The sequence below is a fragment of the Bartonella sp. MM73XJBT.G genome (assembly GCF_028618435.1).
Lineage (GTDB): Bacteria > Pseudomonadota > Alphaproteobacteria > Rhizobiales > Rhizobiaceae > Bartonella.
This window is the reverse complement of sequence record NZ_JAQISW010000001.1, coordinates 173,015-230,685: the sequence shown is the minus strand read 5'-3', so window position 1 is coordinate 230,685 and position 57,671 is coordinate 173,015. Positions and strand designations below refer to the sequence as shown.

Sequence of the window (57,671 nt, the reverse complement as noted above, 5' to 3'; positions counted from 1 at the left end):
GAAATATCTTAAAACATCATCAAGCTTTTGAGCGTTGGTATCCTGCTTCCTTAACAAAATTAATGACCGCTTATGTTATTTTTCGTGCCATGAGTCGAGGAGAAATTTCACCCAACAAACCTATTACCATCAGCGAATATGCCGCAAAAGCACCAGCATACCGTTCAGGCTATAAAGCTGGTTCTGTTCTCACACTTGATACAGCCTTAAGCATCACCATGGTTAAATCGACCAATGATTTGGCTATTGCCATGAGTGAAGCCGTTGCTGGTTCACAGAAAGCTTTTGTGCGCAAAATGAATAGCGAAGCTAAACGTTTAGGCATGTTTGGCACCCATTTTGCAAATGCAAGTGGGTTACCAGACCCTCAAAACTACTCCACGGCACGTGATATTGCTCTTTTAGCTGTCCAAATACGTCGGGAATTTCCACAGTATGCTCATTATTTTTCTATTCCAGCCATTGATTTTGGTAATAACCGAAAAATCCAGCATAACTCAAACAACCTCATTGGCCGCTTTTATGGAATAGACGGTATGAAAACAGGCTTTATTTGCGCCTCTGGTTTTAATCTTGTTGCATCAGCCACCCGCAATAAACGTACAATTATTGCTGTCATTCTAGGGGCAAACAACATAAGTGAAAGGGAAGAAAAAGCGGCGCAACTTCTTGAAATAGGTTTTTTGCATCAAGGAAGCGCCCAATTAACACTAGCAACATTAAAACCTTATGGGAACAACATAACACAAGCCAACAATATGAGACAACAAACATGTACGCCTGAAGCCATAAAAATGCATGCCAATTCATATGATGATCAAGGAAATATTATTCTCACCTCACCTTTTATCACTGCTCCACCTTCTTTTTCTCATCCTTTAGTAGTACACCTCATTCATACGCCACAAGCACCTAAAATAACAGTAAAACCACTAAAAAAACCCCATAGTCCGCATAAAAAACGCACAAACTATCCTATAAAAAAAGCCGTAAGCCATAATTCATAATTTATGATTAATTATTTTGCCCCATTTTCTCAAAACCACAAATATCGTAAAATTCTCTCATTTCAAATCCATCGCTGTTAAATCGATTAAAATCTATCTCTTTCACGTCACAAAGTGGATAAGCATATATAGATAAAATAATTAAAGTAAGGAATTTAAGGAATTAAAACTCTTCCTATAAGGGCTTTCAAGTGCCAAGAATGATCATAAATACAAGCACTAAAAAGTGGTATGATTACACCCGCTCTCACCTTTATAAACTTAAAAGTGGTGATAAAATAGATTTCATAGGCAATTGTCCATCACATATCTTTCACGAGCCCCATTATAAATGGGGATTGACGTCATAAGGTATGTTTCCTTAAAATAGAACTGCAGTTGATGATTAAAATGAAAATGAAGCGCATTCCTCTCACGCTTATTACTGGTTTTTTAGGCTCTGGTAAAACAACTTTGCTCAACCGTATGCTACAAGACCCTCTCTTAACGGAATGTGCTGTTATCATCAATGAATTCGGCGAAATTAGTATTGACCACCTTCTAGTTGAAAAGGCGACAGAAGGAATTATTGAGCTTGCAAATGGTTGCTTATGCTGCAATTTACGCAGTGATCTCATTTATACATTAATTGATTTAATCAATCGCATCCAGACAGGACAAATCAAACAACTCAATCATATTATCATTGAAACAACAGGAATGGCTGATCCCGCCCCTATTTTACAAATACTTTTAAGCCACCCACTGTTTATTCAAACACTGTCCATAAATGCTGTTCTTGCAACATTTGATACATTAAGCACTCTTTCCATATGCGAGCGCTATCCTGAAATATATAAACAATTAATCCTTGCTGACAAAATCATTCTCACCAAAACAGATCTCACAGCCCCACAAACCCTTTCAAATAAGCTCCTTAACACACTCAAAAGAATGAATCCTACAGCACAAATCATTGATGTCCACTCTGAAGATTTCTGCTCAAATATATTAATAAATCACACATTATGGAATGAAACAGGAGAAAACACACACTTTAAGCAAAATCTTACGACGGCTCTACATGATCACCCTCCCCATAAAACCATTCGTACCTTTTCACTAGACTGTGAAGATCTTGTTGATTATGCCACAATTGAAACTTTTTTAGATCTCCTACAAAAACGTTATGGTGCAAAGTTACTCCGTATTAAAGCAATTATTGCATTGCGTGATGATCCTCATCGCCCACTTGTATTACATGGCGTACAAACATTTTTCCATCCCCCTATAAGGTTGCCAGCATGGCCAAAAGGAATAAAACAAACACGTTTTGTCATCATTGCCGATGGTGTTGAAAAAGAAGCGATACAAAAACTTCTCAATGCTTTTTTTAATAAACCAGCAATAGATACTGCCGACAAAACAGCTCTCTTAGAAAACCCTCTCATCATTCCAGGAATAAAGTTTTAATGCTTCCCTTTAATGACATAACATTAAATCCATTGAGCCATAACTTCTTTACGCTTTAAAAAAACAAAAAAGCTCCACCATAGATTTTTCCATCCCCCAATTTTTAGTAGCTCTTAGCACGTGAGAGGATTTCATTAGAGGCATTTTTATTGATTAAAGATAAACAGATTTTCAGATAAAAGACCTCATGATATTCAAGCTCTTATTCAAATGGAAAAAAGTTATAAATTATTATTATAAATTAAATTGTTATGATAAATTTTTTTAATATTTACTAATCTGTAATTAGGTTGTTTTTTCTCAACATAAACTTCATCTGCAAATAACTTCATGTGATTCATTTCACAATCCCATTGGACACATTTTTAGTTTTAAATATTCCGCTAAACTCTATATTTCCCTAGCTAATTGAAACAAAATCCTCTTAAGTTTAAGCAAAAAACTAATATCAAACAGAAATATCGTCTTTTTAGATGTATGTATATATCTTATAACCCAAGCAGGATAAGATAATATTTTACAGCATGAAATAATAAAACCATAAAATATTATCTTATTGAAAATAAAAAGAGAGGTGCGTTTTATATTAACCTACTCTCCACTAAAAAAAACCAAATTGCCCCCATATAGGTCTGCAAACAACCCACCTTCTCTGAGCCAATTGCTCTTAGTCCTCCCACACTTTATTTGATTTACTGACATAAAACTCTATAAAAAACTCAGCACTTTAAAGTATGGACGCCCCCTTAAACATTCCATATATAAAGTTTTTGCATATCCTATACGGCCATCATCATAAGCAATGATGTTTCACAATATAGACGAATAAAATAATACTCACTTCATTAAAGAAACTGAATTTTTATCAATATCGCGATTAAAAATGTAACGTTTTTCATACACTTCAACGACTGGAGGTTGACGATTTTCTTCAAAAAAATCATAACCTTTCTTAAGCATAACCCAAAATGGGTAATGAGGATCATTGCTATGACGTAACATGTTATCCTTGGTCATGCGGAAAGGAAAAGCCTGCAATTGGAATGCTCTTTGTCCTCCTTTAAAAGCATCCCGCGCAAAAGCATAAATTTGAGCCATATTCTTATCACTCATAGAATAACAACCGGCAGAAAAGCAAGAACCATGCACCATAAGATTGCTCCCTGTCCGACCATTTTCCTGATCATAAAGGTTAGGAAACCCTATATTAAAAGAAAGATAATATTTTGAATAAGGATTCATTTGCTTTGCTGTAATCGTATAAAAACCTTCTGGTGTCTGAAGATCCCCTTCTTTATATTTAGGTCCAAGCTTACCAGACCACTTACAAATACCATAGCGTGCAACCAAGATAAAAGGACCGGAACGAGATTGCTTCCAAACTTCAGCAAGATTTTCTTCTTTGAAAAAGCGCATTACAATTGGTGCATAAGGATCAATATCATACAAAGCCATTCTATTCTGGATTTCTTGCGGAAGAGGCTGCTCAACTTTAGCGCGAATAGAAGCTGGTAATCTCCCTTCACAGGCTGTCAATATTCCCATTACAAACAACACACACACAGCAAGGAATCTGTTAAATGTCATCGAAAAAACTCCAATCCAACACCCCTCATAAAAAACAACTTATGTTAATGACCGACCAATTTGAAGATACTTTTCCCTTCGCTCTTGTTTAAGAACTTCACCATCTTTTCCAGCCATAGCTTTTAAAGCCTCTGAAATAATTTCACCCGTTGCATCAATGGCAATCTCTTTATCACGATGTGCTCCTCCTAAAGGCTCTGAAATAATGCCATCAATAATCTTTAAGCGAAGTAAATCTTGAGCGGTAATACGCATATTCATTGCAGCATCTTTTGCACGCGCTGGATCACGCCATAAAATAGAAGCTGCTCCTTCTGGAGAAATAACCGAGTAAATCGCATGTTCCAACATATAAACTTTATTGGCAGCCGCAATTGCTATTGCCCCCCCAGAACCACCTTCTCCGATAACAACGGATACAACAGGAACCTTTAGGCGCAAAGTTGCGGCTGTTGATTGAGCAATTGCTTCTGCTTGCCCACGTTCTTCAGCGCTTACCCCAGGATAAGCACCCGCCGTATCGACAAAAGTAAGGAGTGGCAAACCAAATCGGTCAGCCATTTCCATAATACGAACAGCTTTACGATATCCTTCTGGACGTGCAGAACCAAAATTATAGCGCAAACGTGTTTGCGTATCGTGACCTTTCTCTTGACCAATGTAAGCTACTGCTTCCCCCTTAAAGCGTGCAAACCCAGCTTGAACAGCCTCATCTTCAGCAAACTTTCGATCTCCTGCCAAAGGTGTAACATCACTCAATAAGCGTTTAGAATAGTCCATAAAATGCGGACGGTCAGGATGACGAGCAACTTGTGTTTTTTGCCACGGCGACAATTTTTTATAGAGATCGCGCAATGCCGTTTTGGAACGTGTTTCAAGACGTGCAATCTCGTCACTCATATCAAGACTGCCTTTTTCCTGAGAAATTTTTTTTAATTCAAGAATTTTTCCATCAAGATCAGCAACTGGTTTTTCAAAATCAAGATAATTATGCATTCTGTACCAACTCATTCAGTGTCACTTATACACTTATAATTTTCTTTATAAAGTCTTTTCTAAAACATCACCTTTTCTTTAACGAGCCTTTTGCACATCGGCAAGTGGATGATGCTCATTAACGAGACGATAAAGTCCTTCTTCTAACACATGGGTATAAATCTGAGTGGTAGAAATATCAGAATGACCTAACAAATGTTGAACGGCCCGCAAATCAGCACCATTTTGCAAAAGATGGCTAGCAAAAGCATGACGTAACACATGGGGAGAAAAGCTTTCACTTTTTATTCCAGCCCTTTTAGCAAGATTCTTCAATTCTCGCGCAACAACTTGACGTGCAATATAGCCTGTTTTTGAATGGGCTGGAAAAAGATAAAGACTTTTCGCATCTTCTCCCTGATCACGTAAATTCAACCACTGCAAAAGAACTTGATAGGCTTTTTTTGATAACAGCACCATTCGTTCTTTTTTTCCCTTACCGCGAACCAAGATACTGTATGCTTTCCCTCGAACAGCCTGCACAGGCAGACTCACCAACTCACTAATGCGTAATCCTGTTGCATAAAGCATTTCGCTCAATAGCTGAAGACGCAATGCGCGCAGATAATCCTTAGATCCATACTCTGCTTGATTAACCTCCACCTGCGCCAAATCAAGAAATTTTGTCACCGCATCTTCACTGATAATTTTGGGCAAAGGACGCCCTTGGCGAGGGGCATCAATATCATTGGAAGGATCATCTACTCTTAATCCCTCTGCATAAAGAAACTGATAGAATTGACGCAATGTTGATAAACGGCGTGCTTGTGACGTTGCAGTAAAACCAAATGTATGCATGAGCGACAAAAGAGCAATAAGATCCTCTTTTTGTGCTGAAAGGAGCGAAACCGAATGCGAAGACAATTCCTCTTGCGCCCATTGTAAATCACGCTGATAAGCCGCAAGCGTATGAGCAGAAGCGCTTCGCTCAGCACTCATCATTTCAAGAAAACGCTCTATCACAATGTTACTTTTCATTAATTCATTCTCAAAGAAAGAGCCAGTGAATCCAAAGGGACATCAACAGACATATCCACAGTTACAGGGTCAACAAAAATGACAAGAATGATCATTATACTAAAAAGAATAGCAAGCAAAATGAAAAGAATCATCAAAAGTCTGGTTAATGTTGGCATAAAATAATAAACTTCCCCAAATACTCTATCTCTTATTTTATCCTATAAAGATTAACAGGAATTGACTTTAAAACAGATAAATGCCGAAATAAGCTATGAAAAGTAATAGACCCCAACATCAACCTCTCTCACAAATAAAAAGACAAGTCTCATCATCTCTTGATAAACGCGCTCTTGTGTTTGTTGGTCTTATGGGAGCAGGAAAATCAGTCATCGGAAAACGCGTTGCCACCATACTTGATTTACCCTTTTATGATTCTGATCAAGAAATTGAAAAAGCTTCAAAAATGACCATCACCGAACTCTTTAAAATTTATGGTGAATCAGAGTTCCGCGCTCTTGAACAGCGTGTTATTCTCAATCTTATAAAAAAAAGTCCTCTCATTTTAGCAACTGGTGGCGGTGCATACATAAATCAAAACATTCGAAAAGCCATTCATCAAAATGCTATATCTATCTGGCTCAAAGCCGACCTTGATATCCTCATGCAACGTGTCTCGAAGCGCAAAACGCGGCCCCTTCTCCAAACAGAAAACCCTAAAGAAACCATGCAAAAGCTCATGGACCAGCGTTATCCTATTTATGCAAAGGCAAACTTAACAATTCACACACATAAAGAAAGCTGTCTTACCGTAGCAAAAAATGTCATACGATCTATACATCACTATCTCGATACAGAAAAATAACCACAGGAACAACAAGCATGCAAACCAAAACCGTTACTGTTAAACTGGACAAGCGCTGTTATAATATCATCATTGGACCAAATCTCATTGCGCAAGCAGCTTTACAAATTAAGCATTCTCTTCAGAAAACGGATTTTCATCAAACGCGTTTAGCAATTGTTACAGATACAAATGTTGCACCTCTCCATTTGGATCCATTACAAGCAGAGTTAACAAAAAATAAAATTCACACTGTCCCTATTATTGTAGAAGCAGGAGAACAATCAAAATCATTTTCAACCTTGCAAACTGTTATCGACCAAATTCTTGCCGCACGCTTAGAAAGAGGTGACTGTGTGATTGCTTTTGGTGGCGGTGTGATTGGAGATCTAGCAGGATTTGCCGCAAGTATGATACGCCGCGGAATGAATTTCATTCAGATGCCCACAACGCTTCTTGCACAAATTGATTCTTCTGTTGGTGGAAAAACGGGCATCAACAGCCGATATGGTAAAAATCTTATTGGTGCTTTTTATCAACCGCAATGCGTTATTTCTGACACATCTGTTCTTGATACACTCCCACCACGCCAATTTCGCGCAGGTTATGCAGAAATGGTTAAATATGGTCTTATTAACCAACCTGAATTCTTTGCATGGCTTGAAAAAAACGGACAAAAAATTTTCTCCAATGGCCCCATGCGAACAGAAGCTATTGTCCGCTCATGCCAATTTAAAGCTGCCATAGTCGCCCGTGACGAATACGAAACAGGGGAGCGCGCACTCTTAAATCTCGGTCATACCTTTGGGCACATGCTTGAAACAGCAACCGCTTATGATTCCAAGCGCTTAATTCACGGTGAAGCTGTAGCAATTGGAATGATTCTGGCACATCAATTCTCTGCACAACTGAATCTATGTGACCCCACACTCATACATCGTATCGAAACACACCTTAAAGCTGTAGGTTTACCTATACGGTTAAAGGATATCCCAGGAGATCTACCAGATGCTGAAACATTGATGAATCTCATTGCTCAAGATAAAAAAGTTTCACAAAACAATTTGACCTTTATTTTAACACGGGGACTTGGCCAATCATTTATTGCAAAAAATGTTCCATCAGATGCAGTTTTATCCTTTTTGGAACAAAAATTAACAGAAATTCGTTAATTCATATTGAATATAATTGATTCGTTTTTATACTTCTATTAAAGGAATAGTTATGATGATGTCTACGTAGCTCAGTAGGATAGAGCACAGGATTCCTAAAGAAATTGGGCGCCTTGAGGAGAAATCCTCAAAGTGGATCTGCTCAAATTCGGGGAAAGCTTCATGGGCAAAACTATATGCCAATCCCGAGCCAAGCCTCTCTTAACATGAGAGGAAGGTGTAGAGACTGAACGGGCAGCACCTAAAAGGCGCAAGCTTTACGGTGAAGAGACAGTCCAGACCACAAACAGCTTTTAACGCTGGCGGTGAAAATCGAAGTGGTATGAATCCTGGGGTCGCAGGTTCGAATCCTGCCGTAGACACCATCTTATTAAGACAAATTACTTTTCATATAGGGAAGCATTATGAAAAAAACTCTACAAATTTTAGGATTTTTTTCCTCTTTATTATTTTTCAATGTTAGCAGCACCTTAGCTGCAGCTTTAGTCATTGAAGTGTCAGGTAATCCAGAAACACAAACCGTAACCTATCAATGTGATATGGGTACAAATAAAGAACGCGTTGAAGCAACTTATCACAACACTGACGATTTTTCATTGGTTGATTTCAAATGGAAAGGCGATCGTATTATCGCTGCGAATGTTATTGCTGCTTCTGGAGCAAAATATGTAGGGGAGCAGTATATCTGGTGGGAGAAAAATAAAGAAGTAACACTTTATGATCTTATCCAAGATCCAGAAGAAAAAAAGCCCATCCTCTGTAAGGATGAATCACTGTTATTATTTTAAATAACTGAGGAAATATCATGAAAAAAATTGCTTTTATTGTGGGATTTTTTATTTCTTTAAGCCTACCGCTATTCGGTTCACTTAATGCTTTTGCAGGCTCTTTAGTTATTGAAGTGCCAGATGATCCAGAGCCAACAACAGAAGTTACTACCTATCAATGTGAAACAGGTACAAGTAAAGAGCATGTTGAAGTAACCTATCTCAATGCGGGTAATATTTCGCTTGTTGATTTCAAATGGCAAGAAAAGCGCATCATCGCTTCCCGCAGCATAAGTGCTTCTGGAGCAAAATATATGGGAGGACCCTATATATGGTGGACAAAAGGAAACGAAGCCACACTTTCTGATCTCATTAATGATCCAGAAGAAAAAAATCTTATTCAATGTGTAGAAGAACAAAAAACAGAATAAAAAAAGCTTATAGTGTCTTAAAAATCGCTCTGGCTCGTGTCACGTGACATTTCGTCGGAAACAGAGGTTTTTTTTTCCCTCTGACGTGATAAAAGAGCCAGCGGTTTTTCTAATTTATTTTCTGAATAGTGTCGGTAAGCCGCTGCTTGCGATATCAACATAGAAGCGGCCGGTATAGTTACAAGTAAAAAAATCATCAACAAAAATTCATGAAAAACAAAATGATGATCTACAAAAATTGAATAAAGAAACGACGCAACAAGAATACTACCAGCGCCCCAACTTGTACTGAGTGAAAGCATATGTAAACGCTTATAAAAACTGGGAAGACGCACCAATCCTATCGTTCCAATCAACGTAAGACCCGATCCTAAGATCAAAAAAACCGTAACAGCAACAGCAACAATAAGCGATACATCATCCTTCATTCAATAATCTCCCCTCGCATGAGGAATTTTGCCAACGCAATACTTGATACAGGGCCCAATAAGCCAACAATGAGAGCTGCCACAAAATAAATGGTTGTGCCTGAACGGATATCAAATGTCAAAAATAAAAGAATAGTGATTATATAAAGAGCATCCAACCCCACAATCCGATCTTGCGCTCGTGGACCACGAATCAGCCGAAACAGTGCGAGAATCATTGCCAAACTTAAAAAAAATTGCGAAAGATAAAGCCCCCAATAAAGGATCACCATACTCATTAAAAAATCTCCAAAAGTAATTGCTCATAGCGTTTTTTGATCAATTTTTGGTAATCAAATCCATTTTCAAAATTTAAGACATGAAGCAAAAGTTCACTATTCTTTCTATTATAGGCAATCCAAATAGTCCCTGGAGTTGCTGAAAGAATACATGCCAAAACAGCTAAAGCTGTGCGACTTTCAAGCGAAATAGGCACCACAATAAAACCAGACTGCTGTGTTCGAGATCTTTTGGTTAAAACGAAGTAAGCCACAACAATATTTGAAATAATAGAATCAATAAACACACGAAAAAACAGCTTAAAAACGGCACGCCAACTTTTAATCGTTATTTTTTCCGGCTCAAGAAGCCGCATCATCCAGCCCCCAAATAAAGCAATGATAACGCCTAAAAGCAGTTGACCGAAACTAAAGCCATTTAAGATCAGCCACATAAAAATAATTGCTAAGCTAGAAAAAGAGAAAAAATAACGGTATTTCACTGATAAATTCCCCTATTTTCAAGAGAAAAATCATCTAAAACGCTGCCAATATAATTTTGAGGTTCATGCAAAGTTTTAGCTGTTTCAAGCATATAACGACTAACAGGACCAGCGACAATTGTAATAAGAAAACACAAAGCAAGTAGAACGGCAATGGGGGCAAATTCAATCACTTGCACCCGTGGAATCCTCCCTTCAAGAGAGATCCAAAAAGTTCGAATGCCCGTTCGTGTCATCGCAATAAAAGCCGCAAAACCAGAGAGATTGATAAAAGTTATAAAAAGCCAATCGTAATAAACAGGTAGAGAGGGAGAAATATTTTCTTTACTATGGTTTAAGAGTGCCACAAACATCATAAATTTAGAAACAAAACCAGAAAAAGGAGGCAGGCCAATAATCAAAAGTGCACAAAAACCAAAACAAGCTCCAAGAATTGCCAAAGCTACGGGTAAATAAGTGCCTACTTCATCTTCTTCCTCTTCTTCATCGTCCCCATAAACTTCCATTGTCACCGTCAAAACATTAGCTGCGACATCTTGACAGCGTTCAACCAATTCCACCAAAAGAAAAAAAGCGCCCAGTGCTAAAGTCGAGGAAACAATATAAAAGAGTGCTCCTGCGATCAGTGCTGTATTACCGATCCCGATTGCGCTCAACAATGTCCCAGAAGAGACCAAAATGCTATAAGCTGCCAAACGTACCAAGATTTGGCTTGCCAACACCCCAATAAAACCAAAAGCCATAGTAGCAAGCCCACCGTAAAACAAAACCGTTTGACCAAAATGGTTAAAATGTCCACTTTCTGGTCCAAACCATAACAATGTTAAGCGTAAAATAATATAAATACCGACTTTGCTTAAAAGTGCAAAAGAAGCCCCAACAGGTGCTACTGCTGCACTATAAGTTGGCATCAACCAAAAATTCAATGGCCACACCCCTGCTTTAATTAAGAAAGCAATTCCCAAAAGAGCAGCCCCTATTTCAAATAAAGTCATATCGCTAGAAGCTATATATTGCATTTTTACAGCCAAATCAGCCATATTGAGGGTACCTACGATTCCATAAATAAGTGCCGCACCAATGAGAAAAAACAACGAAGCAACCAGATTAATCACGACATAATGCAACCCAGCACGCACACGTAGCGGACCAGAACCATGCAACGCAAGCCCATAAGAGGCTGTTAACATCACTTCAAAAAATACAAATAAATTAAATAAATCACCTGTTAAAAAAGCGCCGTTTATTCCAACCATGAAAAATTGCATCAATGACTGAAAATGAGAACCCGCTTTATACCAATGAGCCCGCGCAAAAACCAACGAAGCACTGATCAACAAGCTAGAAAGCAAAAGCATCATAGCACTTAAGCGATCAAGCACCAAAACAATACCAAAAGGAGAAGGCCAACTACCAAGCCGATAAACATCCACAGCTGGTGCAACTTCAAGAGCACGCATCACCAATAAAACAGCAACAACAACCAACAATGCGGCAGAAAAAATACTTATGAGTGATTTCAGTTTTGAACGACGTTCATCATAGAAAAGAAGAAGGGCTCCAGTACTTAACGGCAAAAGAATTGGCATGATAAGAAGGTGATGCACACAAGCTTCCATCACTGTACCTCACGTCCATCAACATGATCTGAACCTGTTAAACCGCGTGAAACCAACAAGATAACCAAAAAGAGGGCTGTTGTTGCAAAACCGATCACAATTGAAGTTAAAACCAAAGCCTGTGGAAGAGGATCAACATAATTCGCCGGATTGATAGCCATCGTAGGATCAACAATTGGCGCTGCATTACTGCGTGGTCTACTCATTGCAAAGATGAAAAGATTAACACCATAGGATATCAAGGATAAACCAAGAATGACTTGAAAAGTTCGGGGGCGCAAAATGAGCCAAATTCCAGATCCAACAAGAACGCCAATGGCCAAAGAAAGAATAATTTCCATTAATTTTCCTTCTCTTTTAAAGTAGGTTTTTTACCGATTCGGTAACTACGAATGGATTGATGTGCAAGGGCAATTAAAATGAGAATTGTTGCTCCCAACACAAGAGAAAACACACCAAAATCAAACAAAAAAGCAGATGCTATAGGAATCTTTCCAATCAATGGCATATGAATATATTGGAAAAATGATGTTAAAAAAGGGTACCCAACAAACAAAGCCCCTGCTCCCGTGACAACCGATAGCAATAAGCCAAAGCCCATCCAGCGTAAAGGCAAAACTCTTAAATGATTTTCTACCCAACGAATATCCCGCGCAAGATACTGCAAAATAAAGCCTATCGCTAAAGTTACCCCTCCTACAAATCCCCCTCCAGGAAGATCATGTCCTCGCACAAATAGATAAAAAGAAAAAGCAATAATAACGGAAAAGAGCCACCCCATAATAACAGAAGGAATAGCGAGATAGTTTAAGATTGTATCCCCCACGTTTCGATCCGGTTGTGCTTTATCAAAAGCTTCCTGAACACGTTGTTGAAACGGCGGCTCAATACTTTCAGGAGCAGGACGGAATCGACGCAAAAGAGCAAAGACAGTTAAAGAAACACCCCCCAAAACCACAACCTCTCCCATCGTATCAAAACCACGAAAATCCACTAACAATACATTCACAACATTGCGACCACCTGCACCAGAATAAGCATTTTTCAGAAAAAAATTAGAAACCGTTGTCCCTTGAGGACGTGTCATCATCGCAAAAGAGAGCCATGCAACACCAGCACCTCCTATAATTGCTAAGATGAAATCACGGGCGCGACGTAAACGTACCCAAAAATGAACAGATGTTGGAGAAGAATTATACACACGCTTAGGCAACCAACGCAAACCAAGCAATAATAAAACAACTGTCACCACTTCAACAACCAATTGCGTTATAGCCAAATCGGGCGCAGAAAGCCATAAAAAGGTTGCACATGTCATTAACCCTGCTCCCCCCAAAAGCATGAGGGATGCAAGACGATGAAACTTTGCTTGCCAAGCGACTAAAATCGCGCACAATCCACCGACCAGCCAAATAACAAGAAAAGGAATATCAAGTGGAAAAAGCGGCAGCCCTCCTAGTGCGATTAAACCATCATGCCAAAGCAAAAGACCAACAAAAATAAAACATACAGTAAAAATCCAGTGCAACTGGATTTGCAAACGACGTGTTGACAAAAGAGCTTCCACCGCACGTGCCCATTTCCAAGAAATAATCACAAGAATGCGTTCAAAAATACGCGGTCCTTTCAAATGACGAAAAAAGGGAGCACCATCATCACAAGATAAAAAATAACGCCGCCCGACAACATAGAGCAAGCCTCCCCCTAATAAAGCCACCAAGCTCATCATTAATGGTGTATTAAACCCATGCCAAACAGCCAAGCTATAAGAGATCGTCATCGGTCCTAAAACAGATACAACAGCATTATCTAAAATAGGCCCGATTGTAAAATTAGGAAAAATACCAACAGCCAAACAAATAAACACCAAAAGTTCCATGGGTAAACGCATAAAATGCGGTGGTTCATGCGGTATTTTAGGTAATTCGTCCGATTTTGGTCCCCAAAAGACCCCATGAATAAAACGTATAGAATAGGTTACGCTAAATAGGCTAGCAAGTGTTGCTACATAGGGAGAAATCCAGTCAAGCCATGATTCCATGTGCGTTTCAACAGCTTCAGCAAAAAACATTTCTTTTGATAAAAAACCATTGAGCAAAGGAACACCAGCCATTGCCGCACTTGCTACTAAAGCAAGTGTTGCTGTAATCGGCATAGAGCGATAAAGACCTGTTAACTTGCGCATATCACGTGTTCCCGTTTCGTGATCAATAATGCCGGCAGCCATAAATAGAGACGCTTTAAAAGTAGCATGATTGGCCATATGAAAGATTGCTGCAACACACGCAAGGGGACTCCCAAGACTTAAAAGCGTGGTAATCAATCCAAGATGACTAATCGTTGAGTAAGCAAGCAGTCCCTTTAAATCTTGCTGAAACATAGAAAAATAAGCGCCAAGCAACAATGTTGAAAGTCCTGAAAAGCCAACTATCCAAAACCAAGTTTCTGTCCCAGAAAGCACGGGCCATAAACGAACTAACAAAAACAACCCTGCTTTTACCATCGTTGCCGAATGCAAATAAGCCGATACGGGTGTTGGAGCTGCCATCGCATTAGGTAACCAAAAATGAAAAGGAAACTGTGCGCTTTTTGTTAATCCACCCAATAAAATACAAATAAGGGTAGGGATATAAAGCGAACTTGATCGGATTACATCGCCAGACTGTAAAATTTTATCCAAATCAAAACTACCAACAATATACCCAATCAATAAAACCCCAATAAAAAGGGCAAAACCACCAAAACCTGTAATCGTTAAAGCCATACGCGCCCCTTCACGCGCACTGGCATTATGATACCAATAACCAATCAACAAAAAAGAAAAAATACTAGTAAGTTCCCAGAAAACAACCAAAAAGATGAGATTACCTGATAAAACAATCCCTGTCATTGAGCCCATAAAGGCTAGAAAAAAAGAAAAAAACCGTGGTACAGAATCCGCAGGATCCATATAATAACGGGCATAAACAACGACAAGCAACCCAATTCCTGTAATGAGCAAGCAAAAAAGCCACGATAAACCATCCATTCGGAGGATAAAATCACCCCCCCATTCTGGAAGCCAATGAATATTTAAACGGATAATGTGATTGCCGCGAATTGCTGGATAAAGCATGATAGTAAAAAGAAGGCTAAAAAGAGCAATGCCCCCAGCAAACCACGCTTCATTATTTTTTGCTGTCGAACGAAAAAAACCAATAACAGTACTTCCACAAAAGGGAAGCAAAATAAGCAATATCAACATTGCTTCCCGTACTGTCATTCTTTAAGCTCCATCCTGTCTTTAATATTTTGTCATTGACAAAACAAAAGTTTATATTTCCCCCCATTCCACACTTAACGATAATAAGATTTAATAAAACTTAAAAGTATTTAAATTTTTCAAAAAAACAATGCCCGCATAGAAATACTGCACACCAAACAAGCTTTCTTTTTTATTGTAAGAACAATAACACTCACGACAAGAAGCAATTAAAATTTTATTTAATTATTTCTATCCTTTAAAAAAACGCGATAAACACTGTTTACGCGAACCATGAAAAGGCTGAAAACTATTATCATTTTCTTTATAAGAGCGATAACGGGAACGACAAGATTTAATATGCTGTTTCAGCATCCATGGCTCTTTTTTTTCTAATTTTTCTGAAGAAGAGGTTAAAAAGATTCTTTTAGCACCTGATACAACTTTTAATGATGCGCTTTTTGTGCTTAAGTGCGGTGATGTCACAAAAGCCGCTTCAGGATACCACCAATTATCTTTATACTTAACGTAACCACGCCGATAATGATGATAACCCTTAAAACCATTAAGTTCTCTACGCCCCGTAAAAATCAAAGGCTCCGAACTCTCTTGGACAGAAGTCTGAGAAACCAGTTTGGCTTTAGCATCACCTTTATTTTGCCCCAAATGAACAAGAGCAGTTGTTATAATGAAAATACTGCTCATAAATAAAAAAGCTAAAGCATAATATAATTTTTTTTTCATACGCATAACGCAAAACTCAAACTAATAAATGACAGCCGTTACAGAAAGCCTTTCTATTGCTAGACAGAAACAGATTCTTTTCTTAAGATTCTTTTTTCTTGAGACATTCTGTTACTCTTTGTACTAAACGCTGATCTCAAGAATAAGATCCTTTAAAAAAGAATGAATAAATGATGATAAAAACCCCATACTATCTTATAGACAAATCGAAACTCATCAAAAATATGCAAATAATTTCTCGTTTACGAGAAATGTCCGAAGCAAAAGTTTTGCTTGCTTTGAAATGTTTTGCCACATGGAGTGTTTTTGATGTCATGTCTGAATTTATGGATGGAACCACCTCATCATCTCTTTATGAACTGCGTTTAGGAAGAGAAAAATTTGGCAAAGAAACCCATGCCTATTCGGTTGCTTGGGCTGATCACGAAATTGATGAAGCCTGTGGTTATGCAGATAAAATTATCTTTAACTCAATCCAGCAACTTCAACGCTTTTCTGATGCAACAAAAACCATTCAACGAGGTCTAAGATTAAATCCAGGAATAAGTGCATCCAATTTTGATCTTGCTAATCCCTCCCGCCCTTTTAGTCGCTTAGGAGAAACAAACCAAAGTGCTATTAAAGAAGTTCTACCTCTCATCAACGGCTTGATGATCCATAACAATTGTGAAAATGCTAACTTTAATCTTTTTAACCAAATGCTTGGGGTTATGGAAGAAAAATTTTCAGAACTTTTTTCTGCCGTAGATTGGATAAGCCTTGGTGGTGGAATTCATTTTACAGCTGAAAATTATCCTCTAGAAACTTTCGCAGAACGCTTAAAACAGTTTTCAGAAACCTATGGTGTCACTATTTTTCTAGAACCAGGAGAAGCTGCTATAACAAAAAGTACCACTCTAGAAGTCAGTGTTCTTGATACATTGTATAATGAAAAGAATCTTGCTATCGTTGATAGCTCAATCGAAGCACATATGCTTGATCTTCTCATTTACCGCGAAAATGCGAAATTAGAACCAAATCAAGGTCCGTATGAAATTATGGTCTGCGGCAAATCTTGCCTTGCCGGTGATATTTTTGGAACATTTCAATTTCCAAAACCTCTGAAAATAGGGGATAGACTGTCTTTTCAGGATACAGCAGGTTATACAATGGTCAAGAAAAACTGGTTTAATGGCGTTGCAATGCCTGCCATTGTCATAAAAGAATTTGATGGTACACTAACGCTTCAACGTCAATTTAACTATCATGATTATCAGATAAGTCTTTCATGAAAGAATAACCACAAAAAAACGTCATACAACAGTATTAAAAAGGAGATGAACCTACAATGAAAAAAAACGTTCTCATTATTGGTGCTGGAGGTGTTGCACAAGTTGTTGCGCACAAATGTGCTCAAAACAATGACATTTTTGGTGAAATTCATATTGCTTCACGAACACTCAAAAAATGTGAAGCCATTATTGCTTCTATTAAAGAAAAAAATTCTATGAAAGAACAAGGTGTTCTCAAAAGCCATTTGCTTAATGCCATGAATGTAGAAGAAACTGTAAAGCTCATCCAAAAAACCAAATGTGAAATTGTCATTAATGTTGGTTCAGCTTTTCTTAATATGTCTGTTCTCTCAGCTTGTATCGAAACCAAATGTGCTTATATCGATACTGCCATTCATGAAGATCCTCTTAAAATTTGTGAAACACCACCCTGGTATGGCAATTATGAATGGCCTCGACGTCAAGAATGTGAACAAGCGGGTATCACGGCTATTTTAGGCGCTGGTTTTGATCCAGGCGTTGTAAATTCTTATGCAGCGTTAGCGCATAAATCTTATTTCGATAAGATCACTGATATCGATATCATTGACATTAATGCTGGAAGTCATGGACGTTGGTTTGCCACGAATTTTGATCCAGAAATTAACTTTCGTGAATTTACAGGACAAGTATGGTCATGGCAAAATAAAAAATGGGTTTCCAATAAAATGTTTGAAATCAGCCATGAATGGGATCTTCCTGTTGTTGGAAAACAAAAAGCCTATATGACAGGACATGATGAAATTCATTCACTTTCCAAAAATCTTGATGTCCAAAATGTCCGCTTCTGGATGGGTTTTAGTGATCGTTACATCACTGTTTTTACCGTTTTGAAAAATCTTGGTCTCTTATCCGAACAGCCTGTTACAACAGCAGAAGGTCAAGAAGTCATTCCTTTAAAAGTTGTAAAAGCTGTCTTACCCGATCCTTCTTCTCTCGCCCCTGAATACACAGGAAAAACCTGTATTGGGGATCTTATCAAAGGTGAAAAAGATGGAAAACCAAAAGAAATTTTTATTTATAACATAGCCGATCACAAACAAGCTTTTCATGAAACCGGAGCACAAGGTATTTCCTATACAGCTGGTGTACCAGCAGCTGTAACAGCCCTTCTCATTGCCACAGGCGAATGGAATGTTAAAACGATGGTCAATGTAGAAGAATTACCTCCCCACCCTTTCCTAAAATATCTTGATCATATGGGGCTTCCCACCTTTATAAGAGAACAAGAAGAGAATAAAAAATTACAATTTTAAATTTATTCCTATAGAAAACATAGGTCTGTTTTTTTCAGTTATTATAAAATCACCTCATGAAAAAACATAATATTCATATGAATATTATGTTTTTTCAAAAATTTTAGCTATGGGTCATGTTTTGAGAACATTGGGATTTCTTAAAAATTTGAAAGAAAGATCCAGATCATCTTTTTTAAGACAGAGCAAGCAACGAGTAAAAAGGACTAAGAGGCAAAAACTAACTTAATCATATTGTATGGCCTACTATTGTCATAAAAAAAGATATAAAATACCACCTTTAAAGGTGGTATTTTTCAAAATATTTAGCACCCTCTTGATCTTAAAAAAAACAAATCCTTAACCCACACTAATCATTAAACAATCAGATTTCTTTAAGAAAACGCCACTTTCCTTCACGCTTCATATGTCTCGCATAATCTATAACTCATTAATTTATAAAAATAAAATATCGTTTCTCTAAACAATGGTTTATAAATAATCCAACTTCTTATCGAATACCTTCCACTTAGCTTTCCACTGCATGAACTCTATAAGCAAACTTTTCTCTTAATATAAATTGTAAGTATAATTTATTTATTTCACACGTTGAATGAGAGCTCCTAATACCGTAGGATTCTCTTATGGCAAGTCTATTTATATAAAACCATTTTTTCCACATATCACAAGCGGCGAGAGTCCTTATAAATAAAAGAAGCAGCAAGAAAAAATACCTCTTATAAATGCTCTCAAATAGACGAAAATTGTATAACATTGAAGACCCATAAATATAACTTGGCGCCAACTTATGCCTTTTATGAAGCATAAAGATAGTGGTATATAATGCGTTTTATATACTTCACGAAGAGCTTTACAGTTACACCCTTCACGAGCACACTATCGCGAAATAGATTTGAGAGCTTTGAGAGATGTTTCCTTAAAACAAAGAACGCAAATAGACTGAGAATCCTATCCTGAAATTTATAACAGGATAAAAATACCTCATATGTAAAATTTGATATAGACTAAATATAACTGCTTTAAACAAGTGTGCACAACAGAATAAACGATCAAAACGACACAATTGAAATCTAAAACAACAATTACTGAAAAGCACACAACGAATTAAGGAGAACACCTCGTACGATTGTTTTTATTCTCTCTCAAAATTTGTTGTATGCTTCACAAATATTTACTGTCCTTTTTGGCCTTTTAAAATGTAGGTTTTAAAAGCTTTTTAAATATGAAGCGGTTTAGCAAATGTTGCCAAAGCTGCTTCACGAACTGCTTCTGATAAGGTAGGGTGAGCATGACAACAGCGTCCTAGATCCTCTGATGAACCACCAAATTCCATTAAAACTGTAATTTCGTGAATCATTTCACCGGCACCAAACCCAAGAATATGCCCCCCCAAAACCCGATCTGTTTTCTTATCAGCAAGGATTTTAACAAACCCATCACTCTTTTGCATTGCACGTGCACGACCATTGGCCATAAAAGGAAATTTACCAACATTATATTCAATACCGGCTGCTTGTAGTTCTTCTTCTGTCTTTCCTACACTCGCAATTTCCGGCTGTGTATAAACAACACTAGGAATAACATCAAAATTAACATGCCCTTTTTGACCTGCCAAAATTTCTGCCACAGCAACGCCTTCTTCCTCTGCTTTATGCGCTAACATTGGTCCTTTTACGACATCACCAATCGCATAAATTCCAGGAACATTTGTCTGCCAATGGGTATCAATTGCAACAAATCCGCGTTCATCTAACTGAATACCAACTTCACTCAATCCAAGCCCCTCCGTATACGGAGAACGCCCAGTCGCAATAAGCACAACATCAGCCTCTAAAGTTTCAGATTCACCACCTTTAACAGATTCAAAGCTCACCTGAGCCGCTGAGCCAGATTGTGTAATGGCTGTTACCTTTGCACCCGTTTTATATTCAATCCCCTGCTTTTCCATTAACTTTTGAAATTGACGTGAAACTTCACCATCCATTGATCCCAAAACCTTATTCAGATACTCAATAATGGTCACCTTAGCCCCTAAACGGCTCCAAACTGAACCAAGTTCTGAACCAATGACACCAGCACCCACGACAATCATACGCGATGGTACTTTTTCAAGAGAAAGGGCTCCGGTAGAAGAAACAATAGTCTTTTCATCAATTTCAACATTCACTCCTGGAATGCCTGAACTCTCTGAACCTGTAGCAATGATAATATTTTTTGTTTCAATTGTTTGTTTATGACCATCTCTAGCAACAACTTCCACATGACCCGCACTCAAAATTTTGGCTGTTCCAAAAAAAGTATCAACTTTATTTTTTTTCATCAAAAAAGACACGCCACTTGTATTGGCTGTCACTACAGCTTTCTTATGAAGCATCATTTGTTCAAGATTAAGCTTAGATTTGCCAATAGAAACCCCAAGCGTTTCAAAACCATGCTGGGTTTCAGCAAACACTTCTGAAGCATGCAACAATGCTTTAGAAGGTATACAACCAACATTGAGACATGTTCCCCCTAATGTTGTACGCTTTTCAATAATCGCTACTTTAAGCCCTAGTTGTGCCGCCTTTATTGCCGCTACATAACCACCTGGACCCGCTCCGATCACAGCCACATCATAAGACATCCGTTTCTCCTTTCATCCTGAAAACTGTATTTTACAAGTCAAGAACAAGGCGTTCCGGATCTTCTAGGCTTTCCTTAACACGCACAAGGAAAGTTACAGCTTCTTGCCCATCCACAATACGGTGATCATAAGAAAGCGCTAAATACATCATGGGGCGGATCACAACTTGGCCCTCGATAACCATTGCTCGCTCTTTAATTGCATGCATTCCCAAAATACCAGATTGTGGTGCATTCAAAATCGGTGTTGACATCAACGATCCATACACACCACCATTGGTAATGGTAAAAGTTCCGCCTTGCATATCAGAAACGGCTAATTTCCCATCACGCGCAAGACGTCCCAAACGGCCAATCTCTTTTTCAATCTCTGCCAATGACATTTGATCTGCATCACGCACCACTGGAACGACAAGACCTTTATCCGTTCCAACAGCAATTCCAACGTTGACATAGTTTTTGTAAACAATGTCTGTTCCATCAATTTCGGCATTAACAGCGGGAAGTTCTTTTAATGCATGACAAACAGCTTTGGTAAAAAATCCCATAAAACCAAGTTTAACACCATGCTTCTTTTCAAAAAGATCCTTATAACGCTTGCGCAAATCCATTACCGCAGACATATCAACCTCATTAAATGTGGTTAACATTGCTGCTACATTTTGCGCATCTTTAAGACGACGAGCAATTGTTTGACGCAATTTAGTCATACGAACCCGCTCTTCACGCGTTTCTGGAACAGAAACCATTGAAGAACCTGTTGCAGAGGAAGAAGGAGTAGGCGTTTTTGTTCTTTGTTCTAATCCACCAAGAACATCCTCTTTAAGAATTTGTCCATGTTTTCCAGAACCTGAAATATCACTTTTTGCTACATTATTTTCAGCCATCAATTTTGCTGCTGAGGGTGAAGGAGGCATAGTACTACTCGAAGCAAGCTTCTCCGTTTTAGATGAAGCCGCTGGCACAGGTGTCGCAGAAGCTGAAAATGATTGGAAAGCACCGGCTTGGCCAGCTTCCACCATTCCTAAAAGAGCTTTCACTTCAACCGTATCGCCTTCTTTTGCGATGATTTCAGATAATTTTCCAGCAACAGGAGAAGGAACTTCAACAGTTACCTTATCAGTTTCTAATTCAACCAAAGGCTCATCCATAGCGACAGCTTCGCCCAGTTTTTTAAACCATTTGCCAACCGTTGCTTCGGTAACCGATTCGCCCAAAGTAGGAACACGGATTTCAGTAGTCATAATATTTTTCCATACATCAGAGTAGTAACAAATTAAGAACCTAACGCGTCTTTAAGAAACGCAGCCAGTTGTTCAAGGTGTTTCACCATTAACCCAGAGGCCGGTGATGCGCTCGCCGGACGTCCTGCATAACGAGCACGTGAATATTGCGCATTAATATGCGTCAAAACCCATTCCAAATAAGGCTCAATAAATGACCAAGCCCCCATGTTTTTTGGCTCTTCTTGGCACCAAAAAACTTCTGCCTGCAAAAAGCGTGATAACACACTCACCAAAACCTTTGCAGGGAAAGGATATAACTGTTCAATACGAAGAAGATAAACATCATCAATACCCTTTTTTTCACGTTCTTCATAAAGGTCGTAATAAACCTTACCCGTACAAAGAACGACACGGCGAATTTTATTATCTTTTTGCAACTTCACAACAGAATCTTTGAGACATTCTGCATCATCAAGCAATACACGAGAGAAACTCGTTTCTGGTCCCATTTCACTGAGAAGAGAAACAGCTCGTTTATGACGCAAAAGTGATTTAGGTGTCATTAAAATCAATGGCTTACGGAAATCACGCTTAATTTGTCGACGCAAAATATGAAAATAATTTGCAGGTGTTGTACAATTAGCAACCTGCATATTATCTTCCGCACAAAGCTGAAGAAACCGCTCCAAACGTGCAGAAGAATGCTCCGGCCCTTGTCCTTCAAAACCATGAGGCAATAAGCACACAAGACCAGACATACGAAGCCATTTACGTTCTGCAGATGAAATAAATTGATCAAAAATGACCTGTGCACCATTAGAGAAGTCACCAAATTGTGCTTCCCAAAGGATTAATCCTCGTGGTTCAGCAAGAGAATATCCATATTCAAAACCAAGAACAGCTTCTTCAGAAAGCATAGAATTAACAACTTCATAAAGTGCTTGCCCCTTTTGTAAATGATTCAAAGGAATATAACGCGCTTCATTTTCTTGGTCATAAAGAACTGAATGACGTTGTGAAAAAGTTCCCCGTTCAACATCTTCACCCGAAAGACGAACCGGTGCTCCTTCTAAACAAAGTGAGCCAAAAGCGAGAGCTTCAGCGGTAGCCCAGTCAACGCCCTCACCGGTTTCGAAAATTTTAGCACGATTGTTTAAAAAACGCTGTATCGTTTTATGAACATGAAAATTCTCTGGAATTTCGACAAGTTTCTGACCAATTTTCTTTAAAGTCTTTAATTCAACACCCGTTTCTTTAGAATGTTGCTCTTCAGCATTACTAAAAGCTTTGAGCCCCGTCCAACTTCCATCAAGCCAATCAGCCTTATTGGGCTTATAAGAAGCACTTGCTTCAAGCTCGCCTTCAAGTTTATCGCGCCATAACTTTTTTTGTTGCTCAATCTCTTCTGAAGAAACCAATCCTTCTGCGATCAATTGATCACTATAAAGCTGAAGAGTTGTTTTATGATTACGAATTGCTTTATACATAAGTGGCTGCGTAAAGGAAGGTTCATCACCTTCATTATGTCCATAACGGCGATAACAAAACATATCAATGACCACCGGTTTATGGAAAATTTGACGAAACTCCATTGCTATTTTTGCAACAAAAACAACAGCTTCAGGATCATCACCATTCACATGAAAAATGGGAGCATCAATCATTTTTGCAACATCAGATGGATAAGGCGAAGAACGTGAAAAACGTGGCGCTGTTGTAAAACCAATCTGATTATTAATAATAACATGAAGTGAACCTGCAACACGATAACCTTTGAGACCTGAAAGACCAAAGGTCTCTTGGATAACGCCTTGACCTGCAAAAGCAGCATCACCGTGAATAAGCAATGGCAACACTTTTGAACGCTCACTCAATGGGAGTGAATCAGTGTGTGTGGGTCCGACAAGTTGATCTTGTTTAGCACGTGCTTTTCCCATAACAACTGGATCAACAATCTCAAGATGAGAGGGGTTAGCTAAAAGTGATAAATGCACTTTATTACCATCAAAGTCCAAATCAGCCGTCGTTCCTAAATGATATTTAACATCGCCTGATCCCTCTACATCATCAGGCTTATAAGATCCCCCTTTGAATTCATGAAAGATAGCTCTATGCGGCTTAGCGAGAACTTGTGAAAGAACATTTAAACGACCACGATGGGCCATTCCTAAGATAACTTCCTGCACCCCTAACGCACTACCGCATTTAATAATCTGTTCAAGAGCAGGAATTAGCGCTTCACCACCATCAAGTCCAAAACGTTTTGTTCCTTTATATTTAGTGTCTAAAAACTGTTCGAATCCCTCTGCTTCAATCAGCTTATTCAGAATAGCTTTCTTGTCTTGCTGGGTGAAAGCAATTTTTTTATCTCGCCCCTCAATACGCTCTTGAAGCCATGCTTTCTGGACTGGATCAGAAACATGCATATATTCCACACCGATTGTTGAACAATAGGTACGATTGAGAATTTCAAGCATTTGCGGAATAGTTGCATATTCCAACCCTAAAACATTATCAATAAAAATGGGACGTTCATAATCAGCAGGAGTAAAACCATAAGCTTCAGGAGAAAGTTCTTTATAATCTTCCAGATTTTCGGCCAATTGAAGAGGATCAAGCTTTGCCCGAAGATGCCCCCGTGCTCGAAATGCCCGAATCATCATAATGGCATGAACAGAATCACGCGTTGCACGAATAATATCTTGTTCACTGGAAGTTTTTCCCTTTTGAGCACCCCCCGTTGCTGCTTTTTCTTTCAATTTGTCACCAAGATATTTTTCAAGAGAAGACCAATCACCATCAAGAGCAGAAACCAATTCACCATCTGGCTTTAATGGCCAATGGTCATGCTGCCACGTTGCTCCTTCAGCATTTTTGAGAACATCTTCTCTGTTATCATGGAGACCTTCAAAAAAAGCACGCCACTGTGAATCAACACTGGTAGGATCTTTTTCATACTGAGCATAAAGTTGATCTATATAATCCGCATTCCCACCATACAGAAATGACGTTTGCGCAAAAAGACTATTTATCTCGTCCTGCCTTGCCATATATCTCTCCGGAACATCTATTCCGTCTCCTTATATCTTTCTTCGATCCTTAAATGCTTACAAAGCAGATGAGGGGTCGAACATTCAAAAAATTTTTGCTTTTTATACTCAAGCTTTTTCACCTGAATTTAAGAAAATACTCCTAATTCAGGTGAAGTTTTCTTTTAGCCTTTCAAAACTGACATCAAAGTCTTACCTATCTGTGATGGTGAAGGAGACACACGAATCCCTGCTGATTCCATTGCTGCAATTTTATCTTCTGCCCCACCTTTACCACCAGAAATAACAGCACCAGCATGCCCCATTGTACGTCCTGGAGGAGCCGTACGACCAGCAATAAAACCAACAACTGGCTTTTTACGACCTTTTCTCGCTTCATCTTGGAGGAACTGTGCTGCTTCTTCTTCAGCAGAACCACCAATTTCACCAATCATAACAATAGATTGAGTTTCATCATCTGCTAAAAACATTTCCAACACATCAACAAATTCAGTTCCCTTAACAGGATCACCCCCAATCCCTATAGCGGTTGTTTGTCCAAGACCTTCCTGACTCGTTTGAAAAACAGCCTCATAAGTTAAAGTTCCAGACCTTGAAACAACACCAACAGAACCTTTTCTAAAAATAGAACCAGGCATAATACCAATTTTACATTCGTTTGGTGTGAGAATACCAGGACAATTAGGACCAATAAGACGAGATTTTGAATTTTCTAATCGCGCCTTTACCTTGACCATATCCATAACGGGAATGCCTTCCGTAATACAGATAATTAAACGAACTTCAGCCTCAATTGCTTCTATAATAGCTGCCGCAGCCCCTGAAGGAGGAACATAAATAACGGAAGCATCAGCACCTGTTTTTTCTTTTGCTTCTGAAACACTAGCAAAGATAGGAAGAGTTTCACCTTTTGACCCCCCCCATGTCTCACCCCCCTTTTTAGGATTAACACCACCAACCATTTGCGTGCCATGATAAGCAAGAGCCTGTTCTGTATGAAATGTTCCTGTTTTTCCTGTAAGCCCTTGAACGAGAATTTTCGTCTCTTTATTCACAAGAATCGACATAACTTAAGCTCCCTTCACGGCTACAACAATTTTTTTAGCAGCATCATCTAAATCATCAGCGGGAATAACATTCAAACCACTGTCCTTGATAATTGCTTTACCCTGCTCAACATTCGTTCCTTCAAGACGAACAACTAAGGGAACCTTTAAACCAACTTCACGCACAGCAGCAACCACACCTTCAGCAATAACATCACAACGCATAATACCACCAAAAATGTTAACCAAAATGCCTTTAACATTTGGATCAGCTGTAATAATTTTAAAAGCAGCTGTCACCTTTTCTTTTGATGCGCCACCACCAACATCCAAAAAATTTGCCGGTTCAGCTCCATAAAGCTTAATGATATCCATGGTTGCCATCGCAAGCCCCGCACCATTGACCATACAACCAATTGTGCCTTCAAGAGCAACATAAGCAAGATCATGCTTTGAGGCTTCGATTTCTTTTGGATCTTCTTCTGAAAGATCGCGTAATTCTAAAATATCTGGATGACGAAACAACGCATTATTATCAAAAGAAACTTTTGCATCCAGAACGCGCAAGTGACCATCTTTCATCACAATAAGTGGATTAATTTCTAAAAGACTCATATCTTTTTCACAAAATGCCTTATAGAGAATTGGAAAAAGCTTTTCACCATCTTCTCGTGCACACCCTTGCAATCCCAATGCATCACAAAGTCTTCCACAATCAGCTGAGGTAACACCCTCGACCACCTCAATGGGCAGAGTAAAGATTTTTTCTGGTGTCTCTTCAGCAACCGTTTCAATATCCATTCCACCTTCTGTTGAAACAACAAAAGCGATCCGACCAACACTCCGATCAACCAAAAGAGAAAGATAAAGCTCGCGTTCAATATCAGCACCATCTTCAATATAAAGACGATTGACTTGTTTACCTTCTGGACCAGTTTGTTTGGTTACTAAAGTTTTGCCCAACATTTCTTGAACATTTGCAACGACTTCTTCAACAGATTGTGCAAGCCGAACACCCCCCTTTGCATCAAGACCAAGTTCTTTAAACTTACCCTTACCACGACCACCAGCGTGTATCTGACTTTTAACTACATAGAGAGGTCCAGGCAGTTTCTTTGCCCATTTTTCAGCTTGTTCTACAGAATAAATAGCAACACCATTTGCAATGGGTGCTCCATATTCATGAAGAAGACGTTTGGCCTGATACTCATGGATATTCATGCATTTATCCTTTTCTTTTATAGATTATTATTAATCCTAAAATTCTAATATTATCAATACTTTATTTTAATGAAAGAAAACTTGTTTTTTTACTTGAGACTAGGCACAAGAGCAATACAAGCTTCACAAAGCTTTTTAACCGCATTTACGGAATAATCAAAAGCCTCTCTTTCCTCTTTATCAAGCTCAATTTCAATAACCCTTTCAACACCACCTGCACCAAGTACAACGGGAACACCAACATAGGTATCATTAACTCCATATTCCCCTGAAAGATAGGCTGCAACAGGCACAACACGCTTAGTGTCTTTCAAATAGGCTTCAGCCATGGAAACAGCAGAAGCAGCTGGAGCATAATAAGCAGAACCTGTTTTTAACAAACTAATAACTTCTGCACCACCATCACGGGTACGTTGAATAATTTGATCTATCTTTTCCTGTGTTGTCCAACCCATTTTAACAAGATCAGGCAAAGAAATACCACCAACTGTGGAATAACGCACCAAAGGTACCATTGAATCACCATGTCCACCTAAAACAAACGCTGTTACATCTTTAACAGAGACTTTAAATTCTTCAGATAAAAAATAACGAAAACGCGCTGAATCCAGAATACCAGCCATACCAACTACTTTATGGACGGGAAGACCTGAAAATTTCTGTAATGCCCATACCATTGCGTCAAGGGGATTAGTAATACAAATAACAAAAGCTGAAGGCGCATATTTTTTAATCCCAGCACCAACTTGTTCCATGACTTTTAAATTAATACCTAAAAGATCGTCACGGCTCATACCAGGTTTGCGTGCAACCCCTGCTGTTACAATAACAACATCAGATCCTTCAATTGCTTCATAAGCATTTGCACCTTTTAAATTGATATCAAAACCATCAACGGGAGAAGATTCAGCAATATCAAGAGCTTTACCCTGTGGTGTACCTTCTGCAATATCAAATAAGACCACATCACCAAGCTCCTTAAACCCAATAATATGTGCTAAAGTACCCCCGATCATACCTGAACCAATAAGAGCTATCTTTTTTCGTGCCATTTTATTTTTCCTAACTTTTAGATAATTCAGCGCACATTCATCAGCGCTCATATACTGAAAATTTTTGACTTAAACCACATTTAAACAATATCATAAAAAGCAGTAAAGAAATGAATTTTACAAATTTCTCCTCTTACAGAAACAACAACCCTCCGCAGAAACAACTATTAGAAAATTATCATGATGTATCGATAAAGTGAATTTTAAAAAAATACAACAGAATTATTACATTTCTTTAATTTCAAAGAGTTATTGTTTTTACAGTTTACGTAAAGGTAAAAGTATAATCAAAGCTTCTTCTTCAAAAGAAAATGTTCTTTCCAAAGCTTCAAATAATCGTAACTTTGCATTTCAAAAAGACGTGACTGTGTTCTTTGAAATTCAAATGTTTCCGCAGTCTGAGCATAACCCTTATACAAATCCTCCACCCTTGCTGCTGCCGACATAAATAATCGGATGTGACGTTCATAAAGAATATCAATAAGCAAAATAAACCGTTTTGCTTCATTGCGACATGTGTCATCCATAATCGGTACATTATCGATAAAAATCGTATGATATTGCTCCCCTAACACCAAATACTCAGATGCAGCCAAAGGCTTTACACACAAGTCTCGATAATCAAAGCGTGCACAACCCGCAGCAAAACGTGGAATAGGAATAAGGCGCCCTCTTATAGAAAGCTCATCAGATCTTTCTTTATCTCCTTGCAACACAAGTGCCCATGCTTGGTCCATACATTCATCTGCTTTTTTCCCTAATGGCGTTACATACACAGGCTGTAGATTCGATTTTTCAAGACGATAATCTGTTTTTGCGTCAAGATTAACAACACGAACATATGTTTTCAAAACTTCAATAAAAGGCAAAAAAAGTTCACGATTTAAACCGTTATAATAGAGGTTATTCGGCGCCACATTTGAAGTCGCAATAAAGAAAATTTTTTTATCAAACAAAGCAGAAACAAGCCGCCCCAACACCATAGCATCAGCAATATCTGTTACACTAAATTCATCAAAACAAAGCACCTTTGCTTCTCGTGAAAGATCTTCAGCAACAGCTAAAATAGGATTATCTTGTTTAGACTTTGCATGCCCCGATGCTTGACGATAAAAATTAATACGTTCATGCACATCAGCCATAAAATCATTAAAATGAGCGCGTTTTTTATTACTCTTAGGCAAACAAGAAAAAAACAAATCCATCAGCATGGTTTTTCCTCGTCCTACTTCACCATAAATATATAACCCCTGAAAAAAGCTACTTTCATCCTCTTGTTTTGTAACACGAGCAAAATTTTGTCTTTTCCTTTTAAATATTCTTTTTAAAAAAGACCAAAACATACAAGACCAAGAACGAGAAGTATTTTGTTCCAAAATTTTCTTTAATAAATGATCAAAGTGCTCTGTTACAGCCAATTGAGCTGGATCAAAACTAACTTTTCCTTTAGAAACCAACTCCTTATAGCGCGTTGAAACCAGAACCATCCAAACAACCTTTTTCCAACCGTTTTCAATAAAGAATACAAATTCTTTTCACAAACCCGCTCATATAGCTTATTTTTTTATAAACGGTCAAAAATGATCTAACGGCTTAAAACAACGGGATGATCATCAAGTGTACGTCCCTCAAAATGATCAACATTTGAAGAATAAAGAGCAACGATAACACGTCCAGAACTATTATAAAAATATAATCTTTTTCCTTTAACAGCCCACGACCTCACCTGGGAAATAATTCCTGAGCAGTGTAAAGGACCAGCTCTGTACCCTTGTCCAAACTTTGTTTGTGGCGTTGCAATCCGACAAACTTTACCCCCAATAGAAAGATTCCATACCCCAGCAATACTTGCAGGAAACAAATCAGTAGCATTACTTGGTAATTCGAGACTAGCCATTCGTCCATCGCTCTGAGAATCTCCTTTCTCATACATCGAAGCATTTGCAGCTTCAGATTCCAACGAAGAAGCAGATACTTCCAAGGTTGTCATTGGTTGAGATGGATAAAAAACTTCTAATGCGTTACTATTATCATTACTGTCAAACCGCGTTGTTGAACATCCCCCTAAAAGCATTACAGTTGACATTGCAACGAAAAACGAAATTTTTGAAAACGACATATCTGTACTCTCTCCCATGACAATAAATAAACTCACAAAAAATTAAGTGAATATTTTTATAATTACAAAGATAAATTAACAAATTAAAAAAACAGGATTAAAATTCCTTATTTTAAACGAAATAATTTATGTACCTGGGTTTATATTTATTAACACTAGAAATTTATAAGATTTTTAGTCATATATCCTTTGATAAGTAATCTTTGGAATAGAGAAGTTTCATGAAAACGCCATTTAGCAAAATGGATGGTCTTGGAAATCAAATTATTGTTGCCGATATGCGCGAAAACACACAGGCTCTTACACTACAAGCAATTCTTGCTTTATCAGCAGATCCTGAAATGCATTTTGATCAAATCATGGCTATCCACACACCAACCCAAAACGAAGCCGACTTCCGCATCGAAATATGGAATGCTGATGGTTCAAAGGCTAAAGCTTGTGGCAATGGTACCCGCTGCGTCATTGCATGGCTTAAAAATCACAATTTTGGTGAAAATTTTCGTTTAGAAACCCCCGCTGGAGTAATCGAAGGAAAATACCAAACAGATAATCTCATTTCTGTTGATATGGGATGCCCAAATTTCAATGCAAAAGAGATGCCTGTTTCACGTGAAATAGTTGATACCAATCATGTAGAAATTACAGCTGGTCCCCTAAAAGATGCTTGTCTTGTCTCTATTGGCAATCTCCACGCTATCTTTTTTGTTGAAAGTGATCTTCAACATATTCCATTAGAAAAATACGGACCAATACTTGAACATGATTCCCTTTTTCCAGAACGGTGCAATATTTCCATTGCTTGCATAACGTCAAAGAAAAGTCTAAATTTACGTACATGGGAGCGAGGAGCAGGCCTAACACAAGCATGTGGGAGTGCTGCATGTGCCAGTGCAGTGGCCGCTTACCGACGTGGTCTGGCACAGCGCCATATTGATGTAAACTTACCAAGGGGAACACTTAATATTTTTTACCGAGAAGATAATCACATTATTATGACAGGACCCATAAAATATCAATTTAGTGGTTTTTTAAACCCTTTAACAGGGTGCTACAAAAAGGATCACTTTTGATGACGATAGAAATTGTAACTTTCGGTTGTCGACTCAATAGCTACGAATCGGAAATTATTCGTAAAGAAAGTGCTTCTTCAGGTCTAGATCAGCTCAAAGATGGTGCTATTATTTTTAATACCTGTGCTGTCACAGCTGAAGCTGTGCGACAAGCAAAACAAGCTATCCGCAAAGCGAGAAGGAAAAATCCTCATGCCCGCATTATTGTCACAGGATGTGCAGCTCAAACAGAAGGACAAAATTTTGCCTCCATGACAGAAGTCGATCTCGTTTTAGGGAACGAAGATAAACTTCACGCCCATTCTTATCGTCAACTTCCTGATTTTGGCATAAACCATTCCGAAAAGGTGCGTATCAATGACATCATGGAAGTGCAAAAAATTGCTCCCCATATGGTCAGTGCAATGCAAGAACGCACCCGCGCTTTTGTACAAGTACAAAATGGATGCGATCATCGCTGTACATTTTGCATTATCCCTTATGGACGCGGACCATCACGTTCAGTTCCCATGGGAGCTGTCATTGAACAAATTAAAAAGCTGACAGGCGAGGGAATTCAAGAAGTGGTCCTTACAGGTGTTGACCTTACAAGTTATGGTCATGATCTTCCTGGAAAAGCAACTCTAGGAAAATTAACATCAGCCATTTTACATCATATCCCCGATTTGGCCCGATTACGCCTCTCATCTATTGATTCTATTGAAGCAGACGAAGAACTTATCAATCTTTTAGCCTATGAGAAAAGGATCATGCCCCATTTGCATTTATCCTTGCAAGCAGGTGATAATATGATTTTAAAACGGATGAAACGTCGTCATTTGCGTGAACATGCTATTCAATTTTGCCAAGAATTGCGTTCCAAACGCCCTACAATGGTTTATGGTGCCGACTTAATAGCTGGTTTTCCTACGGAAACAGAAGAGATGTTTCAAAACAGTCTTGCTTTAATCAAAGATTGTAATTTAACCCATCTTCATATTTTCCCCTTTAGTCCAAGAGAAGGAACACCAGCCGCAAGAATGCCACAAGTCAACCGTAGAATAGTTAAAGTGCGCGCTGAAAAATTGCGTAAAGTAGGTGAAGAGGCTTACCAAAAACATCTTGCTCGCTTACAAAATAGCCAGCAAACAATTCTCGTTGAAAAAGATGAAATTGGACGAACAGAAGATTATACTCTGACACAAATTAAAGGTGCAAAAGCAGGAACAATTGTTCAAGCTCTTATCATTGACCATGATAGCAATAAATTGATTGCTGTCCTTCCAAAATTAAATGCTGCTTGAACAGGAAAACTCTTATGACGAAATCTTTTATAAAAAAAATATTTTCTTTTAAAAAATCTGAAGAACGGGTTTCACCTTCTTATGAAGATGATAAAGAAAAAGAAAAAACAGAACAAATAGAAAGTCAAAAGACAACATCTGCAAAATATGATGAGAAAACTCCATCTGTTGAAGACGATACTAGAAAAATTCCCTCTCATGGCAAAGTTATTGTTACAAATACCGTTCGTGAAAAAAAGAGCGAAGAAACTTTACCTGCATCCGCTGTTGAACAAAAAAAGACAGCGTGGTTTGGACGCCTTAAAAAAGGTTTAGCCCTTTCTTCACAACACCTAAGTGGATCAATTAGCGACCTCTTTGTTAAAAGAAAACTTGATGAAGAGACATTGCAAGAGCTCGAAGATATTCTTATTCAAGCTGATCTTGGTGTAGAAACAGCAACACACATCACAAATACTTTAGCTTCCAGTCGTTATGAAAAAGATCTCTCCCCAGATGATATTCATATGATTGTTGCTAATGAAATCAAAAAAGTCTTGAAACCTGTAGCAAGACCATTAGAGCTTGATCTCAATCATAAGCCTCATGTTATTTTGCTGGTCGGTGTAAATGGTACTGGAAAAACGACAACTATTGGAAAACTTGCAGCCAAATTAACGGAGGGAGGACTAAAAGTTATGCTTGCTGCTGGTGATACTTTTCGAGCCGCAGCGATTGAGCAATTACATATTTGGGGTGAACGCACAGGTTCTCCTGTTATTTCCACCAAACTAGGAGCAGACGCGGCTAGTTTAGCGTTTGATGCTTTTGAGAAAGCAAAAACAGAAAACAGTGATGTATTAATTATTGATACAGCAGGACGTTTACAAAATAAAACTGAATTGATGGATGAGCTGGCAAAAATTATTCGTGTTTTAAGAAAACACTCCCCCCAAGCGCCGCATACAATCCTTCAAACGCTTGATGCAACCACCGGGCAAAATGCACTTAGCCAAGTAGGTATTTTCTGCGATATTGCCGGTGTAAATGGTTTAGTTATGACAAAACTAGATGGGACTGCACGCGGGGGAATTCTTGTCGCGATCGCAGCAAAATATAAATTACCCATTTATTTTATCGGTGTAGGAGAGAATATTGAAGACCTTCAACCTTTTTCTGCTTCTGACTTTGCCGAAACTATTGTAGGAAAACATGTATGAAACAACCTTTAACGAACCCTAATTCACACAATAATTCTGAGAAAAATATGAACAACAATAAAAAAACGCATCTCACACCAACATTTAAATTTCTCTTAGAAATGGGACCATTGGTCGCCTTCTTTTTTGCCAATTACAAGGGAGAATGGTTAATAAGAAACATTGAATTTTTTCAAAATTTTAGCAAACCCATTTTCCCAGCAACAGCTATTTTTATGGTAGCTATTATTATTTCTCTAAGCTTATCATGGATCCTTGCAAGACAAATTCCTATTATGCCTCTTATTTCGGGAATATTTGTTCTCGTTTTTGGCTTTTTAACGCTCTGGCTTCATAATGAAACTTTCATAAAAATGAAGCCAACAATCATTAATAGTTTATTTGCTGTTATTCTTTTTGGTGGGATGTTTTTTAAAAAACCATTGTTGCGTTATGCGCTTGATTCTACTTTAACACTCGATAATTTAGGATGGCACAAACTGACCTATCGTTGGGCATTTTTTTTCGTTTTTCTTGCTCTTTTGAATGAAATAATTTGGCGCAATTTTAGCGATAATTTTTGGACGAGTTTTAAGGTATTTGGTGTGATGCCTATAACAGTTATTTTCATGCTTACCCAAATGCCTCTTATCTTAAAACATTCACAGGGACTTTTTCCAGAAAAGGACAAATCTGATTCTTAAACAAAATGCATCCATCATTATAAATCATGTTTTAGATTTATCACTTTACACTGTTCATGGAGAAAAGATATGTTAATTGAACAGTTTATCTGTCGAGAAGACAACTTAGGTGTACTTATTCACGATGACAAAAGCGGCTATACAGCCGCTATTGATGCTCCTGAAAGTAAAGCTATCCATAATGCTTTAAAACGTCGTAATTGGACACTTCAGACTATTTTTATAACACACCATCATCACGACCATGTGGAAGCACTAGCTGAGTTAAAACAAGTCTATAAGACTATTGTTATCGGACCAGAGGCAGAAAAAGAAAAAATTTGTCACCTTGATAAAACACTTCAGCCTGACGAAAGCTTTTTCTTTGGCAATCAAACAATTTTAGCGCTTTCAACACCTGGTCATACACTAGGCGCCTTATCTTATTATTTTCCTGAAAAAAAACTCCTCTTTGCTGGAGATACGCTCTTTTCACTTGGCTGCGGACGTCTTTTTGAAGGAACCCCAGCACAAATGCTGGATTCTTTAAAAAAACTTCGTCAACTTCCCGATGAAACACTTCTTTATTGTGGCCATGAATATACCAAAAACAATGCTCTTTTCGCATTGATGCTTGATCCACATAATCAAAAACTTCAACAAAGAGCAGAAGAAGTTTTTTTATTGCGCAAAAAAAACGCCATGACTCTTCCTGTTACTTTAGGTCAAGAAAAAGCAACAAATCCCTTTCTTCGTTGGGATAATCATACAATCAGAAAAAATCTTGCCATGGAAGATGCAACAGATGAAGAAGTTTTTGCTGAAATTCGGAAAAAAAAGGATAATTTTTAATCATATTTAGTTTTACATTATGTTTTCTGTTCCTTTTTTCTTTCATATCATATACTAAAATACACTAAATAAAAAACAGATAATCACTTTCCTCCATCTCCTCTCTTTGCAAATGATCCCTTAACAGAGTATTTTATTTTAAAGCCAGAAAAATGGAAAAAGAATATAAAATTTCTCTCCAAATTCAAAAATAATCAATAGAAAAAATGACCTAAGATCTAAAGATTTTACTGCTTATACCTTAACACTTACAAAAGTATAGATGCTCCTTGCATTTACATCTGAAAAAGAGTTTTTACCTCAGTAAAAATATTCTATCTCTAAACAATCTTAAATTTGTAAAAAACATTTAAGATAACCACTTTTCTAAGGAGCTATGAAGAGCTCTTTTTAGATGAATTTATCAATTCTGAAATATAAAAAAATATCATCCCATTATTATTCTAATAAAGAATAGTATAATTAAAAGTCACTGTGTCTTTAGCATTCCTAATAATTACTTTTATTTTCACTATCTCTGCAAAAACACAAATAAAGAAGTCTTAGCTGAATTTGGAAAAAATAGGAAAAGAATGTGAAGATTTACCTCCAGAACCAGAAACAGCTAAGATCGAAAATGATCCAACCACTAATAATGAGTGTATTGAAGGATATATCGCTTATATTTCTCGTAAACCAAAACTTGTAAATTTTTTAAGAAAAAATAGTCTCACACTCAAAGATTTTGTTGTTGGTCACTTAACACTTTAAGGCAACCTAAATATCCTTACAAACGAAGAAAACTCCCCTCATAAACAAAACATTATGCCTTTAAGCAATATTGAATTTGCTAAAAAACTTTTTTATTTTGAATAATTGATTAGCTTTGCAAACGCCGACAGATATCATCTAATTGTTCTAACGAAGAGTAGTGTATTTTTAAATCACCACCTTTTTTCCCATGCCTAATAATAACTTTCATTCCAATGACATCTGCAAGCAACTTTTCTAAAGATTTAGTTTCCGCATCTTTTTCTACAGAGGTTCGTTTTTTGACCTTCGGGTTAGCCTGTTCATAGGCAAGTACTTCAGTTTGACGCACAGAAAGACCTTCACGAATAATTTTTTCAGCTAAATTTTGCGGATTATCGACGGTTATAAGACAACGCGCATGACCAGCAGAGAGTTGGCCATCAGTTAAAAATTGTTGTACTTTTTCTGGCAATTTTAACAAACGAAGCGTATTTGCAACATGACTTCGACTTTTTCCAATGACCTGCGCCAAATCTACTTGCGTATAACCATGTTCATTCAGCAAAAGTTCATACCCCATTGCTTCTTCAATAGGATTAAGATCGGCACGCTGAACATTTTCAATAATTGCCAATTCTAAAGCCGTTTTATCATCCACATCGCGAATAATTACTGGCAATTGACTTAAATGAGCACGCTGTGCAGCACGCCATCGCCGTTCACCAGCAATTAATTCAAATCGCTGAGGATTTTCGCGTGAAGGCCTTACAATAACAGGTTGAACAACACCATGCTGACGAATTGATTGCGCTAAATTATCAAGTTCTGATTCAGTAAAATGGCGCCGTGGATTATGTGGATTACACGAAATAGCTTCAAGTGAAACAAACCGCTCAGAATGTGGAGAAACTGAACCAAACTCTGTTAATTTTTCAGCATTAGGTGAACGTGTAAGACTGTTATTTAAACTCATATCACCAATCAATGCTGCTAATCCACGTCCCAGTCTTTTTTTTGATTGATCATCATTCATAATTTCACTCTTTGAGTTTTCTTTACAAAAATTATTTTTTCACATTTCTAAGCAACAGCATGTGCTTGTTTTTCACGTTGTATGACCTCTGATGCTAGACGCAAATAAGCCTGACTTCCTGCACATTTGAGATCATAAAGCAATACGGGTTTACCAAAAGAAGGTGCTTCTGATACCCGCACATTTCTTGGAATAACGGTACGATAAACTTTATCTCCCATAAAAGAACGTACATCTTCAACAACTTGATTTGAAAGATTATTCCGTCCATCATACATGGTAAGAACAATGCCTTGAATTTCCAGAGATGGATTGAGTACGGATCGTACTTGTTTAACCGTTTCAAGCAATTGACTTAATCCCTCAAGTGCTAAAAATTCACATTGCATAGGCACCAAAACAGAATCTGCAGCTCCCATAGCATTCAATGTCAGAAGATTAAGAGATGGGGGACAATCAATCAAAATATAACTGAATTTTTTCTCCATTTTTGGATCATCGTAGAGAGCTTTACGTAACCGTTGAATACGATCTTTTGATGAAGAAATTTCCATTTCAACACCTAACAAATCAAGTGTAGAAGGAACAATATAGAGATTAGGTACCGCTGTTTTTAAAGCAGCTTTTGTTACTGAAACCCCTGAAACCAAAACATCATAAGAAGATAAAGGACGGTTATTACGATCTATTCCCAATCCTGTACTCGCATTTCCTTGTGGATCAACATCCATAATAAGAACATTTTCCCCAATGGCTGCTAAAGCTGTTGCAAGATTAATTGCTGTGGTTGTTTTTCCGACCCCACCTTTTTGGTTTGCAATAGCGATAATTCGTGTTTCGCTCATTTTGCTTTACCCTCTACATGATCGAAGATGAGAAATTTCCAAAATAACAGAATTTTCATCAATTTTGCTTTTATGTTTTAGCAGATCAAATTGCCAATTGGCAGAGGCTTTTTTTATTTCTGTAGAGTAATCCCGTCCTTTTTGCAAAACAGCGATTGTTTTTTGTGTGAATAAAGGAAAAATAAGCCTTAAAAGTTCATCAAGTGAAGCTAATCCCCGTGCTGTTATAACCTCTGGTTTTGCTATTTTTTTGTATACATCCTCAATTCTGTGGTGATAAACTGTCGCTGGAAGATCAAACTCAGCAATGACTGTACGTAAAAAAGCGACTTTTTTTCCATTGCTTTCAATAAGATCAATATGTCCGCCTTTTTTTTCTTTCATAAAGAGAGCAATAACAATTGCAGGAAAACCACCACCTGATCCAAGATCACACCAATGTAGTAAATCACTATATAAAGGATAGATTTGTGCTGAATCCAAAATATGACGTGTCCACAGCAGAGGTATTGTTGAAGAAGATATTAAATTAATATGCTTATTCCACTGCATTATTAAAGTCTCAAATTGTATTAATTTTTCCATCGTTTCACGTGAAACAGAAGGAATGATATCTGAGAGTAGTTGATATTTTTTTTCTACAGAAAGATTCATTAAGCTATTTTAGCCTTTTCACGTCGTTGACGTTGAATATATGTAACAATAAGCGATAATGCTGCGGGTGTCATACCATCAATTTTTTGTGCATCAGCAATTGAACGCGGTGAAATTTCTTGAATTTTCGTTTTAAGCTCATTTGAAAGACCAGAAATTGATTGAATATCAAGCGAAGAGGGAATTTCTAAACGCTCATCACGTTGAAGAGACGCTATATCTTGTGCTTGTTTTTCTAAATAAACCGCATATTGTGCTTCAATTTCTAAAGCTTCAACAGTTTTAGAATCAATTGACTGTAATTGTGGCCAAAAATGTGAAAGACGCTCTAAAGTCATATGAGGATAAGCAAGAAAATCATAAGCCGAACGCCGAATTCCATCATGATTTACATGTAATCCATAAGCGGAAGCTTCATTCGGTGTTAAAAAGAGATTTTGGCATATTGATCGTGCTTGATCAAGACGTTGTTGTTTTTTCTGATAACAATTCCAACGTATTTTACTGACAATTCCCCATTCTTGTGCCAAAGGTGTCAAACGTGTATCAGCATTATCAGATCGTAAAGATAAACGAAACTCAGCACGTGATGTAAACATTCTATAAGGTTCACACACTCCACGTGAAATTAAGTCATCTACCATAACACCAATATAAGCTGTAGAACGACTTATAAGTATTTCATCTAAACCACCCACCTTACGTGCCGCATTTAACCCTGCCAAAAGCCCCTGTGCTGCTGCTTCCTCATACCCTGTTGTACCATTAATTTGCCCCGCTAAAAAGAGTCCTGGCAAACAGCGTAATTCTAAATTTCTTGTCAACTGCTGTGGATTAACAAAATCATATTCAATAGCATAACCAGATTGTAAAATTTTCACATTTTCCAACCCTTCAATAGTTCTCAATAAAGAAATTTGTACATCCTCAGGAAGAGAAGTAGAAAGCCCATTTGGATAAATAGTATCATCATTTAATCCCTCTGGTTCCAGAAAGATCTGATGTCCATCACGTTCACCAAATTTAATAATTTTATCTTCAATAGAAGGACAATAACGCGGACCTAATCCTTCAATATTTCCAGAATACAAAGCAGAACGATGAATATTTTCACGAATAATTTGATGTGTTTGCGCATTTGTACGTGTTATTGCACATTCAATTTGTGGTTGTTCAATTTTCTCTGTTAAAAGAGAAAAAGGAACTGGATCTTCATCTGCTTGCTGTTTTGCAAGAGATTCCCAAAGGATTGTCTTTTTACTAAGACGCGCAGGCGTTCCTGTTTTTAATCTCCCAAGCTTTATACCATAACTTTTCAAGCGTTCAGCAAGTTGAACACTTGACTGATCCCCCATACGTCCAGCTGTCCATGTTTTATCACCAATATGAATAAGACCATTTAAAAATGTTCCTGTTGTTAAAACAACAGCACCAGAAAAAAAAGTCCCTTGTTTTTTTAAAACAACACCTGAAACACTTTTATTTTTAACAATTAAATCAATAGCCTCATCTTCAATGAGAACAAGATTATCCTGTTCTTTCAAAAGTTTTTGAATTTCTTCTTTATAGAGTTGTCGATCAGCTTGGGTACGCGGTCCTCTTACCGCTGGACCCTTTCGTCTATTAAGAAGTCTAAATTGAATTCCAGCAGCATCTGCTGCACGTCCCATAAGACCATCCAAAGCGTCTATTTCACGAACCAAATGCCCTTTTCCAAGCCCACCGATAGCAGGATTACACGACATTGTTCCCAATGTTGCTATTTTATGTGTAACAAGAGCCGTTTTTGCCCCAGCACGTGCCGAAGCACAAGCTGCTTCACAGCCAGCATGGCCACCACCAACAATGATAACATCATACGAGTGCATTAGAATTTATCCTATAGAGAATCTATTTTCAAGTTTCACGTGAAACAGAATTTATAAAATACATAATCTTTTGAATCTGTCTATGAAATAATCAATGTTTCACGTGAATCATTATTTACCAATACAAAATTCCGAAAAAATAATATCAAGTAAATCCTCAACATCTATATCACCCGTAATTTTTCCAAGAAAATCACTAGCACGACGAAGATGTTCTGCACGTAAACTGAGATCAAGAGATGGATAATTTATAGAAACCTCAATTTCTTTAACAGCTTCTTTTAAGAGCTGAAGTTGTCTTTTACGCGCTGGAACAAGATTTCCAATTTCAGCAGCACGACGTGAACAAAATGTCTCAAGTTCCTTAATAAAATAGTTAAAATTCAAACCTGTTGATGCAGAAAACTGTATAAAAAAATCAAATTCACTTTTTTCACAAAGATCAAGTTTATTACCAACATACCATATTTCAGCTAAAGTTTCTGGTAGTTCAATTTCCTTTGGCTTTGTCATATCATAAACAAAAATAACCAAATCAGCTTCTCTAACATGCTGCCTTGCAACTTCTATTCCTAATTGCTCAATTTTGTTTTCTGTTTCTCTAAAACCAGCAGTATCTGTCAAAAAAACTGGTAAACCACCAAAAACAAGTCTCATCTCTAAAGCATCACGCGTTGTTCCTGCCTCATCTGTCACAATAGCAACAGATCTTCCAGCCAAACGATTCATGATACTTGATTTTCCAGAATTTGGAGCACCAGCAATAACAATTTTTAACCCATCACGTAAGATACTTGCACGTTCTCCCTCATCAATATGTTTTTGAAGAGAACTACAAAGATCTTCCACATCTTTCCAAACTTTATCAGAGAGCGAATTTGAAACATCAGCTTCATCAGAAAAGTCAAGTTCTGCTTCAATAAAAGCACGTGCTTTCATAAGTTTATACCGCCAATCGCGATAAAGTTCTGTTAAATGCCCACTAGCACCCATAACTGCCAAACGCCGCTGACTTTCCGTTTCTGCTTCTATTAAATCAGCAAGACCTTCTGCTTGAACAAGATCTAATTTTCCTTCCATAAAAGCACGACGAGAAAACTCACCTGCTTCAGCCATACGGCATCCAGAAAATGTAGACAATTCATCAATAAAACGATTTACAACCGCTTTTCCTCCATGCAAATGAAACTCTGCACAATCTTCTCCTGTAAAACTATGAGGAGCAGGAAAAAAAACAGTCAAAGCAGCATCCAAAAAGCTACCATCACGAGCGGTAAGGTTTCCATAATGCATAAAACGCGGCTTAGGCAAACAGCCACAAAGCGTTTTAACAACATTTATAACATGAGGACCAGAAACTCGAATGACCGCAACCCCTGAAGGTAACAATCCACTCGAAACGGCAAAGATTGTATCCACAGGATGTATCCTAACCAAAAAAATTAATTTTTTTTATGTATTCATTGAATCAAAGAATTCACTATTGTTTTTCGTTTGTTTTAATTTATCAATTAAAAATTCAATTGCATCCGTTACATTCATAGGTGCTAAAATACGACGAAGTACGAAAATTTTATGTAAATCTTGCCGTGCTACTAAAAGCTCTTCCTTACGTGTTCCTGACTTCAAAATATCCATAGCAGGAAAAATACGCTTATCAGCAACTTTACGATCAAGAACGATTTCCGAATTACCTGTTCCTTTAAATTCTTCGAAAATAACCTCATCCATACGACTACCGGTATCAATCAAAGCTGTAGCAATAATAGTTAAAGACCCACCTTCTTCAATATTGCGCGCTGCACCAAAAAAACGTTTAGGACGCTGTAGAGCATTTGCATCCACACCACCTGTTAAAACCTTACCAGAGGAAGGAACAACCGTATTATAGGCACGCCCCAAACGTGTAATAGAATCAAGAAGAATAACAACATCACGACCATATTCAACGAGGCGTTTGGCTTTTTCTATAACCATTTCAGCAACCTGTACATGACGTATTGCTGGTTCATCAAAAGTAGAAGAAACAACTTCTCCTTTTACAGAACGCTGCATATCGGTAACTTCTTCTGGCCGTTCATCAATTAAAAGGACGATAAGATAACATTCAGGATGATTAGTCGTAATAGAATGAGCAATATTTTGAAGGAGAACTGTTTTTCCCGTACGAGGTGGTGCAACAATTAATCCTCTTTGTCCTTTTCCCAATGGAGATATCAAATCAATCACACGCGATGACATATCCTTTTCTGTAGGGTCTTGTATTTCCATTTGGAAACGCTCATTTGAATAAAGAGGTGTAAGATTATCAAAGTGAATTTTATAACGAATTTTTTCAGGTTTTTCAAAATTAATGGTATTAATTTTAAGAAGAGCAAAATAACGTTCCCCTTCTTTTGGACTCCGTATAGGACCTTCAATGGTATCGCCAGTTTTTAAAGAAAATGACTGAATTTGCGCAGGTGAAAGATAAATATCATCAGGTCCAGGAAGATAATTAGCATCAGCAGACCGCAAAAATCCAAATCCATCTTGCAAAACTTCAACAACACCTTCTCCTATAATTTCTACATCTTGTAGAGCTAGTTTTTTCAAGATAGCGAACATTAATTCTTGTTTACGCATCAGGGAAGCATTTTCAACTTCTAATGTTTCAGCAAAAGAAACAAGTTCAACAGGATTTTTACTTTTAAGTTCTTGTAGTTTCATTTTTTGCATGAAATATGCTCTTTAAATTAAGGAGAGAATTACCTTGAACAATTTATGGAGATTTTATAGAACGAAATATTCTCAAGAAAAAAACATTTTACACTCAATTTCTTTAATCTGCAAGTACCATTTATATGAAATTTATTCGTGTAATATTAAGAATATTATATAAAAATACAAAATTCGATATAATCTCTAATTATCCTATAAAAAATATGATTTTAACTTATAGCATTCATTAAGTACCATTCAAGAGTATTTTTTACAGAATTTTTTATTAATAAATTTATATTATAAAAAGGATTCTTTTTATTTAAAACTGTGTTTAGTGTGAATTATTATTTACACTTTATTTATCCTCAATTTTATCCACAAAAGAGAAGAAAAAAAAGATAAAAATAACACTCTCTTAAAGGTGTTATCCCCTCTTTTCTCTTAAAAGAGGTTTTAGATTATCACAAGGGATTTATCTGTGTATAATAATGGAAGATTTTTTCTAAATTTTAGTTTTATAAAAAAGGCTAAGGATATATGCACATGTCTTAACAAGGAGTTAAAATTTTTGTGACAAAAGAAAAAAAATTCTTTCATTTACACATGCTTTCTGATGCAACCGGGGAAACATTAATTTCTGTTGGAAGAGCTGTAGCATCGCAGTATACAACGAGTCAGGCAACAGAGCATATCTATCCTATGATTCGTAATAAAATACAGTTACAAAAAGCTCTTGATGAAATACAACAAGAGCCTGGTATTGTTCTTTACACAATAATTGATGAAAAACTTAAACTTCTTCTTCAAAAAAGATGCGAAAAAATAAAAGTTCCTTATATTGATATATTACATCCTGTTTTAAATGCTTTTCAATCTTACCTTGGGATGCCAACCCACTTACGTGCGAGTGCACAACATGATCTTAATGCAGATTATTTTCGCCGTATTGAGGCATTGGATTTTACAATAGAGCATGATGACGGACAATCTTTCAGTAGCTTATCTGAAGCGGATGTAATTCTTGTAGGAATTTCAAGGACATCTAAAACACCAACAAGTATCTACTTAGCAAATCGTGGAATTAAAACGGCAAATGTTCCTCTTATTCCTAATATTGATTTGCCAGAATCCCTTTTAGAGGCAAAAAATTCTTTAATTATTGGTTTAATTGCTTCAGCTGAAAGAATCTCACATATTCGCCAAAATCGTGATTTGGGAGAAGGTTTTGCTCTTGATAATTATACAAATCGTATCAACATAGCTGAAGAATTAATCTATGCAAAACGCATTTGCGAACGTTTTAATTGGCCTATTATTGATGTCACAAGGCGCTCTATTGAAGAAACTGCAGCGGCAATATTTGAACTTTTATCACGATTTCGTGAAGGAAAGTGAGAGAATCTAATGGCAATAAATAGTTTAATATTAGCATCTCTTAGTTTTCATCGTGCACAATTATTAAAAAAAGCGGGTTTAAATTTTTTGGTTGAAGGAGCTTCTTTTGATGAAAGAGAAGTAGAAAAAAAAGCAAAAGAAAAAACACCTAAAGAACTCAGTTGTTTTCTTGCGAGTGCAAAAGCAAAAAATGTTTCTGATCGTTTTCCTGATGCTTTCGTTATTGGTTGCGATCAAGTGCTTGATTTGGAAGGTCAAGTTCTTCATAAAGTCATAAATAGTAAGGAAGCACATCAACGTTTATGCGAATTATCAGGAAAAAAACATTCTCTTCATAGTGCAGTAGCTTTATTTCATAATGGTCAAGAAATTTGGGTAGAATCTTTTAGTGCACATATGTTAGTACGTTCTCTTTCATCAGAGTTTATTGAACGTTATTTAGTGCGCGTGGGAATAGATGTCTTAAATAGTGTGGGAGTCTATCAAATTGAAGGAGAAGGAATTCATCTTTTTGATCAAATTGAAGGGGATTTTTTTACCATTATTGGTTTACCTTTGTTGCCCTTACTTATAAAACTGCGTCATTTAGGGGTTATTGATGGTTAATTTAACAAGAAAGCACGAAACAACAAAAGCTCCATGTGCTTTTGTTGTTGGTACTCCTATTCACCATTCAAAATCGCCAAAAATTCATAATTTTTGGCTTAAACAATATAATCTGCAAGGTGAATATATTGCGCAAGAAGTAACATCTGAAGAATTTAGAGGTTTTTTCACATCTATAAAAAAAAGGGGGTTTTGTGGAGGGAATATCACGCTACCCTATAAACAGGAAGCGTTTCATTTAGCGAATTATAAAGATGATGTAGCAACAATGATTGGTGCTGTTAATACGCTTTGGTATGAAGAAAATAAACTTTGTGCTACAAATAGTGATTCTTACGGTTTTAGTGCTAATCTTGATGATTTTTATCCTGATTGGGTAGGAGAAACAGCAGTTATTTTTGGGGCAGGTGGTGCTGCACGTGCTGTTCTGTATGCCTTAAAAAAACGTGGGTTTGAACGCATTTGCTTAGTTAATCGTACAAAGGGGCGAGCAGAAGATTTAGCACAGCATTTCGGGAAACCTGTGGAAGTTCACGATTGGCAGAATATAGATAAAATACTTTATCAAGCTGATTTAATTGTCAATACAACCTCTATAGGTATGACAACTCGATCTGAGGAAAAAGAAAATTCTTTTTTTTGTGATTTTCATAAAGCAAAAACAACGGCATTGGTAACAGATATTGTTTACACACCATTGCTAACACCTTTTCTACAACAAGCAAAAGCACATGGTTTAAGGACTGTTGATGGGCTTGGTATGCTTTTACATCAGGCTGTTTTCGGATTTGAACGGTGGTTTGGAATAAGACCACAGGTTACAAAAGCATTACGAGCAGAAATTTTACAGGGTATGGGTGAAAAGACAGAATGAAAATCATAGGGCTGACCGGATCAATTGCTATGGGAAAATCGACAGTTGCTGATTTTTTTAAACAAGCGGGTGTTCCTGTTTTTAGCGCTGATGAAGCAGTACATCAACTTTATAAGAGTGAACCGGCTGTATCACTTATAACACATATATTTCCCAATGTTATTGAGGATGGGAAGATTAACCGCCAAAAGCTTTCTAAAATTTTGATTGGTGATAAGAAAAAATTACAAATATTAGAAAAGATAATACATCCTTTAGTACAAAAAAAAGAAGAAGAATTTATTGAGACAGCACGTCAACAGGAAAAAAAATTAGTTGTTCTTGAGATTCCACTTCTTTTTGAAACAAATGGTGAAAAACGTGTAGATAGTGTTGTTGTTGTCTCTGCAACACGAGCAATACAAAAAGCACGTGTAATGATTCGCCAAGATATGAATGAAGAAAAATTTTCTTTTATTGATGCTAGACAAATGTCTGATGAAGAAAAACGTAAACGTGCTGATTTTATTATTGATACAGGAAAAGATTTAGAGAATACCCGTAAACAAGTTTTGTACGTGATAAAAAATTTACTAAAGAATTGAAGTCATGCGTGAAGTTATTTTTGATACAGAAACAACAGGTTTAGATAAAGAGAAAGATCGCATAATCGAAATCGGTTGTGTTGAGATGGTTGATCGTTATCTTACAGAACGCCGATTCCATGTTTATTTGAATCCACAAGGTGTTCTTATACCTGATGAAGTTGTAGCAATTCATGGATTAACCAATGAACGCCTAAAAAATGAAAAAAGCTTTAGTGATATTGCTGATGAATTTTTGGAATTTATCAATGGCGCAACAATGATTGCCCATAATGCAAGTTTTGATATAGGTTTTATTAATGCAGAATTAAAACGCGTCAATAAGCCGCTTATCAGTGTTGATAATATTCTTGATACATTGGCTATGGCGCGGCGTAAATTTCCTATGGGTCCTAATTCTCTTGATATTTTATGCAAACGTTTCGGAATTGATAATAGTCATCGTGTTCTTCATGGCGCTTTGCTTGATGCGGAGATTTTAGCCGATGTTTATATTGAACTGATTGGTGGAAAGCAGGGTGTATTGGGTTTTGAGAACAAAAGAAATGTTAATGAACATATCAAAAATGATAAAGATACACCTTATGCAGTTAAATCTCGTCCACAAGCTTTACCTTCAAGGTTGAGTGCACAAGAAAAAAAGTTGCATGCTGATTTTATCAATAAAATGGGTGAAAAAGCTCTGTGGAATAATTTCAAAATTCATGAATAACATTCTTACCTTTTTTCTAAAAAGGTTATTTAAGATTAAAAATATAAAATACGGATATCAAAAAAAACGGTCGTTGTGGGGAGGGGAACACCACAACGACCTTGTCGCTACATCGTACCTCAGCTATCATAGGAGGAGCAAAATGAAAGCTATTAATCCTGTAACAGCAAAGAAAAGCTCTAGGTACATAATATAAAATGCAACGACTTCACGTCTTATGGAAAGAAAAAATGGCTTTTTAGAGGCAAAATGAAAAAAATATATTAAGGGGAATGTATTTTTTAGCTGAAATGGAGAAATAAAATTGTCATGAAAGCAACAGATCATCTTTTGTTGGTTGATGGATCAGGCTATGTTTTTCGTGCTTACTATGCTTTACCACCTTTAAAACGTAAAAAGGATGGACTTCCTATAGGAGCAGTAGCTGGTTTTTGTAATATGTTATGGAAATTACTCTGTGACACTCGTAACACAGCGACAGGTATTATTCCAACACACTTTGCTGTTATTTTTGATTATTCATCTGATACTTTTCGAAAACAAATCTATCCTCAGTATAAAGCGAATCGCTCTGAACCTCCCGAAGATTTAATTCCTCAATTCGCTTTAATACGCCAAGCAACAAAGGCTTTTAATTTGCCTTGTATTGAAAAGGAAGGATTTGAGGCAGATGATTTGATAGCGACCTATGCACAATTGGCAACAAAGGTTGGTGCAAAAACAACCATTATCTCTTCTGATAAGGATCTTATGCAACTCGTCAATAAGCATGTTTCTTTGTATGATGGGATGAAAGACAAGCATATAGGTATCTCAGAAGTTATAGAAAAATGGGGTGTTCCCCCTGAAAAGATGATCGATTTACAAGCATTAATTGGAGATGCAACGGATAATGTACCAGGTGTTCCAGGCATTGGTCCTAAAATTGCTGCCCAATTATTGAATCAATTTGATTCTCTTGATCTTTTATTGCAACGTGTGACTGAAATTAAACAAACAAAACGACGTGAAAACATACAAACTTATAGTGAACAGGTTAAAATTTCTCGTGAACTTGTTAGACTTAAAACAGATGTTCCTATAGACAGCGATTTAGATGATTTTATTTTGGAGCAACAAGATGGACCACGCTTAATTTCTTTTTTGAAAGCGATGGAATTTTCCACACTCACGCGTCGCGTGGCAGAAGCAACGTCATGTGATGCAGCAGCTATTGATGCCCTTGATATAGCTGTTGAGTGGGAAAAATCTGAAAAGGAGCATGATTCTAATGTAAAAAAAGAAGATAGCACACTTCCTCATAACTTTTCTGAGAACTCTCCACAACAGCTAGCAGAAAAACGCAAAGATCAAGCACTAACTCAAAAAATTACAAGAGATTCTTATACAACGATTCTTGACGAAGGCGTTTTGCAAGAATGGTTATGGCAAGCAGAAGAGCAAGGCTTTTTTGCATTTGATACTGAAACAACATCCCTTGATCCCATGCAAGCAAAGCTTGTTGGCTTTTCCTTAGCATTACAACCGGAAAAAGCAGCTTATATACCTCTTGAGCATGTTGAAGGGGAAGATGATCTTTTGGGAGGCGCACGCATTGCAGAACAAATTAAAACCGAGAAGGCTTTAGCACTTTTAAAGCCAATATTAGAAGATTCTGCGGTGTTAAAAGTTGGTCAGAATGTAAAATATGATTGGTTGGTGATGAAACAATATGGCATCGTGATACGTTGTTTTGATGACACCATGTTGTTTTCCTATGCTTTAGATGCTGGAACATTGACGCATAATATGGATGATTTATCTAAGCGTTGGCTTGGACATACAACAATTGCCTATAAGGATTTAACACATAATGGAAAAAAAATCACTTCTTTTGCACAAGTAGATTTGAAACAAGCAACGCTTTATGCGGCTGAAGATGCTGATGTAACACTCCGTTTGTGGCAAGTTTTAAAACCGCAACTTGTCTCTCAAGGAATGACTAAAATCTATGAACGTCTTGATAGACCACTCATAGAAGTTCTTGCAAGAATGGAAGAACGTGGAATTCTTGTTGATAGACAGATTCTGTTGCGTCTTTCAGGAGAATTAGCGCAGGCTGCTGCTTTTCTAGAAGAGGAAATTTATCAACTCGCGGATGAGAAATTCAATCTTGCTTCACCAAAGCAATTAGGTGATATTCTTTTTGGTAAAATGGGATTGCCTGGAGGAGCTAAAACCAAGGGGGGACAGTGGTCAACTTCTGCACAGACCTTAGAAGAATTAGCGGCCGAAGGTCATATTTTGCCACGTAAAGTTATTGATTGGCGCCAGCTTACAAAACTAAAATCGACTTATACAGATGCTTTACCCTCTTATATTTTACCAAAAACAGGACGTGTTCATACGAATTATTCTTTGGCAACAACATCAACGGGGCGGTTATCATCATCAGAACCAAATTTGCAAAATATTCCGGTACGGACTGTGGAGGGACGTAAAATCCGCACAGCTTTTATTGCTCCAAAAGGACATGTGTTGCTTTCGGCAGATTATAGCCAGATTGAATTGCGTATTCTTGCACATATTGCTGATATAAAAGCATTAAAAGAAGCTTTTGCTCAAGGACATGATATTCACGCTATAACGGCGTCAGAAATGTTTGGCGTTGTGATAGAGGGAATGCCCTCAGATATACGAAGGCGTGCAAAAGCGATTAATTTTGGTATTATTTATGGTATTTCAGCTTTTGGATTAGCCAATCAATTAGGGATTTCACGTCAAGAAGCAGGTCGTTATATTCAACTTTATTTTGAAAGATTTCCAGAAATTAAAGATTATATGGAAAAGACTAAAAGCTTTGCGCGTGAGAATGGTTATGTAGAAACAATTTTTGGACGTCGTATCCATTATCCAGAAATAAAAGCAAAGAATGTAAAAATTCGTTCTCTTAATGAGAGAGCGGCCATCAATGCTCCCATTCAAGGTTCTGCGGCCGATATTATTCGCCGCGCCATGATACAGATGGAAGATGCTTTAAAAGAAAAAAATCTATCAGCAAAAATGTTGCTGCAAGTGCATGATGAATTGATTTTTGAAGTACCAGAAGAGGAGAGTAAAAAAACCATGGCTGTTGTTAAAAATGTTATGGAAAATGCTACAATGCCTGTTCTCTCTTTGTCTGTACCCCTTGAAGTGAAAGTCATGACGGCTCAAAATTGGGATGAGGCACATTAACTTTTTTCATTTATTTTTAAGGATATTTATTGCATTAGCAAGATTAAGATAAGCTTTGATTGGCAAATGATCTGAGGCAATACGCGCAAGTGGTGAATGGTGATTTTCAAGACTTGTTACCAATTGGTGAGGAAAGGCAAAAATTCTATCAAGAGCAAGAAAAGGAAAGCGAGAGGGAAAGCTTGGTACAACTTTAAATGTGCTATCAAAATAGGGATAAAAATGGTTTAAAGATGAGCCTTTTCCCATCCGCCATTCGTTAAAATCTCCGATAAGAAGTGTAGGCATAAGGGAGCGTTTTTGCAAAATTGCAAGGAGCATTTTTGTTTGTTGTTTACGAGAATAACGTAATAAGCCAAAATGAGCCGCGATAATACGAATAGGGCCTGCTGCCATTTCCAGCTCGACAATGATAGCACCACGTGGTTCAATACCAGGAAGAGAGACTTGTAAAGTATCACGTACATATCCCTTTCGCAAAAAGAGAGCGTTCCCATGCCAACCGTGACCATGAGGTGACATAGTATTGAGAGGTACAGGGATCAAATTGGTTTCAGCTTTTAACAGCTGAAGATTAATCAAACCAATACGTTCTCCAAAACGTTTATCTGCTTCTTGAAGAGCAAGGATATCAACTTGTAATTCATTAATAACACGGACAATTCGTGTAGGATTAAAAATTTTATCAACACCTACACATTTATGCACATTATAAGAGGCAACGGTCAGGTCATAATGATTATTTGGGTTGAGGATATTTGACGTATGGTGAGAACGGCTATGGATTGCTTTTAAAAGGGTTTTATGGAGCTTTTGTTGAATAAAATCGCTAAACCAAGGGAGTTTTTGCTTGTAAAGTATTTTTGTCATTTTACGAAAAGAATAATCCCTAAAAGGCAAAGGATAAAAATTTACACTAAAAACGAAAGAACCTTGTCTCATTTAGAAACAAGGTTCTTTCATTAAGCGATGATTTCTGCAATCAATCACGGTTTGAACCGAGAAATTGTAGCAAGAAAACAAACATATTGATGAAATCAAGATAAAGACTCAACGCGCCCATAATAACTTTACGACCTCTGGTGTCGCCTTGATCTCCTTCATAATACATCAACTTAATGTTTTGAGTGTCGTAAGCTGTCAAACCAGCAAAGATAAAAACACCGATAACGGAGATAGCAAATTGCAAAGCGCTTGATCCAAGAAAAATATTCACAACCATGGAAAGCATCAAACCGATCAAACCTATGAAAAAGAATGAACCCATTGCTGTAAGATCACGCTTTGTTGTGTATCCATAAAGTGAAAGAGCTCCAAAAGTTGCAGCGGAAATGACAAAGGTTTGTACAATACTCTCTGTCGTATAACGTAAAACGATTGAAGATAATGAAAGCCCAACCAGAGCAGCATAGCCAAAAAAGAGGCTACGAGCAGCATTTGTACTCAATGTATTAATTTTAAAACTAAGGAATAAAACTGCAATGAGGGGCGCAAACATCACAATATAAGAGAATGGTGATGTATAAAATGTTACTCCAAATGATGTTAAATAAACACTGCTATTGATCTGAGCGGCTGCTTGGCTCATATCGGTTGTTGTTGCTAATGATACAATTGCATAGGCAGCAGCAGCTGTAATAAGCAAACCAATGGCCATTGTATTGTAAACACCCAACATATAGTCACGCAATCCCTGATCAATTGATGCATCAGCATGAGAAGCAGGCGCTGAACGTAAATTTTTAAAATTAGCCATAATATAAAATCCTTTAGCATATGTCCCGTCAGGCACTGGTTTTTTTAAATGTCTCTGTCTTTAAAGAGACAAGCTTTGTATAAGCCTTAATTTGGCGAATACAAAAAACCTTCAGAATCACTGGCGGAATTCCAGCATATCTCCTCTTATTATGGAGATTTATTTAAAAATTACAAGAGATTTATCAAAGCAATGAACCTTACAAATTGGTAAGGAAAAAGTTCATTTCCATGAAAAATATTTCTGTCTTCACCGTATTTTTGCAAAAGAAAAAGACGAAGCTAAGAAGCTTTTTATATTCACAGGAACCCTATAATTTCCACCTATAAAATATCTACCTTCACAGTGATGAGGAAAGTGGCGCGTAACATCGCGCTATTTTTCAATTTTCAAGATTGCATCTGCTCTACCCAGCCAGAAAATCTAATTGGGTTGAGTTTTTATATAACATATTGATATATAAAGATATATTAATTCTAAATACCCCTAAAAAAATATCGTAAGGTTTTCTGATGACAAATCTGTTTATATTAAAGCAATCAAGATCATTTTCCTGCACGATACGATTAGGATTGGCGTGCGGATAAAAAGTTCTAAAAAGGAGTAAAAATAGCGCTCATAAATTCTCTAAAATGCAAGAAGCTATAAGACAACATTGAGAGCTGTAAAATAATACGATGATGCAATTGTTTTTTCATAGCCATAAAAATGGTGGTGCACAGTGGGTTTTACATTATGAAACAAAAAAAATATATTTATAGGTCTATCACTTTGATTTGTTAGATTTTTTTGCATTAAAAATAAAATAAAAAGATTTGAAACAATGAAAAATAACAATTTAAAGCAGCTTAAATTCAATATAGAATTATGATTTATTATTTATAATCAATATATTAACTTTATAGTTTATTAAGAAAAGAAGAGGAGCATAGAAACTGAAATCGAAAAAACGAATAACAAGTATTTTTGTAAACAATTGTAATCATTTAATAAACACTTTCAATATTTCAAACTCTATTTATCGATGGAGATAAGGGTGTAGCACCCTATGCGTATCAGCTTGACTTAATAAAGGTGAAAACTGCTACTATCGTATTCTTTTTTGTCTCTAATGTTGCGGCAAACTTTGTATATGAAAGCTTTCATAAGGGGTATTTTCATTTATCCGCTCATCATATCCCTTATGAGGAACAGAGTACCATTGGATTCTCAATTTACTTACTTGTTTTAGAGATACTCTCAACGCTTTCCAAGCTCATTTTACGACAGCGTCCGTGAAAATAGTATAGCGTAAAAGCCATTTGAAGTCAGTTCTTTTGTATTGAGTAGAGATGGACATGTAAAGTTGAAGAAAACATAAAATTTTCATAAAGAAAAATATGTAAAATAATCAGTCGAAAGAATTAGTTAAGAGAGTTTGTAATTAGGTTTATGATGGTTGAAAATCTCTGTTTTTTAAAGGCGATGAGAATATTAATGAGAAGATGTATGGCTAGAATGACGTTTTGCTTTCATCCAAGTGCGCAGTTCCTCAATAAGGATAGCAATAACACCAAGAGTGATAAAACTATCTGCAAGATTGAAAATAGCGAAATAAAAAATATCAGCAATGTGAAAAAGTATATAATCAGTGACATGATGAAAGCGAATACGATCAATAAGGTTGCCAATTGCTCCCCCAATAATAAGGACAAGACCAAAGCACGTTAAAAATTTATTATCTTCAGCATTTCTCCATAACCATAAAAGAAAGATGATTACAATGATCGTAATGGCAATGATTCCCCAGTGAGAAAAAGAAGAAAAAAACGAAAATGCAATGCCAGAATTATGCACATGATAAAGGGAAAGGAAAGGAATAAGCGGGATTTCTGTTCCTAAAGGCATATTGTGCATAACCCAGTACTTAACAGCTTGGTCAAGCCCGACTGTAAGGGTTAAGCCAAGGAGAAGAAAAGGGAGTGATTTGCGGATCATATTTTTTCCTCGCATGGTTCCAGTGTTAAATAAGGACGACGGATTTCATAAAGCATAACAGCTGTTGCTACTGCTAGATTAAGCGAGTCAGCGCGTCCACTTTGTGGAATACGCGCAAGTTTATCGCATCGACGTGTAAGAATATCTGATAGCCCCTGTTTTTCATTTCCCATTAAAAGGACTATCGGACCATTTTTGAAATCAAGTGTCCGATAATCCAGAGATCCTTTGAGATGTGTGCCAACAATCATGCCTTTAAAGTGAGTCGACCAGTTTAAAAAGGCGCTTTCATCAAAACGATAAAGGGGTATAGAGAAAATAGATCCCATGGTTGCACGAACTGTTTCAGGTGAAAAAGGATCTGTTGTTTCGCCAATTAAAAGAACACCTTTGGCACCTACAGCATCAGCAGTACGAATAATGGTCCCAAGATTTCCAGGATCACGCACACGATCAAGCGCGATGTAAACATCTTTAGCTTGCCCTTGTATTGTTTCAAGAGGTTGCCATTTTTGTTTGAAAATACCAATAACTGTTTGTGGGTTATCGCGTCGAGTAAGTGATTCCATAACCTTTAGTGAGGCTTTGATAACAAAAGCACCATTAGCTACAGCGCGTGCAGCAGTATTTTCAATAATGGCATTACCAATTTCACTTTTAGAAAAAATAAGTGTCTGTATTGTCCAACCGAGATTGAGAGCATCAATAACCAATTTTAATCCCTCTGCCATAAAAAGACCTTCGCGATTACGGTTTTTCTTTTGGTTAAGTGCTTTAAGATCTTTTATGATAGGGTTGCTAAGAGAGGTGATTTCTTTCACTCTACCAGTTTTTGTTCCACACATATTCAAGCAATCCAGCGGCTAAAAAGAGAAGTAGAAAGGGCGCGTTCTGCAACTTCTTCACGCAAAATGAGTTCTCCTGATTCGACTGTACCACCAAGATTTACAAATGTATCGCGCATTAAAGTATGAAGCGCAAAGAAGGAAGCACGAATGGAATAAGCTGTAAGGACAACAGAGAGCGGTTTATCAGAGAGGAGTTTACGACAATTTGTGATCATGGCTGGTAAATGATCAAACAGTTGCCAAATTTCGCCATGGGTTCCACGTCCATAAGCAGGGGGATCAAGAAGGATCATATCATAGCTTTTTTTGCGACGGAGTTCTCGCTCGACAAATTTTACAGCATCATCGCAAATCCAGCGAATAGAATGATCTGGTAATCCTGCTTTTTTCTGATTAGCTTTTGCCCACGCAATGGCTTTTTTAGAAGCATCAACATGGGTAACGTTTGCACCCGCTCGTGCTCCAATCAAAGAGGCAACACCTGTATAGCCAAAAAGATTCAATAGTTTTATAGGACGTGCAGCTTTTATGATTTGTTCTTCCATAGAGCGCCAATGGGCATCTTGTTCAGGAAAAACGCCTACATGACGAAAGGAAGTAAAACGCCCCAGAAAAGACAATCCATTCCAAGAAAGGGGCCATGTTTCATCTAGTGGCTTTTTAGGAAAATGCCAACGACCAACTCCTTCTTCATCACGGTTTCCTGTAAAAATAGCATCAACATCAGCCCATTGTTTTTGTGATAAAGCAGGTTTCCATAATGCTTGACCTTCTGGACGAATAATTCGATAATCTCCATAACGCTCTAATTTTTGTCCATTTCCAGAATCAATGAGAGCATAGTTTTCACTCATACCTGTTTCCAAAATAAGAGGCAACTTTTCCTGCGGATATCTATTCTTGTCGGGGGATTGAAAACATTGTGCAGGCATGTTTTGTATCACGGTATATGAGGTATAAAAAATTACTTTATAAAGCTCTTAAATGTTTCGTAAAAGTACAAAAGAACTAAAATCAATTAAAGCACGCATAGAAACAAACTCTGTATTGACTATAAAATACTAATGGAAAAACTTTTTCATTAAAAGATCATTACACTAGATTTGTGATAGACATTTTCAATTTCTCAATCTCGGCTTTACTTTTTTTGAGAGCTTTTTTGCATTTGTGATAGGAAAACCAACGGATCAGATTTCCTAATAAAACACCAAGACCAAAGAAAATAAAAAGCCATATAAAGAGAGGAGCATGATAAGTAAAACTTTCAGAATTTTCTCGAAAAGGATCAAGTGTTAACGGGACCATTTGACGATTAGCTACGATAAAAACAACCAAAAAGGCTGTGATAATCACACCAATACTTGTTAGAATAATACGTTTAATAATCATAAGTTTCTCACTGATTAAGACGGTCGCGTAAATCCTTGCCAGTTTTAAAAAAGGGAATCCACTTTTCTTCAACAACAACGGCTTCTCCAGTTCGTGGGTTACGTCCATTCCGAGCTGAACGGCTTTTTACAGAAAAAGCTCCAAATCCACGAAGTTCAACACGATCACCATTGGCAAGTGCTGTTGAAATTTCTTCAAAAATAGCGTTTACAATATGTTCCACATCCCGTTGAAAAAGATGCGGGTTATGACGAGCAATAATTTGCACAAGCTCTGATTTAACCACAATAGCCTCACTTTCACACAAAAAACTTTTTTATAATTGTGCACTTCATGCATATTACAATATATAAACGGATAAAAGCAAAATAAAACCAAGAAAAAACAAATTTCAAGAAACAAAATTTGAAAATACCTCTTATAAAGGTTATACAGATTAAAAATGCGGGATATTTAAGAGATTA

The 57,671-nt window shown here is 37.2% G+C and carries 51 protein-coding genes and 1 pseudogene (1 of these 52 cut by a window edge); 20 read left to right on the top strand and 32 right to left on the bottom strand.

From position 1 onward, the window contains the following. Together PVV59_RS00885 and PVV59_RS00880 are read left to right on the top strand one after the other, a co-directional pair. Positions 1 to 1,007, top strand: the 3' portion of a protein-coding gene (locus tag PVV59_RS00885) for a D-alanyl-D-alanine carboxypeptidase family protein (RefSeq protein WP_273753995.1). The gene continues 100 nt to the left of window position 1, outside the view; 1,007 of the gene's 1,107 nt are visible here — the last part of the coding sequence; its start codon lies off the left edge, out of view; its stop codon occupies positions 1,005 to 1,007. Positions 1,008 to 1,397: 390 nt separating this feature from the next. Continuing rightward, complete coding sequence (locus PVV59_RS00880; protein WP_273754077.1) at positions 1,398 to 2,459, top strand: GTP-binding protein; 1,062 nt, start codon at positions 1,398 to 1,400, stop codon at positions 2,457 to 2,459. A gap of 837 nt (positions 2,460 to 3,296) precedes the next feature. On the opposite strand, the gene PVV59_RS00875 is transcribed toward PVV59_RS00880, so the two are convergent. From PVV59_RS00875 to PVV59_RS00860, 4 genes are all read right to left on the bottom strand, one after another. Further along, positions 3,297 to 4,046 (bottom strand): murein L,D-transpeptidase family protein, encoded by a 750-nt coding sequence (locus tag PVV59_RS00875; RefSeq protein WP_273753994.1) that lies wholly within the window; start codon positions 4,044 to 4,046, stop codon positions 3,297 to 3,299. Positions 4,047 to 4,085: 39 nt separating this feature from the next. Beyond that, a complete protein-coding gene (locus PVV59_RS00870; protein WP_144752305.1) occupies positions 4,086 to 5,042 on the bottom strand; it encodes an acetyl-CoA carboxylase carboxyltransferase subunit alpha in 957 nt (318 codons plus the stop codon). Between the two features lie 78 nt (positions 5,043 to 5,120). Continuing rightward, positions 5,121 to 6,059, bottom strand: coding sequence for a site-specific tyrosine recombinase XerD (locus tag PVV59_RS00865; RefSeq protein ID WP_273753993.1), 939 nt, complete (start codon positions 6,057 to 6,059; stop codon positions 5,121 to 5,123). Then, complete coding sequence (locus PVV59_RS00860) at positions 6,059 to 6,217, bottom strand: hypothetical protein (protein WP_273753992.1); 159 nt, start codon at positions 6,215 to 6,217, stop codon at positions 6,059 to 6,061. The genes PVV59_RS00865 and PVV59_RS00860 overlap by 1 nt, the downstream gene beginning before the upstream one ends. A gap of 95 nt (positions 6,218 to 6,312) precedes the next feature. Here PVV59_RS00860 and PVV59_RS00855 point away from each other — a divergent pair. From PVV59_RS00855 to PVV59_RS00840, 4 genes and pseudogenes are all read left to right on the top strand, one after another. Then, positions 6,313 to 6,946 (top strand): annotated as a pseudogene (locus PVV59_RS00855) (shikimate kinase). Continuing rightward, a complete protein-coding gene (gene aroB / locus PVV59_RS00850; RefSeq protein WP_273753990.1) occupies positions 6,921 to 8,054 on the top strand; it encodes a 3-dehydroquinate synthase in 1,134 nt (377 codons plus the stop codon). The pseudogene PVV59_RS00855 and the gene aroB overlap by 26 nt, the downstream one beginning before the upstream one ends. A gap of 404 nt (positions 8,055 to 8,458) precedes the next feature. Then, positions 8,459 to 8,842 carry an MliC family protein gene (locus tag PVV59_RS00845; protein ID WP_273753989.1) on the top strand — a complete coding sequence of 128 codons (384 nt, stop codon included), beginning with the start codon at positions 8,459 to 8,461 and terminating at the stop codon, positions 8,840 to 8,842. A gap of 17 nt (positions 8,843 to 8,859) precedes the next feature. Next, entirely contained in the window at positions 8,860 to 9,252 is a 393-nt protein-coding gene (locus PVV59_RS00840) for an MliC family protein (RefSeq protein ID WP_273753987.1), read from the top strand. A gap of 17 nt (positions 9,253 to 9,269) precedes the next feature. Here PVV59_RS00840 and mnhG read toward each other — a convergent pair whose 3' ends face one another. The 7 genes from mnhG to PVV59_RS00805 all read right to left on the bottom strand — a co-directional run bounded on the left by mnhG (position 9,270) and on the right by PVV59_RS00805 (position 16,050). After that, positions 9,270 to 9,680 carry a monovalent cation/H(+) antiporter subunit G gene (mnhG, locus tag PVV59_RS00835; protein ID WP_273753986.1) on the bottom strand — a complete coding sequence of 137 codons (411 nt, stop codon included), beginning with the start codon at positions 9,678 to 9,680 and terminating at the stop codon, positions 9,270 to 9,272. Beyond that, positions 9,677 to 9,958: a K+/H+ antiporter subunit F gene (locus PVV59_RS00830; protein ID WP_120121498.1), complete on the bottom strand. Its 282-nt coding sequence runs from the start codon at positions 9,956 to 9,958 to the stop codon at positions 9,677 to 9,679. Before PVV59_RS00830 ends, mnhG begins: the two co-directional genes overlap by 4 nt. Then, entirely contained in the window at positions 9,958 to 10,440 is a 483-nt protein-coding gene (locus PVV59_RS00825; protein WP_273753984.1) for a Na+/H+ antiporter subunit E, read from the bottom strand. The genes PVV59_RS00830 and PVV59_RS00825 overlap by 1 nt, the downstream gene beginning before the upstream one ends. Next, complete coding sequence (locus PVV59_RS00820; RefSeq protein ID WP_273753983.1) at positions 10,437 to 12,059, bottom strand: monovalent cation/H+ antiporter subunit D; 1,623 nt, start codon at positions 12,057 to 12,059, stop codon at positions 10,437 to 10,439. Before PVV59_RS00820 ends, PVV59_RS00825 begins: the two co-directional genes overlap by 4 nt. Beyond that, entirely contained in the window at positions 12,059 to 12,400 is a 342-nt protein-coding gene (locus PVV59_RS00815; RefSeq protein ID WP_005774297.1) for a Na+/H+ antiporter subunit C, read from the bottom strand. The genes PVV59_RS00820 and PVV59_RS00815 overlap by 1 nt, the downstream gene beginning before the upstream one ends. After that, the gene (locus PVV59_RS00810; RefSeq protein WP_273753982.1) at positions 12,400 to 15,321 is read right to left on the bottom strand and encodes a monovalent cation/H+ antiporter subunit A; all 2,922 of its coding nucleotides are present in this window, start codon (positions 15,319 to 15,321) and stop codon (positions 12,400 to 12,402) included. Before PVV59_RS00810 ends, PVV59_RS00815 begins: the two co-directional genes overlap by 1 nt. A gap of 231 nt (positions 15,322 to 15,552) precedes the next feature. Next, positions 15,553 to 16,050 (bottom strand): BA14K family protein, encoded by a 498-nt coding sequence (locus tag PVV59_RS00805; RefSeq protein ID WP_273753981.1) that lies wholly within the window; start codon positions 16,048 to 16,050, stop codon positions 15,553 to 15,555. A gap of 167 nt (positions 16,051 to 16,217) precedes the next feature. Between PVV59_RS00805 and PVV59_RS00800 the strand changes: the two genes are divergently transcribed. Together PVV59_RS00800 and PVV59_RS00795 are read left to right on the top strand one after the other, a co-directional pair. Next, positions 16,218 to 17,315 carry a carboxynorspermidine decarboxylase gene (locus tag PVV59_RS00800; RefSeq protein ID WP_273754076.1) on the top strand — a complete coding sequence of 366 codons (1,098 nt, stop codon included), beginning with the start codon at positions 16,218 to 16,220 and terminating at the stop codon, positions 17,313 to 17,315. A gap of 56 nt (positions 17,316 to 17,371) precedes the next feature. Next, positions 17,372 to 18,610 carry a saccharopine dehydrogenase family protein gene (locus tag PVV59_RS00795; protein WP_273753980.1) on the top strand — a complete coding sequence of 413 codons (1,239 nt, stop codon included), beginning with the start codon at positions 17,372 to 17,374 and terminating at the stop codon, positions 18,608 to 18,610. A 1,216-nt stretch (positions 18,611 to 19,826) separates the two neighbouring features. Here the strand turns inward: PVV59_RS00795 and lpdA are convergent. From lpdA to PVV59_RS00755, 8 genes are all read right to left on the bottom strand, one after another. Further along, positions 19,827 to 21,233, bottom strand: coding sequence for a dihydrolipoyl dehydrogenase (gene lpdA / locus PVV59_RS00790; RefSeq protein ID WP_273753979.1), 1,407 nt, complete (start codon positions 21,231 to 21,233; stop codon positions 19,827 to 19,829). Between the two features lie 31 nt (positions 21,234 to 21,264). Further along, on the bottom strand, positions 21,265 to 22,476 hold the full coding sequence (odhB, locus tag PVV59_RS00785) for a 2-oxoglutarate dehydrogenase complex dihydrolipoyllysine-residue succinyltransferase (RefSeq protein WP_273753978.1): 1,212 nt from the start codon (positions 22,474 to 22,476) through the stop codon (positions 21,265 to 21,267). 32 nt (positions 22,477 to 22,508) lie between these two features. Then, entirely contained in the window at positions 22,509 to 25,508 is a 3,000-nt protein-coding gene (locus PVV59_RS00780) for a 2-oxoglutarate dehydrogenase E1 component (RefSeq protein ID WP_273753977.1), read from the bottom strand. Between the two features lie 164 nt (positions 25,509 to 25,672). Further along, positions 25,673 to 26,575 carry a succinate--CoA ligase subunit alpha gene (gene sucD / locus PVV59_RS00775; RefSeq protein WP_273753976.1) on the bottom strand — a complete coding sequence of 301 codons (903 nt, stop codon included), beginning with the start codon at positions 26,573 to 26,575 and terminating at the stop codon, positions 25,673 to 25,675. 3 nt (positions 26,576 to 26,578) lie between these two features. Continuing rightward, positions 26,579 to 27,775 (bottom strand): ADP-forming succinate--CoA ligase subunit beta, encoded by a 1,197-nt coding sequence (gene sucC, locus PVV59_RS00770; RefSeq protein ID WP_273753974.1) that lies wholly within the window; start codon positions 27,773 to 27,775, stop codon positions 26,579 to 26,581. 89 nt (positions 27,776 to 27,864) lie between these two features. Further along, a complete protein-coding gene (gene mdh / locus PVV59_RS00765) occupies positions 27,865 to 28,827 on the bottom strand; it encodes a malate dehydrogenase (RefSeq protein ID WP_273753973.1) in 963 nt (320 codons plus the stop codon). 287 nt (positions 28,828 to 29,114) lie between these two features. Next, a complete protein-coding gene (zapE, locus tag PVV59_RS00760) occupies positions 29,115 to 30,314 on the bottom strand; it encodes a cell division protein ZapE (protein ID WP_273753971.1) in 1,200 nt (399 codons plus the stop codon). Between the two features lie 98 nt (positions 30,315 to 30,412). Beyond that, positions 30,413 to 30,946 (bottom strand): AprI/Inh family metalloprotease inhibitor, encoded by a 534-nt coding sequence (locus tag PVV59_RS00755; RefSeq protein ID WP_273753970.1) that lies wholly within the window; start codon positions 30,944 to 30,946, stop codon positions 30,413 to 30,415. A gap of 221 nt (positions 30,947 to 31,167) precedes the next feature. On the opposite strand from PVV59_RS00755, the gene dapF reads away from it, so the two are divergent. The 6 genes from dapF (at position 31,168) to PVV59_RS00725 (ending at position 36,765) form a co-directional block, all read left to right on the top strand. Further along, positions 31,168 to 32,019 carry a diaminopimelate epimerase gene (gene dapF, locus PVV59_RS00750; RefSeq protein WP_273753969.1) on the top strand — a complete coding sequence of 284 codons (852 nt, stop codon included), beginning with the start codon at positions 31,168 to 31,170 and terminating at the stop codon, positions 32,017 to 32,019. Next, positions 32,019 to 33,302, top strand: a complete 1,284-nt coding sequence (mtaB, locus tag PVV59_RS00745; protein WP_273753968.1) for a tRNA (N(6)-L-threonylcarbamoyladenosine(37)-C(2))-methylthiotransferase MtaB — start codon at positions 32,019 to 32,021, stop codon at positions 33,300 to 33,302. The genes dapF and mtaB overlap by 1 nt, the downstream gene beginning before the upstream one ends. Positions 33,303 to 33,316: 14 nt before the next feature. Next, complete coding sequence (ftsY, locus tag PVV59_RS00740; RefSeq protein ID WP_273753967.1) at positions 33,317 to 34,501, top strand: signal recognition particle-docking protein FtsY; 1,185 nt, start codon at positions 33,317 to 33,319, stop codon at positions 34,499 to 34,501. Beyond that, positions 34,498 to 35,184, top strand: a complete 687-nt coding sequence (locus PVV59_RS00735; RefSeq protein WP_273753966.1) for a septation protein A — start codon at positions 34,498 to 34,500, stop codon at positions 35,182 to 35,184. Before ftsY ends, PVV59_RS00735 begins: the two co-directional genes overlap by 4 nt. A gap of 69 nt (positions 35,185 to 35,253) precedes the next feature. Further along, a complete protein-coding gene (gene gloB, locus PVV59_RS00730) occupies positions 35,254 to 36,015 on the top strand; it encodes a hydroxyacylglutathione hydrolase (RefSeq protein WP_273753965.1) in 762 nt (253 codons plus the stop codon). A 552-nt stretch (positions 36,016 to 36,567) separates the two neighbouring features. After that, positions 36,568 to 36,765, top strand: a complete 198-nt coding sequence (locus tag PVV59_RS00725) for a hypothetical protein (RefSeq protein WP_273753964.1) — start codon at positions 36,568 to 36,570, stop codon at positions 36,763 to 36,765. Positions 36,766 to 36,874: 109 nt separating this feature from the next. Here PVV59_RS00725 and PVV59_RS00720 read toward each other — a convergent pair whose 3' ends face one another. The 6 genes from PVV59_RS00720 to rho all read right to left on the bottom strand — a co-directional run bounded on the left by PVV59_RS00720 (position 36,875) and on the right by rho (position 43,865). Continuing rightward, positions 36,875 to 37,780, bottom strand: a complete 906-nt coding sequence (locus tag PVV59_RS00720; RefSeq protein WP_273753963.1) for a ParB/RepB/Spo0J family partition protein — start codon at positions 37,778 to 37,780, stop codon at positions 36,875 to 36,877. Positions 37,781 to 37,827: 47 nt separating this feature from the next. After that, on the bottom strand, positions 37,828 to 38,625 hold the full coding sequence (locus tag PVV59_RS00715) for a ParA family protein (RefSeq protein ID WP_273753962.1): 798 nt from the start codon (positions 38,623 to 38,625) through the stop codon (positions 37,828 to 37,830). Between the two features lie 6 nt (positions 38,626 to 38,631). Further along, positions 38,632 to 39,279 carry a 16S rRNA (guanine(527)-N(7))-methyltransferase RsmG gene (gene rsmG, locus PVV59_RS00710; protein ID WP_273753961.1) on the bottom strand — a complete coding sequence of 216 codons (648 nt, stop codon included), beginning with the start codon at positions 39,277 to 39,279 and terminating at the stop codon, positions 38,632 to 38,634. Then, positions 39,279 to 41,147 carry a tRNA uridine-5-carboxymethylaminomethyl(34) synthesis enzyme MnmG gene (gene mnmG / locus PVV59_RS00705; protein ID WP_273753960.1) on the bottom strand — a complete coding sequence of 623 codons (1,869 nt, stop codon included), beginning with the start codon at positions 41,145 to 41,147 and terminating at the stop codon, positions 39,279 to 39,281. Before mnmG ends, rsmG begins: the two co-directional genes overlap by 1 nt. 111 nt (positions 41,148 to 41,258) lie before the next feature. Next, on the bottom strand, positions 41,259 to 42,566 hold the full coding sequence (gene mnmE / locus PVV59_RS00700) for a tRNA uridine-5-carboxymethylaminomethyl(34) synthesis GTPase MnmE (protein WP_273753959.1): 1,308 nt from the start codon (positions 42,564 to 42,566) through the stop codon (positions 41,259 to 41,261). Between the two features lie 33 nt (positions 42,567 to 42,599). Further along, complete coding sequence (rho, locus tag PVV59_RS00695) at positions 42,600 to 43,865, bottom strand: transcription termination factor Rho (RefSeq protein ID WP_012232634.1); 1,266 nt, start codon at positions 43,863 to 43,865, stop codon at positions 42,600 to 42,602. A 555-nt stretch (positions 43,866 to 44,420) separates the two neighbouring features. Here rho and PVV59_RS00690 point away from each other — a divergent pair. The 6 genes from PVV59_RS00690 (at position 44,421) to polA (ending at position 51,237) form a co-directional block, all read left to right on the top strand. Continuing rightward, on the top strand, positions 44,421 to 45,245 hold the full coding sequence (locus PVV59_RS00690; protein WP_273753958.1) for a pyruvate, water dikinase regulatory protein: 825 nt from the start codon (positions 44,421 to 44,423) through the stop codon (positions 45,243 to 45,245). Positions 45,246 to 45,254: 9 nt separating this feature from the next. Next, entirely contained in the window at positions 45,255 to 45,851 is a 597-nt protein-coding gene (locus PVV59_RS00685) for a Maf family nucleotide pyrophosphatase (protein WP_273753957.1), read from the top strand. After that, entirely contained in the window at positions 45,844 to 46,725 is an 882-nt protein-coding gene (locus PVV59_RS00680) for a shikimate dehydrogenase (protein ID WP_273753956.1), read from the top strand. Before PVV59_RS00685 ends, PVV59_RS00680 begins: the two co-directional genes overlap by 8 nt. Continuing rightward, positions 46,722 to 47,309, top strand: coding sequence for a dephospho-CoA kinase (gene coaE / locus PVV59_RS00675; protein ID WP_273753955.1), 588 nt, complete (start codon positions 46,722 to 46,724; stop codon positions 47,307 to 47,309). The genes PVV59_RS00680 and coaE overlap by 4 nt, the downstream gene beginning before the upstream one ends. A 4-nt stretch (positions 47,310 to 47,313) precedes the next feature. Further along, complete coding sequence (gene dnaQ, locus PVV59_RS00670; protein ID WP_273753954.1) at positions 47,314 to 48,021, top strand: DNA polymerase III subunit epsilon; 708 nt, start codon at positions 47,314 to 47,316, stop codon at positions 48,019 to 48,021. Positions 48,022 to 48,330: 309 nt separating this feature from the next. Then, positions 48,331 to 51,237 carry a DNA polymerase I gene (polA, locus tag PVV59_RS00665; RefSeq protein WP_273753953.1) on the top strand — a complete coding sequence of 969 codons (2,907 nt, stop codon included), beginning with the start codon at positions 48,331 to 48,333 and terminating at the stop codon, positions 51,235 to 51,237. A 6-nt stretch (positions 51,238 to 51,243) separates the two neighbouring features. On the opposite strand, the gene PVV59_RS00660 is transcribed toward polA, so the two are convergent. The 7 genes from PVV59_RS00660 to ihfB all read right to left on the bottom strand — a co-directional run bounded on the left by PVV59_RS00660 (position 51,244) and on the right by ihfB (position 57,493). After that, positions 51,244 to 52,107 (bottom strand): endonuclease/exonuclease/phosphatase family protein, encoded by an 864-nt coding sequence (locus PVV59_RS00660; RefSeq protein ID WP_273754075.1) that lies wholly within the window; start codon positions 52,105 to 52,107, stop codon positions 51,244 to 51,246. A 112-nt stretch (positions 52,108 to 52,219) separates the two neighbouring features. Further along, a complete protein-coding gene (locus PVV59_RS00655; RefSeq protein WP_120122721.1) occupies positions 52,220 to 52,993 on the bottom strand; it encodes a Bax inhibitor-1/YccA family protein in 774 nt (257 codons plus the stop codon). Between the two features lie 1,473 nt (positions 52,994 to 54,466). After that, positions 54,467 to 54,970: a signal peptidase II gene (lspA, locus tag PVV59_RS00650; RefSeq protein WP_273753952.1), complete on the bottom strand. Its 504-nt coding sequence runs from the start codon at positions 54,968 to 54,970 to the stop codon at positions 54,467 to 54,469. Then, a complete protein-coding gene (locus PVV59_RS00645) occupies positions 54,967 to 55,815 on the bottom strand; it encodes an RNA methyltransferase (RefSeq protein ID WP_273753951.1) in 849 nt (282 codons plus the stop codon). Before PVV59_RS00645 ends, lspA begins: the two co-directional genes overlap by 4 nt. A gap of 2 nt (positions 55,816 to 55,817) precedes the next feature. Next, positions 55,818 to 56,750: a class I SAM-dependent methyltransferase gene (locus PVV59_RS00640; RefSeq protein WP_273753950.1), complete on the bottom strand. Its 933-nt coding sequence runs from the start codon at positions 56,748 to 56,750 to the stop codon at positions 55,818 to 55,820. A 160-nt stretch (positions 56,751 to 56,910) separates the two neighbouring features. Continuing rightward, complete coding sequence (locus tag PVV59_RS00635; protein ID WP_273753949.1) at positions 56,911 to 57,207, bottom strand: lipopolysaccharide assembly protein LapA domain-containing protein; 297 nt, start codon at positions 57,205 to 57,207, stop codon at positions 56,911 to 56,913. Positions 57,208 to 57,214: 7 nt separating this feature from the next. Further along, positions 57,215 to 57,493: an integration host factor subunit beta gene (ihfB, locus tag PVV59_RS00630; protein WP_273753948.1), complete on the bottom strand. Its 279-nt coding sequence runs from the start codon at positions 57,491 to 57,493 to the stop codon at positions 57,215 to 57,217. Between the last annotated feature and the right edge of the window lie 178 nt (positions 57,494 to 57,671).

Excerpts from the sequence above, each read along its gene's own strand:
- PVV59_RS00755 (WP_273753970.1), bottom strand. The coding sequence starts at position 30,946 with ATGTCGTTTTCAAAAATTTCGTTTTTCGTTGCAATGTCAACTGTAATG.
- PVV59_RS00820 (WP_273753983.1), bottom strand. The coding sequence starts at position 12,059 with ATGGAAGCTTGTGTGCATCACCTTCTTATCATGCCAATTCTTTTGCCG.
- PVV59_RS00685 (WP_273753957.1), top strand. The coding sequence starts at position 45,255 with ATGGCAATAAATAGTTTAATATTAGCATCTCTTAGTTTTCATCGTGCA.
- PVV59_RS00805 (WP_273753981.1), bottom strand. The coding sequence starts at position 16,050 with ATGCGTATGAAAAAAAAATTATATTATGCTTTAGCTTTTTTATTTATG.
- gloB (WP_273753965.1), top strand. The coding sequence starts at position 35,254 with ATGTTAATTGAACAGTTTATCTGTCGAGAAGACAACTTAGGTGTACTT.
- PVV59_RS00830 (WP_120121498.1), bottom strand. The coding sequence starts at position 9,958 with ATGAGTATGGTGATCCTTTATTGGGGGCTTTATCTTTCGCAATTTTTT.
- PVV59_RS00660 (WP_273754075.1), bottom strand. The coding sequence starts at position 52,107 with ATGACAAAAATACTTTACAAGCAAAAACTCCCTTGGTTTAGCGATTTT.
- mdh (WP_273753973.1), bottom strand. The coding sequence starts at position 28,827 with ATGGCACGAAAAAAGATAGCTCTTATTGGTTCAGGTATGATCGGGGGT.
- PVV59_RS00840 (WP_273753987.1), top strand. The coding sequence starts at position 8,860 with ATGAAAAAAATTGCTTTTATTGTGGGATTTTTTATTTCTTTAAGCCTA.
- rsmG (WP_273753961.1), bottom strand. The coding sequence starts at position 39,279 with ATGAATCTTTCTGTAGAAAAAAAATATCAACTACTCTCAGATATCATT.
- ftsY (WP_273753967.1), top strand. The coding sequence starts at position 33,317 with ATGACGAAATCTTTTATAAAAAAAATATTTTCTTTTAAAAAATCTGAA.
- coaE (WP_273753955.1), top strand. The coding sequence starts at position 46,722 with ATGAAAATCATAGGGCTGACCGGATCAATTGCTATGGGAAAATCGACA.
- sucD (WP_273753976.1), bottom strand. The coding sequence starts at position 26,575 with ATGTCGATTCTTGTGAATAAAGAGACGAAAATTCTCGTTCAAGGGCTT.
- PVV59_RS00860 (WP_273753992.1), bottom strand. The coding sequence starts at position 6,217 with ATGCCAACATTAACCAGACTTTTGATGATTCTTTTCATTTTGCTTGCT.
- dnaQ (WP_273753954.1), top strand. The coding sequence starts at position 47,314 with ATGCGTGAAGTTATTTTTGATACAGAAACAACAGGTTTAGATAAAGAG.
- PVV59_RS00645 (WP_273753951.1), bottom strand. The coding sequence starts at position 55,815 with ATGTGTGGAACAAAAACTGGTAGAGTGAAAGAAATCACCTCTCTTAGC.
- polA (WP_273753953.1), top strand. The coding sequence starts at position 48,331 with ATGAAAGCAACAGATCATCTTTTGTTGGTTGATGGATCAGGCTATGTT.
- mtaB (WP_273753968.1), top strand. The coding sequence starts at position 32,019 with ATGACGATAGAAATTGTAACTTTCGGTTGTCGACTCAATAGCTACGAA.
- PVV59_RS00810 (WP_273753982.1), bottom strand. The coding sequence starts at position 15,321 with ATGACAGTACGGGAAGCAATGTTGATATTGCTTATTTTGCTTCCCTTT.
- PVV59_RS00715 (WP_273753962.1), bottom strand. The coding sequence starts at position 38,625 with ATGAGCGAAACACGAATTATCGCTATTGCAAACCAAAAAGGTGGGGTC.
- PVV59_RS00865 (WP_273753993.1), bottom strand. The coding sequence starts at position 6,059 with ATGAAAAGTAACATTGTGATAGAGCGTTTTCTTGAAATGATGAGTGCT.
- sucC (WP_273753974.1), bottom strand. The coding sequence starts at position 27,775 with ATGAATATCCATGAGTATCAGGCCAAACGTCTTCTTCATGAATATGGA.
- PVV59_RS00795 (WP_273753980.1), top strand. The coding sequence starts at position 17,372 with ATGAAAAAAAACGTTCTCATTATTGGTGCTGGAGGTGTTGCACAAGTT.
- lpdA (WP_273753979.1), bottom strand. The coding sequence starts at position 21,233 with ATGTCTTATGATGTGGCTGTGATCGGAGCGGGTCCAGGTGGTTATGTA.
- PVV59_RS00720 (WP_273753963.1), bottom strand. The coding sequence starts at position 37,780 with ATGAATGATGATCAATCAAAAAAAAGACTGGGACGTGGATTAGCAGCA.
- PVV59_RS00735 (WP_273753966.1), top strand. The coding sequence starts at position 34,498 with ATGAAACAACCTTTAACGAACCCTAATTCACACAATAATTCTGAGAAA.
- PVV59_RS00635 (WP_273753949.1), bottom strand. The coding sequence starts at position 57,207 with ATGATTATTAAACGTATTATTCTAACAAGTATTGGTGTGATTATCACA.
- PVV59_RS00640 (WP_273753950.1), bottom strand. The coding sequence starts at position 56,750 with ATGCCTGCACAATGTTTTCAATCCCCCGACAAGAATAGATATCCGCAG.
- mnmG (WP_273753960.1), bottom strand. The coding sequence starts at position 41,147 with ATGCACTCGTATGATGTTATCATTGTTGGTGGTGGCCATGCTGGCTGT.
- PVV59_RS00845 (WP_273753989.1), top strand. The coding sequence starts at position 8,459 with ATGAAAAAAACTCTACAAATTTTAGGATTTTTTTCCTCTTTATTATTT.
- mnhG (WP_273753986.1), bottom strand. The coding sequence starts at position 9,680 with ATGAAGGATGATGTATCGCTTATTGTTGCTGTTGCTGTTACGGTTTTT.
- odhB (WP_273753978.1), bottom strand. The coding sequence starts at position 22,476 with ATGACTACTGAAATCCGTGTTCCTACTTTGGGCGAATCGGTTACCGAA.
- rho (WP_012232634.1), bottom strand. The coding sequence starts at position 43,865 with ATGCAAAAAATGAAACTACAAGAACTTAAAAGTAAAAATCCTGTTGAA.
- PVV59_RS00655 (WP_120122721.1), bottom strand. The coding sequence starts at position 52,993 with ATGGCTAATTTTAAAAATTTACGTTCAGCGCCTGCTTCTCATGCTGAT.
- PVV59_RS00680 (WP_273753956.1), top strand. The coding sequence starts at position 45,844 with ATGGTTAATTTAACAAGAAAGCACGAAACAACAAAAGCTCCATGTGCT.
- PVV59_RS00870 (WP_144752305.1), bottom strand. The coding sequence starts at position 5,042 with ATGCATAATTATCTTGATTTTGAAAAACCAGTTGCTGATCTTGATGGA.
- lspA (WP_273753952.1), bottom strand. The coding sequence starts at position 54,970 with ATGATCCGCAAATCACTCCCTTTTCTTCTCCTTGGCTTAACCCTTACA.
- PVV59_RS00880 (WP_273754077.1), top strand. The coding sequence starts at position 1,398 with ATGAAAATGAAGCGCATTCCTCTCACGCTTATTACTGGTTTTTTAGGC.
- PVV59_RS00780 (WP_273753977.1), bottom strand. The coding sequence starts at position 25,508 with ATGGCAAGGCAGGACGAGATAAATAGTCTTTTTGCGCAAACGTCATTT.
- PVV59_RS00800 (WP_273754076.1), top strand. The coding sequence starts at position 16,218 with ATGATAAAAACCCCATACTATCTTATAGACAAATCGAAACTCATCAAA.
- zapE (WP_273753971.1), bottom strand. The coding sequence starts at position 30,314 with ATGGTTCTGGTTTCAACGCGCTATAAGGAGTTGGTTTCTAAAGGAAAA.
- PVV59_RS00815 (WP_005774297.1), bottom strand. The coding sequence starts at position 12,400 with ATGGAAATTATTCTTTCTTTGGCCATTGGCGTTCTTGTTGGATCTGGA.
- aroB (WP_273753990.1), top strand. The coding sequence starts at position 6,921 with ATGCAAACCAAAACCGTTACTGTTAAACTGGACAAGCGCTGTTATAAT.
- PVV59_RS00875 (WP_273753994.1), bottom strand. The coding sequence starts at position 4,046 with ATGACATTTAACAGATTCCTTGCTGTGTGTGTGTTGTTTGTAATGGGA.
- dapF (WP_273753969.1), top strand. The coding sequence starts at position 31,168 with ATGAAAACGCCATTTAGCAAAATGGATGGTCTTGGAAATCAAATTATT.